At 37.0% G+C, this 57,671-nt stretch carries 51 protein-coding genes, 1 CRISPR repeat array, 1 riboswitch and 1 other annotated feature (1 of these 54 running past the window's edge); of the genes, 14 read left to right on the top strand and 37 right to left on the bottom strand.

Going from position 1 to position 57,671, the window contains the following annotated elements; translation table 11 throughout:
- The 3 genes in view from ACTYBU_RS16000 to ACTYBU_RS15990 are tightly spaced (at most 58 nt apart) and all read right to left on the bottom strand, a layout consistent with a single transcriptional unit that may run on beyond the window.
- A protein-coding gene (locus ACTYBU_RS16000; RefSeq protein ID WP_445491263.1) for an MBL fold metallo-hydrolase crosses the window boundary here: on the bottom strand, positions 1-743 show its 5' portion. The gene continues 109 nt to the left of window position 1, outside the view; 743 of the gene's 852 nt are visible here — the first part of the coding sequence; the start codon lies at positions 741-743; the stop codon falls past the left edge of the window.
- A 58-nt stretch (positions 744-801) separates the two neighbouring features.
- Positions 802-1,389, bottom strand: coding sequence for a LysE family translocator (locus tag ACTYBU_RS15995; RefSeq protein WP_445491262.1), 588 nt, complete (start codon positions 1,387-1,389; stop codon positions 802-804).
- A gap of 23 nt (positions 1,390-1,412) precedes the next feature.
- Entirely contained in the window at positions 1,413-1,979 is a 567-nt protein-coding gene (locus ACTYBU_RS15990) for a helix-turn-helix domain-containing protein (RefSeq protein ID WP_445491260.1), read from the bottom strand.
- 272 nt (positions 1,980-2,251) lie between these two features.
- Here ACTYBU_RS15990 and ACTYBU_RS15985 point away from each other — a divergent pair, with 272 nt between their 5' ends.
- Positions 2,252-2,701: a hypothetical protein gene (locus tag ACTYBU_RS15985; protein ID WP_445491258.1), complete on the top strand. Its 450-nt coding sequence runs from the start codon at positions 2,252-2,254 to the stop codon at positions 2,699-2,701.
- A gap of 169 nt (positions 2,702-2,870) precedes the next feature.
- On the opposite strand, the gene ACTYBU_RS15980 is transcribed toward ACTYBU_RS15985, so the two are convergent.
- From ACTYBU_RS15980 to ACTYBU_RS15960, 5 genes are all read right to left on the bottom strand, one after another.
- Positions 2,871-4,385 carry a hypothetical protein gene (locus ACTYBU_RS15980; RefSeq protein WP_445491256.1) on the bottom strand — a complete coding sequence of 505 codons (1,515 nt, stop codon included), beginning with the start codon at positions 4,383-4,385 and terminating at the stop codon, positions 2,871-2,873.
- Positions 4,378-4,941 (bottom strand): sigma-70 family RNA polymerase sigma factor, encoded by a 564-nt coding sequence (locus tag ACTYBU_RS15975; RefSeq protein ID WP_445491255.1) that lies wholly within the window; start codon positions 4,939-4,941, stop codon positions 4,378-4,380. Before ACTYBU_RS15975 ends, ACTYBU_RS15980 begins: the two co-directional genes overlap by 8 nt.
- Positions 4,942-5,432: 491 nt before the next feature.
- Positions 5,433-7,091: a methionine--tRNA ligase gene (gene metG / locus ACTYBU_RS15970; protein ID WP_445491434.1), complete on the bottom strand. Its 1,659-nt coding sequence runs from the start codon at positions 7,089-7,091 to the stop codon at positions 5,433-5,435.
- A 186-nt stretch (positions 7,092-7,277) separates the two neighbouring features.
- Positions 7,278-7,547 (bottom strand) — a binding site (T-box leader).
- Positions 7,548-7,671: 124 nt separating this feature from the next.
- Positions 7,672-8,166, bottom strand: a complete 495-nt coding sequence (locus tag ACTYBU_RS15965; protein ID WP_445491253.1) for a GNAT family N-acetyltransferase — start codon at positions 8,164-8,166, stop codon at positions 7,672-7,674.
- Positions 8,167-8,312: 146 nt separating this feature from the next.
- Entirely contained in the window at positions 8,313-8,810 is a 498-nt protein-coding gene (locus ACTYBU_RS15960; RefSeq protein ID WP_445491252.1) for a GNAT family N-acetyltransferase, read from the bottom strand.
- 134 nt (positions 8,811-8,944) lie between these two features.
- On the opposite strand from ACTYBU_RS15960, the gene ACTYBU_RS15955 reads away from it, so the two are divergent.
- Complete coding sequence (locus ACTYBU_RS15955) at positions 8,945-9,817, top strand: hypothetical protein (protein WP_445491251.1); 873 nt, start codon at positions 8,945-8,947, stop codon at positions 9,815-9,817.
- Between the two features lie 192 nt (positions 9,818-10,009).
- Here ACTYBU_RS15955 and ACTYBU_RS15950 read toward each other — a convergent pair whose 3' ends face one another.
- Positions 10,010-10,363 carry a hypothetical protein gene (locus tag ACTYBU_RS15950; RefSeq protein WP_445491250.1) on the bottom strand — a complete coding sequence of 118 codons (354 nt, stop codon included), beginning with the start codon at positions 10,361-10,363 and terminating at the stop codon, positions 10,010-10,012.
- Between the two features lie 616 nt (positions 10,364-10,979).
- Positions 10,980-11,081, top strand: a riboswitch (TPP riboswitch).
- A 98-nt stretch (positions 11,082-11,179) separates the two neighbouring features.
- Here ACTYBU_RS15950 and ACTYBU_RS15945 point away from each other — a divergent pair.
- The 3 genes from ACTYBU_RS15945 to ACTYBU_RS15935 all read left to right on the top strand — a co-directional run bounded on the left by ACTYBU_RS15945 (position 11,180) and on the right by ACTYBU_RS15935 (position 14,720).
- Positions 11,180-12,457, top strand: a complete 1,278-nt coding sequence (locus tag ACTYBU_RS15945) for an acetylornithine deacetylase (protein WP_445491248.1) — start codon at positions 11,180-11,182, stop codon at positions 12,455-12,457.
- Between the two features lie 5 nt (positions 12,458-12,462).
- Positions 12,463-13,137: a thiaminase II gene (tenA, locus tag ACTYBU_RS15940; protein WP_445491247.1), complete on the top strand. Its 675-nt coding sequence runs from the start codon at positions 12,463-12,465 to the stop codon at positions 13,135-13,137.
- Positions 13,138-13,325: 188 nt separating this feature from the next.
- Positions 13,326-14,720, top strand: a complete 1,395-nt coding sequence (locus ACTYBU_RS15935) for an L-cystine transporter (RefSeq protein WP_445491245.1) — start codon at positions 13,326-13,328, stop codon at positions 14,718-14,720.
- Positions 14,721-14,956: 236 nt separating this feature from the next.
- Here the strand turns inward: ACTYBU_RS15935 and ACTYBU_RS15930 are convergent, their stop codons facing one another.
- From ACTYBU_RS15930 to ACTYBU_RS15920, 3 genes are all read right to left on the bottom strand, one after another.
- Positions 14,957-15,859 carry a lysostaphin resistance A-like protein gene (locus ACTYBU_RS15930; protein ID WP_445491244.1) on the bottom strand — a complete coding sequence of 301 codons (903 nt, stop codon included), beginning with the start codon at positions 15,857-15,859 and terminating at the stop codon, positions 14,957-14,959.
- Between the two features lie 336 nt (positions 15,860-16,195).
- Positions 16,196-16,705: a VOC family protein gene (locus tag ACTYBU_RS15925; protein ID WP_445491242.1), complete on the bottom strand. Its 510-nt coding sequence runs from the start codon at positions 16,703-16,705 to the stop codon at positions 16,196-16,198.
- Positions 16,706-16,880: 175 nt separating this feature from the next.
- Complete coding sequence (locus ACTYBU_RS15920; protein WP_445491433.1) at positions 16,881-19,256, bottom strand: polyprenyl synthetase family protein; 2,376 nt, start codon at positions 19,254-19,256, stop codon at positions 16,881-16,883.
- Positions 19,257-19,849: 593 nt separating this feature from the next.
- Here ACTYBU_RS15920 and ACTYBU_RS15915 point away from each other — a divergent pair.
- Positions 19,850-20,836 carry a YczE/YyaS/YitT family protein gene (locus ACTYBU_RS15915; protein WP_445491240.1) on the top strand — a complete coding sequence of 329 codons (987 nt, stop codon included), beginning with the start codon at positions 19,850-19,852 and terminating at the stop codon, positions 20,834-20,836.
- Positions 20,837-21,178: 342 nt separating this feature from the next.
- Entirely contained in the window at positions 21,179-22,180 is a 1,002-nt protein-coding gene (locus ACTYBU_RS15910; protein ID WP_445491239.1) for a zinc-dependent alcohol dehydrogenase family protein, read from the top strand.
- Between the two features lie 89 nt (positions 22,181-22,269).
- On the opposite strand, the gene ACTYBU_RS15905 is transcribed toward ACTYBU_RS15910, so the two are convergent.
- From ACTYBU_RS15905 to ACTYBU_RS15875, 7 genes are all read right to left on the bottom strand, one after another.
- Positions 22,270-23,112: an aldo/keto reductase gene (locus ACTYBU_RS15905; protein ID WP_445491238.1), complete on the bottom strand. Its 843-nt coding sequence runs from the start codon at positions 23,110-23,112 to the stop codon at positions 22,270-22,272.
- Positions 23,113-23,274: 162 nt separating this feature from the next.
- Positions 23,275-23,913, bottom strand: a complete 639-nt coding sequence (locus ACTYBU_RS15900) for a cell wall hydrolase (RefSeq protein WP_445491237.1) — start codon at positions 23,911-23,913, stop codon at positions 23,275-23,277.
- Positions 23,914-24,384: 471 nt separating this feature from the next.
- On the bottom strand, positions 24,385-24,837 hold the full coding sequence (locus tag ACTYBU_RS15895; protein WP_445491235.1) for a hypothetical protein: 453 nt from the start codon (positions 24,835-24,837) through the stop codon (positions 24,385-24,387).
- 443 nt (positions 24,838-25,280) lie between these two features.
- Entirely contained in the window at positions 25,281-25,460 is a 180-nt protein-coding gene (locus tag ACTYBU_RS15890) for a DUF3934 family protein (protein WP_445491232.1), read from the bottom strand.
- Between the two features lie 597 nt (positions 25,461-26,057).
- Positions 26,058-26,441, bottom strand: a complete 384-nt coding sequence (locus tag ACTYBU_RS15885; RefSeq protein WP_445491231.1) for a hypothetical protein — start codon at positions 26,439-26,441, stop codon at positions 26,058-26,060.
- Positions 26,442-26,578: 137 nt separating this feature from the next.
- Positions 26,579-27,211: a Type 1 glutamine amidotransferase-like domain-containing protein gene (locus ACTYBU_RS15880; RefSeq protein WP_445491230.1), complete on the bottom strand. Its 633-nt coding sequence runs from the start codon at positions 27,209-27,211 to the stop codon at positions 26,579-26,581.
- A gap of 96 nt (positions 27,212-27,307) precedes the next feature.
- Positions 27,308-27,448 carry a hypothetical protein gene (locus ACTYBU_RS15875; RefSeq protein WP_445491228.1) on the bottom strand — a complete coding sequence of 47 codons (141 nt, stop codon included), beginning with the start codon at positions 27,446-27,448 and terminating at the stop codon, positions 27,308-27,310.
- 892 nt (positions 27,449-28,340) lie between these two features.
- Here ACTYBU_RS15875 and ACTYBU_RS15870 point away from each other — a divergent pair.
- Positions 28,341-29,129 carry a hypothetical protein gene (locus tag ACTYBU_RS15870; protein ID WP_445491226.1) on the top strand — a complete coding sequence of 263 codons (789 nt, stop codon included), beginning with the start codon at positions 28,341-28,343 and terminating at the stop codon, positions 29,127-29,129.
- Between the two features lie 418 nt (positions 29,130-29,547).
- Here the strand turns inward: ACTYBU_RS15870 and ACTYBU_RS15865 are convergent, their stop codons facing one another.
- From ACTYBU_RS15865 to ACTYBU_RS15840, 6 genes are all read right to left on the bottom strand, one after another.
- Positions 29,548-30,744, bottom strand: coding sequence for a branched-chain amino acid ABC transporter substrate-binding protein (locus tag ACTYBU_RS15865; RefSeq protein WP_445491224.1), 1,197 nt, complete (start codon positions 30,742-30,744; stop codon positions 29,548-29,550).
- A gap of 276 nt (positions 30,745-31,020) precedes the next feature.
- Positions 31,021-33,363, bottom strand: coding sequence for a putative bifunctional diguanylate cyclase/phosphodiesterase (locus ACTYBU_RS15860; RefSeq protein ID WP_445491222.1), 2,343 nt, complete (start codon positions 33,361-33,363; stop codon positions 31,021-31,023).
- Between the two features lie 19 nt (positions 33,364-33,382).
- The gene (locus ACTYBU_RS15855) at positions 33,383-33,946 is read right to left on the bottom strand and encodes a hypothetical protein (RefSeq protein WP_445491221.1); all 564 of its coding nucleotides are present in this window, start codon (positions 33,944-33,946) and stop codon (positions 33,383-33,385) included.
- Between the two features lie 639 nt (positions 33,947-34,585).
- The gene (locus tag ACTYBU_RS15850) at positions 34,586-35,161 is read right to left on the bottom strand and encodes an NAD(P)H-dependent oxidoreductase (protein WP_445491220.1); all 576 of its coding nucleotides are present in this window, start codon (positions 35,159-35,161) and stop codon (positions 34,586-34,588) included.
- Positions 35,162-35,656: 495 nt separating this feature from the next.
- Positions 35,657-35,959: an ArsR/SmtB family transcription factor gene (locus ACTYBU_RS15845; protein WP_445491432.1), complete on the bottom strand. Its 303-nt coding sequence runs from the start codon at positions 35,957-35,959 to the stop codon at positions 35,657-35,659.
- Positions 35,960-36,342: 383 nt separating this feature from the next.
- Positions 36,343-37,212, bottom strand: coding sequence for an SDR family oxidoreductase (locus ACTYBU_RS15840; protein WP_445491218.1), 870 nt, complete (start codon positions 37,210-37,212; stop codon positions 36,343-36,345).
- A 386-nt stretch (positions 37,213-37,598) separates the two neighbouring features.
- On the opposite strand from ACTYBU_RS15840, the gene ACTYBU_RS15835 reads away from it, so the two are divergent.
- On the top strand, positions 37,599-38,036 hold the full coding sequence (locus ACTYBU_RS15835; protein WP_445491216.1) for an Rrf2 family transcriptional regulator: 438 nt from the start codon (positions 37,599-37,601) through the stop codon (positions 38,034-38,036).
- Here the strand turns inward: ACTYBU_RS15835 and ACTYBU_RS15830 are convergent.
- From ACTYBU_RS15830 to solA, 11 genes are all read right to left on the bottom strand, one after another.
- Positions 37,971-38,135 (bottom strand): helix-turn-helix domain-containing protein, encoded by a 165-nt coding sequence (locus ACTYBU_RS15830; protein ID WP_445491431.1) that lies wholly within the window; start codon positions 38,133-38,135, stop codon positions 37,971-37,973. The genes ACTYBU_RS15835 and ACTYBU_RS15830 overlap by 66 nt on opposite strands.
- 208 nt (positions 38,136-38,343) lie before the next feature.
- Positions 38,344-38,553, bottom strand: coding sequence for a hypothetical protein (locus ACTYBU_RS15825; RefSeq protein ID WP_028395991.1), 210 nt, complete (start codon positions 38,551-38,553; stop codon positions 38,344-38,346).
- Positions 38,554-38,795: 242 nt separating this feature from the next.
- Positions 38,796-38,927, bottom strand: coding sequence for a YuzL family protein (locus tag ACTYBU_RS15820; protein ID WP_445491215.1), 132 nt, complete (start codon positions 38,925-38,927; stop codon positions 38,796-38,798).
- 278 nt (positions 38,928-39,205) lie between these two features.
- Positions 39,206-40,753, bottom strand: a complete 1,548-nt coding sequence (locus ACTYBU_RS15815) for a glycoside hydrolase family 32 protein (RefSeq protein ID WP_445491214.1) — start codon at positions 40,751-40,753, stop codon at positions 39,206-39,208.
- Positions 40,754-41,533: 780 nt separating this feature from the next.
- A complete protein-coding gene (locus ACTYBU_RS15810) occupies positions 41,534-41,896 on the bottom strand; it encodes a winged helix-turn-helix transcriptional regulator (RefSeq protein WP_445491212.1) in 363 nt (120 codons plus the stop codon).
- A gap of 503 nt (positions 41,897-42,399) precedes the next feature.
- Positions 42,400-43,290, bottom strand: a complete 891-nt coding sequence (locus ACTYBU_RS15805; RefSeq protein WP_445491210.1) for a glycine betaine ABC transporter substrate-binding protein — start codon at positions 43,288-43,290, stop codon at positions 42,400-42,402.
- 32 nt (positions 43,291-43,322) lie between these two features.
- Positions 43,323-44,171 (bottom strand): ABC transporter permease, encoded by an 849-nt coding sequence (locus ACTYBU_RS15800; RefSeq protein ID WP_445491208.1) that lies wholly within the window; start codon positions 44,169-44,171, stop codon positions 43,323-43,325.
- Positions 44,168-45,421, bottom strand: coding sequence for a quaternary amine ABC transporter ATP-binding protein (locus ACTYBU_RS15795; protein WP_445491207.1), 1,254 nt, complete (start codon positions 45,419-45,421; stop codon positions 44,168-44,170). The genes ACTYBU_RS15800 and ACTYBU_RS15795 overlap by 4 nt, the downstream gene beginning before the upstream one ends.
- Positions 45,422-45,513: 92 nt before the next feature.
- Positions 45,514-46,665 (bottom strand): aromatic ring-hydroxylating oxygenase subunit alpha, encoded by a 1,152-nt coding sequence (locus tag ACTYBU_RS15790; protein WP_445491205.1) that lies wholly within the window; start codon positions 46,663-46,665, stop codon positions 45,514-45,516.
- 259 nt (positions 46,666-46,924) lie between these two features.
- Positions 46,925-49,342, bottom strand: coding sequence for a GcvT family protein (locus ACTYBU_RS15785; protein ID WP_445491203.1), 2,418 nt, complete (start codon positions 49,340-49,342; stop codon positions 46,925-46,927).
- 119 nt (positions 49,343-49,461) lie between these two features.
- Entirely contained in the window at positions 49,462-50,628 is a 1,167-nt protein-coding gene (solA, locus tag ACTYBU_RS15780; protein ID WP_445491202.1) for an N-methyl-L-tryptophan oxidase, read from the bottom strand.
- Between the two features lie 404 nt (positions 50,629-51,032).
- On the opposite strand from solA, the gene ACTYBU_RS15775 reads away from it, so the two are divergent.
- The 5 genes from ACTYBU_RS15775 (at position 51,033) to ACTYBU_RS15755 (ending at position 56,052) form a co-directional block, all read left to right on the top strand.
- Positions 51,033-51,950 carry a LysR family transcriptional regulator gene (locus ACTYBU_RS15775; RefSeq protein ID WP_445491200.1) on the top strand — a complete coding sequence of 306 codons (918 nt, stop codon included), beginning with the start codon at positions 51,033-51,035 and terminating at the stop codon, positions 51,948-51,950.
- A 547-nt stretch (positions 51,951-52,497) separates the two neighbouring features.
- Positions 52,498-53,139: a 3-hexulose-6-phosphate synthase gene (gene hxlA, locus ACTYBU_RS15770; protein ID WP_445491199.1), complete on the top strand. Its 642-nt coding sequence runs from the start codon at positions 52,498-52,500 to the stop codon at positions 53,137-53,139.
- Between the two features lie 15 nt (positions 53,140-53,154).
- Positions 53,155-53,712: a 6-phospho-3-hexuloisomerase gene (gene hxlB / locus ACTYBU_RS15765; RefSeq protein ID WP_445491429.1), complete on the top strand. Its 558-nt coding sequence runs from the start codon at positions 53,155-53,157 to the stop codon at positions 53,710-53,712.
- 551 nt (positions 53,713-54,263) lie between these two features.
- Positions 54,264-55,328: a histidinol-phosphate transaminase gene (gene hisC, locus ACTYBU_RS15760; protein WP_445491197.1), complete on the top strand. Its 1,065-nt coding sequence runs from the start codon at positions 54,264-54,266 to the stop codon at positions 55,326-55,328.
- Positions 55,329-55,626: 298 nt separating this feature from the next.
- Complete coding sequence (locus tag ACTYBU_RS15755) at positions 55,627-56,052, top strand: VOC family protein (RefSeq protein WP_445491196.1); 426 nt, start codon at positions 55,627-55,629, stop codon at positions 56,050-56,052.
- Between the two features lie 89 nt (positions 56,053-56,141).
- Here the strand turns inward: ACTYBU_RS15755 and ACTYBU_RS15750 are convergent, their stop codons facing one another.
- Positions 56,142-56,276, bottom strand: coding sequence for a hypothetical protein (locus ACTYBU_RS15750; RefSeq protein WP_445491194.1), 135 nt, complete (start codon positions 56,274-56,276; stop codon positions 56,142-56,144).
- 127 nt (positions 56,277-56,403) lie between these two features.
- Positions 56,404-57,671: direct repeats of the CRISPR family, unit length 29 nt; unit sequence CTTTATATCCCACTACGTTCAGATAAAAT.

Here is a 57,671-nt window from a genome sequence, read left to right as displayed (position 1 = left end):
AAAGAATCTGTGTAAACAGCAATAGATCGAAGGAGCGTTGCTTCCTCTTGAAATTCTTCTTTCGTAATTGGGCGCCAATGTGAAAGAATATATGTATTTGCATCGAATTTTTCTAATTGTTCTAATAGTCTTAGTACTTCCTTGCTTGTATGATGTCTTTTAGCAGCATAAATATTTGCATAAATACAATCTCCTAAAAATAATATTTTTTCTTCTTTTATATACACCACCACAGAATCAGAAGCATGATCTCCACCGACATGCTGCAATACACAGGTTTCCCCGCCAAGATCTATTTCTATTTTCTTTTCAAAGGTTAGTTGTGGCAATACAATTTTAACATTACGATGGGAGTGAAACTCTTTTTTTATAGCGGAGGCACAAAATTCTATTTCAGTCCCTTCCTCCACCCTCTTATCTAATTCTTCATCAGACCATACAAGCGGAAGCAGCTTTTGCATTTCCACTTTTGTTTTCGAAGACGAAATAGCAACTGCATCCGGCAACGCTGAAAGACCAAAGATATGATCCCAATGCCAATGTGTTAGAGCAACGAAGTCTGGTTTTGTTATTTGCCTTTTGGAAAGTTCATCTAAAAAATAGTATGCATGTTCTTCTGAGTTGCCTGCATCAATCATTAATGTCTTATCCTGCCCTACAACCATTCCTAAAATAGGACGATCCGTTTCAGACACTGGAGACATGTACCAAAATCTTTCCCCTATTTTTTCAACTGTTTGCATTCACAATCCACCTCTTTTTATTAAAAGTATATAACTTTCTGTGAAATAAGAATACTTCCTATTCTAGAAGAATAGAAAGTACACTAACGATCAGCAAAGACCCCATAATGATGTTGAATTGTTTTCGAAAAGCAGATAAATACTTTTGAAAAAGAGAACCAAATAGACTCCAACAAAACGTACTAATAAAACCAATAAGAGCCAGAAATAAAGAATAGAAAGATAATGCCAAATGGGAAGGATGATACGGTAGAATAAACGTTGAAACGACAGATAAAGCGAATAGAATTCCTTTCGGGTTGATGAATTGCAATAGCATGCCCGATAAAAAGTTGTTATAATCTTTCTGTTCTTCTGTATCTTTTTCAACATTTTTCGCTGTCATAATTTTAAATGCAAGATATAACATATACATGACACCAAGAATCGTCATAAGTAGTTCAATCTTCGGCAGAATGCTTTTTAGTAAAACATTAAGGTAAATGCTTAATATCATGATCAAAAAGAAACCCGTTCCAACTCCAAGACAAAATTTAGTGGTTCTCTTTAAACCATACTTGTTTGCAAATAACATAGCCATTAACGTATTCGGACCTGGCGTAAAACTAGTAACAAAAACAAATAATAAAAATGAAATGATAGACATGCTTTCCTCCTATTAGTTGATGTTTACGTTTCTGGATAATGCATTACCACTTGAAAAACAACATCCTCATTTGTTTCGTTTATGTATTGGTGTGTAACATTGCCTTCAAACTTTATTGCTTCACCAGATTTTAAGCAATAAAAAGTATCCTTAATCTTTAATTTCAATTCCCCTGAAACGACTGTAATATATTCTAGAACCCCATTATTATGTGACTCAGAAATATAATTGCCAGTTGCTTTTAAAGTAACTGTAAAAATTTCCATTTGGGTTTGCGGGTCAAATGGAAATAATAAATAAACGAGACATTTCCCATTATCTTCTGTTATATCAGCTTCCTTTTTCTGAACGATCGATATTTTAGTTTCACTCTCTTTTAAAAGCGAAGAAAAAGATATATTTAATCCTGAAGCAATCTTCCAAACAATTGTAACCGTTGGCTGAGAGGTTCCTTGTTCAATTCGATATAGCATTGCTTTGCTGACACCTGTTAATTCAGCCAGTTTATCTAAACTGATCCCTCTTTTTTTCCGTATATTTTCAATATTATTGCCTATGCGAATATGAATAGATTCTTCGATAGAAATCATCCTCCCTAATCATGTTTTATATATTAAACAAACTTTATCATATATAAAACAATTTTGCAAATTAGGTTTCAAAGAGATGTGCAAGCTAAACTAATGGACTTTTCCTTTAAGTGGGCCTTCTATATTTTCACAAAAAAATCTAAACATTTTTTGGCAACACTGCTAAAATAGAAAATAAATACAAAAATATCGTCATATATTTATTTTTTGTTCAAAAAAGATTACCTTTAACCAGCAGAAACTCTATTAAAATGGGATGAGGAGAGTAAAACATGAAATTATTTTCCCTTCGCACAATAGCATGGCTGCTTTTATGCATTGTTTTTCTGTATTTAGTAGCCTTGTTTACGACCAGCCCAGAGGTTACATCTGGCAATGGCAACTTGGGCCTTATTTTTGTTTTGCTTGCTGTTATTATTTTTATACTATTCGCTCATTATATATGGAAAAGTCTAAGAACCATTCAATTGCAGCCTGGTACTTGGAAAATCATAAGCCTCGGATCTCTGTTTGTTCTACTGCTGTGCTGTTTACTGGAATATCAGTATACAGTAAATTTGATCGACCATTTAGGGGGACCTCCCGGACAAGAGTCCTCCAGAATCTATCGCTATCCATGGCTCAATCAGTATACAAATACCTTATTCCTCAATGGTAATACCTTTGTTATTTTAAATGCAGGTGTCATTTTCGTTTATTCCTTATTAAAGAAGAAAACATAATGATAAAACAATTCTTTTTTCTAATATCCCTCTTACTCTAAAATGTAGATTTCCATTTGATTGATCTTTTTTTCAAAACTAAAAGAGCAACGCCATAAAACGCTGCTCTAATCTTTTTTTCAAGAACTGTCTATTTCAAAGTCATTTCTTATTCCTACTACGAAAAAATTTATTGTATCGGTTGGAAATGATCTAAAAATCCCTTTGTTTGTTCGGGAGTTATATCTTGACTGACCACATCATAAACATAATCACCCTTTTCCCCAATGAAATGGACAGACTTAATGCTTGTATCCTCTAGTATCGTTCCTTTCCAAGCAATGCCGTTCCGTTTAAAAGGCTGTATTTTCACTTTTCCAGCCCTTTCAAAATCTCCTATTTTTCTTACATAGGAATCCTTGTGATGAACTCTTACACACAAAAGTTGGGAGTTGTTGTCTTTTTCGGGATCTAAAATATAAAATAAATAGCCAATCTTAAACTCTCTAAAAGATTCATAGCTTGCTGAAACCAACTTTAAATCGGGATGGTTAAATTCATAAAGAAACGGCATATCTTTTTTCATTAATTGAAAAACGCCTTTTATCTCAGAGGCACTTTTAGTACCCGCTACATCTACTATTTCCTCCTCACGAGGATCTATTTCTTTCTTAACTGTTTTATTTAACGATTTATAGCCATCCAAGTTTGGCTGCATATCCTTCCTGTTCATCGGAACGTTAATTTGCAACTCCTTTGTGTGCAGGTAGTTCATAATTTCTCCTTCATCGTTATATGTTTCGTATTTCATTAGTATCCCGGTATCTTTATCGACCCAAAATCGAAAAGTGCTAGATTTAAATTTAGATTTTGCATAGTCACTTAAAGTTCCTTTAATGACAAGTGTATTGTGATTAAGTAATTTCTCATTTTGCTTTTCGATCTGCCATTTTGATAAATCACGAGTATAGTTTGATGCAATTTCATAAGGAAACAAAGAACTATCCGCACGACCTATTGCTGGACGTCCCCTATACATCGTTGTGGTCGCTCCTGACCCAGTGGTGTTTCCAAATGCTTCTTCTATTGCTAGAGGTTCTCCGTAATCTTCCGGAGAAAAATAATTTCCTCCAGTATATGTTTTCTTTTTTTCTTCAATATTCCATTTCTTATCTTTAGAAAAGTAAGTAGCCTGTTCATCCTCTCCATTGTTAAAACTTACTCTACTGTAGCCAGACGAGTCTTTTCCATCCATTAGTAATTGATAATGGACCTCCCACTTGTTGCCACTTGATTGGCGCGACTCTTCAAAGCTTCCTTTGGCCGTTTTAAAATAGTCAACTGTATTAAGTAGTTTCGTTAAAATTTGTTCCTTCGTCATATCTTCATATACTTCATTATTATGTTCTGGTGTGAAAACCGCATTATTATTTTTGTTGTTTGCCACTTGAGTTGTGGATTCATTGTTTTCTTTAAGAGCTTTTAAATGGATCCCATTAAAATGAAGAAATACGAAAAAAAAGCAAACTGGAACTGCCACAGATAAAACTTGTACAAATAACTTTTTAAATAGGACGGTTTCTCTGTTTTTTTCTTTCCTATCAATCCTTCTATAAACACCGTTTTTATGTTCTTCTGTAAATTTTATATTTTTTAGAATCGTTTGGTTCATTGTATTATCTAGTTTTCCCAGCTTTTTATTCATTACAATCACTCCTTTTCAGCTTCTTTCCCAACATCTTTTTGGCCCTAGTAAACCTTGTTTTTACCGTATTATGGTTTAAAGCTAGCAAGGTGGAAATTTCCACTATCGACATGTGTTCATAATAGAAAAGAATAATGATTTCACGATACTTTACTGGAAGAGAAAGCACCTTTTTAGATATTTCCTCTTTCTCTTTGTTTAAAAAGAATTCGGTATCAGCTGAGGGAACGGTCGATTTCTGAAAGAAAACTATTAATTCACTAAAAATGATATTTTTATAAGACCAGGATTTCAAATAGTCCTTGCATTTATTTACGGCGATTTTATATAGCCATGTTTTGTAAGAAGAATCCCCTCGAAAAGAATCCATTTTTTCATAACACTTTAAAAAAACATCCTGCGCAATATCCTCTGCAGCTTGTTCAGAACGAACATATGTATAAGCAAATCGAATAATCTGGTCACCATAATGGTCCATCAGCCAATCTAATTTTTCTTTTTTACTCCAATTGTTTTTTATTGACTCTACAGTCTGATCTTTTAATGACACATTCATTTTCATTCCCCTCTCATTCTGTAGACTATGCTATTATCAATATGGATTCAAAAATTTTTCGAAAGAGGAAATTTTTTTGAGGATTTACTTAAGCGGAATGGATGCATTGCATAATAGAATGATAGATATTGAGATTAATTTGTAGAATTAATAAGTAGGTAATAGCCTTACAATTTGATTTACTTACAAACCGTTCAATTTAATCAAGCTGCCAAAATTGCAGCTTGATCTTCCCTCTTTAGCATAAGCACCTTTTTGCAACCTCCATATAAAGTGAACCTTCCATCAGTGGGGGTTATCTTCATCCCCCACTGATGGAAAGCTTGAGGTCCACAGGATGTGGATCACATAAACGTTGCCACAGGAGTGGCGACCTTCGTTTATGTACCTCCCTCGGACCTTTACGGGCTAGTTTCAACACCTACCTTCCTCGATTTCTCAGCATCTTGAGATGGGGGTCTTACTGCCCGTTAAGAGTGGGATAAACTAACTTATTTTGCTTTATTATTTAATTTCTCTAATTCTTCTTCTATTTTTTTAATCTCAATTCGTTCAAATAATGGTTTTACATTCTCAATCTCTTTAGGGAGTGAATCAATAAATTTCCAGGAGCATTTTTTTCTTCCTAACATCTTATTTACTTCATTACTTGAAAATGGTAAAAACGGTGATAACAACTGAGCTAAATTAACAATAACGATGCAACAATTATAAATAGTGTGATTACAGCCGATTTTGTCTTCTTCTACTTGCTTCCACGGTTTTTGTTCATCAAAATATTTATTGGTGAACCTGACAAGTTCGAAAATCCCCTCTAACGCGCACTTAAATTGACTGTCTTCAATTAGTTTGCCAACCGTTTTATACACATTTTGAATTTTAGTTCGGATAATAGGTTCAATAGATGCTTGTGGTATTTTTCCATCATAATATTTATTAATAAATTTTAAAGTTCTATTCACTAGGTTTCCATACCCACCAAGCAATTCCGCATTATGGCTATAAATGAATTCTCTCCAGGAAAAATCTGTATCTCGATGTTCAGGAGCGTTGATCGTCAAAAAATAACGAACAGAATCTGGATGATAGTTTTCTACTATATCTGGTGCCCAAACAGCCCAATTGCGGCTGGTCGATATCTTTTTCTTCTCAAGTGTTAGGTATTCATTGGAAACAATATGATTTGGCAATGCTTCATTTTGAATTCCCATTAAGATAGCCGGCCAAATGATACTATGAAAAGGAATGTTATCCTTCCCATGAACATAATACGCAGATACATCTTTCTTCCAAAAATCTGTATCATCTTTACCTGACTTTATCGACCACAGTTTACTTGCAGAGTAATATCCGGAAACAGCTTCAATCCAGACATAAATCTTTTTCTTTTCATATCCTTTTACTGGAATGCTTATTCCTAAGTCTATGTCTCTTGAAACTGCTCTGTCCATTAGTCCTTCCTTGATATACCTTTCCGTCAATTGGATTGCATTATCACGCCAAGCAGCATTTATTTTAGCTTGATTGACAAAGTGTTGAAGACGTTTTTGAAACATATGCAAGGAAAAATAAAAGTGTTCAGTACTCTTTACAGATGGGGCATCGCCACATAACTTGCATTTTTTTTCTAGTAAATCGATCGGATCTAATATGGAGGAACAATGATCACATTGATCTCCACGGGATGATTGACCACAATTAGGACAAAGTCCTTCTACATACCTATCAGGGAGAAATTGATTACATGACGCACAAAATGTTTGCTCTATTTCTTTCTTGTAAATGTATCCATTGTTCAAAAGATCCAAGAATATTTGCTGCACAATTTTATGGTGATGTTCTGTATCTGTACGAGTATAATAATCAAATGAGAATCCTAGCTTCTTAAAGGTATCAGCAAATTCCTTATGATAACGGTCTGCTATATCTTTTGAAGATACACTTTCTTGTTTTGCTCTAATTGCAATAGGTGTGCCGTTACAATCACTTCCCGACACATATAAAACATCATCACCCTTTTGCCGATAATAACGAGCCAAAATATCACCAGGAAGCAGGCTTGCAATGTGGCCAAGATGCAAAGATCCATTTGCATATGGCCAAGCTCCTCCAATAAAAATATTCATCTTGCATTCCTCCTCTTTTGTTATAAAGTGAACCTTCCATCAGTGGGGGTTTTGTTCATCCCCACTGATGGTTAGTTGAACTTATCGATCTTTACGGGCGAGTTTCAACACCTCGCTTCCTCGATTTCTCAGCATCCCCGAGGTGGGGGTTTTACTGCCCGTTAAGCGTGGGATAAAAAAACAAAAAACCCCGCCCTTATCTAAAAAATAGATAAGGACGAGGTTTATACTCGTGGTTCCACCTTAATTCACCAATTGCTCACACAAATTAGTCTCAGCAAGTACGGAGCAATATACCGCTCTTATACTGTGGTTTTGATAACGAGTGCCCAAAACTCGTCGCAGCCTACTAATAAATGAAGTATGTTCAGTGCGAAGCTCAGAGACCATTGTTCAAATGAGTGTTTTTGCTTCTTTTCAGCTGCCGAAGCTCTCTGTAAAAAACGATTTCATTTTACTTTTTCTCTTCTTTGCCTTTTTTTGATAAATTTAACAATATTTTATTCAATCCCCTTGCTAAAGTCAACTGAAAATTCCAGAAAAAAACAGCAGTATACTTTACTACTCTAAAGGTGCCAAAATGCATCTTGCTCTCCGTTAAATCTTAATCAACCCTATACTTATAAAACTTTTTATCAACCTGCATCACTGGAAAATTTTCAGGCAGCTCTTCCATGCTTATATTTTCAAATCCATTTTTTTCATAAAATCGATGAGCAGCTAAAAATTGCGTTGTTGTTCCAAGGTATATGGATTTAATGGACTTTTCTTTCGCCCATTTTATTGCATTATTTAATAAAAGTGCTGCTGTTTTATATTTTTTTCCACGGTACTCTTTATCTACGAACATCTTTCTTAAATCAACTTCTTGATTCCCTATGTCTAAAAGGCTGATTGTACCAACTATTTTATCGTTATAACGAGCTACCCAAAAGTTACCGTTTCCAGTCTGATAAAAATCCTTTATAGCAGATAAATCAGGCTGGTCCTCCTTGGTTATTTGAATATTGTATTCCTGCTGCTGAATTTGAAGAATTAAATCGACAACTTGAGCTTGATAATTATTTGCGTATTCTAGCACTACTGGACTATTTCCCATAAATTCACACCACCTATACATGTTTTCTAATTTTAATGGTTCCATTTAATAATATACTAAAGTATAAGCTGCTTATATTATTTCCCTCTATTCTTCATCGGTTACATAAGAAGCAAAAACCTTCTTGGAAAAAATAACAAATCTAACTAAACAAACAGTACCATCAGTTCCTCATCAAAATATTCATGACCAATTTTTAAAGCCTTTTTATCGATCCCAAATGTTTCAAACCCCAACGAATTATATAGTTTTTTTGCTGGTTCATTACCGGAAACTACTGTTAGGTAAATTTGTTCAATTCCACCTAGCTGTTTTGCTTTACTTATAGCTGCTTCCATTAACTTCCTTGCTATTCCGCTGCCTCGTTTTGGTAGAGAGACATACATTGCATTAATCGCTGCTCTGTGCTTTAGCTTATTTTTCTGTTCCAATACTAAAGTCACGACACCCAACAATTGAGCCTTTTCATATGCTCCCAATGTATAGGCTTGCCCTCCGATTAATCTCGTTTCAAATTTTTCTAGAGAATACTTGCTTTCCTCTTCATAACTGGAGCCAAATGCTTCAGGATTCGTCTTTAACGCTTCGAGTCGAATCATTCTATAAATCTCAGCATCTTTTGCCTCTAAAATAGCAATATTCATGATATTCCTCCATTTCTTCCTTGAAAAATACCTTATATGAATCTTTCATTGGTCTTATGGTAAAGTCTCCGTTATAATTTCCATGTATTGTTATTCACTATAAAAAACTTTACTTTAAAAAAGAAGGTGAATTTTTGAAAAAAGGAAAACTTCCTCTTATCATAGGTATGATTCTCTTGATTTTATCAGCTCCTGTCATCATTTTAATGCTTCAAGATGAATACTACTACCAAACAATTGATAAGCAGTATATGACATCGAATGTTGTTTTTGATAATAGCAGCTATTTTATCGAAGACAACGGAGACTTTGGGATTGAATCAATAGGAAAAGCTTATATACAAACACTTGGTGAGCAGCCAGATAAAACAACGATTCCTAGCTTAAAATTACTGGATATGCACATGAAAAAAATAAGGAATATCGGTTTTTTTAAGCAATCACTCCAGTATGAAGAGAATATTATTCAGCTGAAGGATACATTTTCAGTGGAGAATCCTTTAAGGAAACAAGCACTCCCGGAAAAAGCTTTATCTCCAGTTCATATTTTAATAAATAACAAAGATTTTACTAATCACACACCGGTAGAAATCCGTCCTAATAACATTGAAAATGAACGATACTTTAGTTCCTTAGGATTGATATTAGTAAAAGATAAGATAAAGAATAGTGAATCTCTTTTAATCATTCAACGATTTGGTGATGAGTTTCAGACAGAAAAAAATACATGGAGATTTCTCTGGATTGATAACAATGGACAAATAAAAAAAGAAACATTTGATAATAAAGAGAGAAAACAGCAGCCGTATCGAACAACATTTATTAACGCTTCCTTCACTACACCAACTATTCTAGGATATAAATCTAACGTATCAACCTATTATACTACCTACTTTTATCCTCTTTTGTATCCATGGTGTTCGTTTTTGTTAGGATCGATTCTGGCCATTTTCGGTTTGTATAGCATGGCTGCATCCTGGAAGAAAGATTATACAAGTAAGCTATAAAGTGAACGTTCCATCAGTGGGGGTTTTGTTCATCCCCCACTGATGGAAAGCTTGAGGTCCACAGGATGTGGATCACACAAACGAATACATAAGGAAGTGGCGACCTTAGTTTGTGTACCTCCCTCGGATCTTTACGGGCAGTTATCCCCCACCTAGCTTCCTCGATTTCTCAGCATCCCCGAGGTGGGAGTTTTACTGCCCGTTAAGTGTGGGGTAAAAGAACCGTATAAATCCTTTTTCATCTGGCACTCTACAAAGCTTAATTAAACTGGTATGCCCTATCCCAGCAAAAGAACGAATATAGTCTTCATGTACTCTGTTTTGATATTCTTGTGATAAAAAATTGTATGCTAGCGGAAAGGGATATTGCCCTTGCCCAATAGATCCGCAGCTTCTTCCTTCCATATAATAAGCTTCACGCAACAGGCTGAAATAGTTGAGCAGCGTGTCTTCAGGAGTTGCGGTCCATTCGGCAGGAAGCAAAATCTGCTTATACGTTTTATCATAAAAAGGGGCGAATACCTCAAAATTTTCAAATCCTTTCATTCAGAGCTGGCAAACAAGATGGTCGGAAATATTTATTGCATCGTAATAACATATACATCACCCCATTTTTAATTTATGGGATAACGACATAGATGTGTAAGTTTTTCATATTATCTACAATGCTGCCCCGTTTAAAAATATGGTATGCTCAAAGAACTCCATGTATTTTAGAGGTCACTGAAAATGTGTTTTATTGGATAAATTATCGGTAAAACGCTTAAATTTAGTAGAATAAAAATGGTATAAGGAGTTTGAAAACGACCATCATGTTGGTTAGGAGAGGCGTCCACACGACTCCTGCTTAGATTAGCGAGACAGGCGAGAAGAAAGCAGGAGCGTAGCAACGAAGCGGCTCAGGCGTAGCCCCGTGGAAAGCGTGTGGTAATCCTCTGAAAAACGACCGAAAACCTCTGCGTTGCTTGGATTGTCACTACCTACCTATATTTTATACCATTCACTTTTTCAGTGACCTCGTATTTTATACCAGCTCTTTTAGCCCATTCAGCATGTATCAAGGTACTGAAGCTCATCTCCTTCAAAATAATTCAGTTGAATAAACAGATTTACTATGATAAAACTAATAGAGATTAACCAATATACTTATAACTTAATAGAGAAATACCACTAGGGGTGCTTTTTAAGCTGAGAGAGACTGTTGTCTTAACCCTTATAACCTGATCTAGATAATTCTAGCGGAGGAAAGAGGTATTGTAATAGGATTTTGTCCGTTTGTTTACACGGACAGTTTATTATTATGATTCAAACACTTCTTTTCGTACGAAAGGAAGTGTTTTTTGCGTAAAAGGAGAGGATAGAATGGCAGAAATCGTACAATTGCTTGTAAATCAAGTGGATGATCGAAAAGAAGAATTAGTTGAATTGTTAAAAACGCTCGTCTCGTATAAAACACCAGCGCCTCCTGCAAGAAATACAAAGGATGCTCAGGACTATGTTGCGAGTTTACTAGAAAATGTCGGATTTTCGATTGATAAATGGGATTTGTATCCGAATGACCCAATCGTCGTGGGTGTATTAAAAGGAACGGACTCTTCCAATTATAAAAGCTTAATACTTAACGGCCATATGGATGTGGCAGAAGTAAACGAAAATGAGCAGTGGGAAGCTGATCCATTCACCCCCATTGTAAAAAACAATGTCATTATCGGGAGAGGCGTTGCGGACATGAAAGGCGGTTTAGCCGGCGCATTGTTTGCGATGCAGCTTTTTACAGAAGCAGGTGTAAACTTTCCTGGAGATTTAATTTTCCAATCCGTTGTCGGAGAAGAAGTTGGGGAAGCTGGAACCCTTCAATGCTGCAAGCGCGGGTATACTGCGGATTTTGCCGTTGTGATGGATACTAGCGACTTGCATATTCAAGGGCAGGGCGGTGTTATTACTGGCTGGATTACGATTAAAAGTAAAAAAACGCACCATGACGGAACGCGCCGCAGCATGATTCATGCTGGCGGCGGATTGTTTGCCGCGAGTGCGATTGAAAAAATGGCAAAAGTCATTCAAGGGTTGCAAGAATTAGAGCGCCATTGGGCTGTCACCAAAAGCTACCCAGGTTTTTTGCCAGGGACGAATACAATTAACCCAGCTGTGATTGAAGGTGGAAGACATGCTGCGTTTATCGCAGATGAGTGTCGTTTATGGATTACGGTTCATTATTATCCAAATGAATCGTATGAACAAGTGGCAAAAGAGATTGAAGAACATATTTTACAGGTTGCCAAAGCCGATCCATGGCTAAAAGAAAATCCGCCAACCTTTGAATGGGGCGGAACGTCGATGATTGAAGACCGCGGAGAGATTTTCCCTTCATTAGAAGTGGATACAAACCATGCCGGCGTACAGCTGCTTGCCCAGTCCCATGAACATATTTTTCAAAAACAAGCCATCATGGATGTATCACCAAGCGTAACAGACGGCGGTTGGCTCGCCGATGCAAACATTCCAGCAGCGATATACGGACCAGGGGATTTGCAAAATGCCCACGCAGTTAATGAACAATTATCTATTGATACACTCGTTCAGTATACAAAAGTGATGATTCAGTTTATTTACAATTGGCTGCATACAGATAAGGAGTGAAATACATGAAGTTTAGTGAACGATTATATGAAAATATTCAGCCCTTATGGCGTAAAAACCATGCCCATCCATTTGTACAAGGAATGGGCGACGGCACCTTAGACAAAGAAAAATTTCGCTTCTATATGATTCAAGATTATATTTATTTAATTGATTACGCGAAACTGTTCGCATTAGGTGCAGTAAAAGCAACCGATCTGGAAACAATGGGAAAATTTGCGGCGCTTCTTCATTCTACGTTAAATGAAGAAATGGCCCTACATCGTCAATATGCAAAAAAGTTCGGAATTAGTGAAGAAGAATTGGAAAATGCCGAGCCATCTCCAACAACGCTAGCTTACACACATTACATGCTGCATGTTGCCCAAAACGGCACGATAGCAGAGCTTGTCGCAGCCCTTTTACCGTGCATGTGGAGCTATTGGGAAATTGGCAAAGAGTTAAGTCAAAAACCTGGTGCAATCGAGGATGAACTTTTCGGAGAATGGATTTCCATGTACAGTTCAAAGGAATTCGGCGAGCTTGCAACCTGGTGCATTAATTTATGTGATGACTTAACAGCTGGCAAACCAGAAGCGGAATTAAAGAAACTAGAAGAAATTTTCATCAATACAACACGCTTTGAATATATGTTTTGGGATATGGCATATAATAGTGCGATGTGGCCAATGGATGAGTAAATTTGATCTTAAAAAAAGGACAGGCAACACAATTGGACAAATGTCTTTTTGTGTTGCCTGTCTTTTTTTACAACATTTTCTACATTAATCATTTACATATAATAATAAACATGTTATTGTTTTTTAGGAATCAAAATCCTGATTTAACCGATCGGAATTGCACCTATGTATAACAGGAGGAAATATCTTTGAACTTTTTATCTATTTTAAACATTATTATTTTATTAGCTTTGCTAAGTATTTTATACTTCATGCAAAAGAAACACGTATCCTTCTCCAAACGCGTTTTTACAGGACTTGGACTAGGAATCTTATTCGGAGTCATTCTACAATTGTTTTACGAGCCAACTTCGGAGGTCATTACTATATCGAATGACTGGTTCGGATTAATAGGAAACGGCTATGTGAAGCTATTGCAAATGATTGTTATGCCGCTTGTATTTATTTCCATCATCTCTGCTTTTACAAGATTAAAGAAATCTAACAACTTAGGAAAAATCAGCGGCCTCGTTATTGGAACCCTTTTAATCACGACAGCAATTGCTGCTGGGATTGGGATAGCATCTTCTATTGGCTTTGATTTAAAAGCCATTGATATAAATTCCGGCGACGCGGAGGCACTTCGCGGACAGCAATTGGAAGAAAGCTTAGGACAAGTCCAAAGTACGACCATTCCACAAAAAGTACTTGGTTTTCTTCCAGCAAATCCATTCCTGGACTTAACAGGAGCTAGACCAACATCCACCATTGCTGTTGTTATTTTCGCAGCATTCATCGGAGTTGCCTTGCTTGGCATCAGAAGAAAAAATCCCGAACAGGCAGCATTTTTCCAAAAGATGGTCGAAGCAGTCTATACAGTAATTATGCGTATTGTAACTCTTGTATTGCGCCTTACTCCATATGGAATTCTTGCTTTAATGGCAAAAACAGTTGCTGGCAGCAACTTGGATGCAATCCTAAAATTAGGTAAATTCGTTATGGCTTCCTACATAGCATTAATAGCGATGTTTATTGTTCATTTGATCATTTTAGCTGTTTTAGGTTTAAGTCCGAAAAAATATGTTAAAAAAGTGCTTCCAGTATTAACATTTGCCTTCACTTCTCGTACAAGTGCAGGAACGATGCCACTAAATATTGACGCACAAAAATCAAAATTAGGCGTTTCCGAGTCCGTTGCCAACTTCGCTGCATCCTTTGGTGTATCAATCGGTCAAAACGGCTGCGCTGGCATTTACCCAGCAATGGTAGCTGTTATGATTGCTCCGACAGCTGGAATCGATCCTTTATCTCCATCCTTTATTGCCACATTAATTATTGTGGTCATGATCAGCTCTTTTGGAGTTGCTGGTGTAGGAGGAGGAGCTACTTTTGCAACATTAATCGTCCTTTCTACATTAAATTTACCTGTTGCATTAGCAGGACTATTAATCTCAGTAGAACCATTAATTGACATGGGACGTACAGCATTAAACGTTAGTGGATCCATGGTTTCAGGAGTTGTCACAAGTAAAATCCTTGGGGAGTTAGACACAGACACCTATAATTCAGATGAAGATCTTTCATCTGAAAATAAGGCATCTTAATATTATTTAACCAGACAATGAATGGATCGTTGTCTGGTTTTATTTATAATCACGCAGCTATACTCTTTCATTTTTACTCTCTCTTAAAAGTAATATAATCAATATTCACTGGTTCAAAACCGTCTGCTCTTAGTTGTTGATTGATTTGGCTGCGATGATATTGGCCGTGAATGCGCTGCCAGCATTGTTTATACGTTTTTAGGAGACTGCTTTTACTATCATTTTCTTTTACTCCCCTATGCTCTCATTGTATCTCTCTTCTTCGTATATAGTTTTATCACCATAAAACCAACAAAGATAAGTAATGTCGCAAGAAAGCCTCCTTCTAATCCAAAGGTGCCTCCGGTTAGAAAATCGCTTCCTTCTGTAACATCGACCTCATATATTCCATGTGGTGTTGTTCCGCTTACAGGAAAACCAAACACATTTCCTTGGAAATAGTTCCATGTGATATGATAGCCGATGGACAGCCACAGACTTTTTGTAGCATCATACATATAAGCAAATAAAAATCCTACAAGCATAATATTAATAAGCCCAAAAATGCCTACATTTGGATTGGTGACATGCATGACACTAAATAAAATAGCGGAAACAACGTAAATCAGCCATTTAGGATTTCCTCTGTTTTCCATCGTTGACATAACATATCCTCGAAAAAATATCTCTTCAAAAAAACCAACTAAAATAAATACAAGCAGAAAAGAAACAGTATAGGAAGTAAAAGCAGGCTTTGTGATCGAATGAATTAATTTAATATTATTCGTTACAAGCAATACAACAAAAATGATGATAATAGATGCCATGCCAAGCAACAATCCTGCTCCTAAATCTTTATTCCATCTATTGAAACCAAGTTCCTTTATCTTCTTTTTATTAACAAAACGCCATAAAATGAAAGTAATGATTATACTCCCTGCTGCTCCACCGCCTTGTGCTATTAACGAGAGCCATGGATGAACATCTAATAAAGCCATAATATCCGCCGTATTCTGAACATCCAGATTGTTTGGAGCTTCCATTATAAAGGCTAGAATATAGCCAGGAATGGAACAAATAGACTGAACAAAAACCATTGCAGCAATTGCTAATAAAATAATCCAACCGGATCTGACTCCGCCTTCGCTATTTTCAAACATACTTCTCCCCCTGTTGCCTAAAGCATTTATTTGTCTACTACAAACTAATTCCACTTAGTTGAATGATAAGAAGATATCCCTTTATCCCACACTTAACGGGCAGTAAAACCCCCACCTCGGGGATGCTGAGGAATCGAGGAAGCTAGGTGTTGAAACTCGCCCGTAAAGATCCGATAAATTCAACTAACCATCAGTGGGGGAGGAACAAAACCCCGGAAGGTTCACTTTATAGTATAAATGATTCTAAATAGTAAAAACAGGTCGATTTAGGAGGAATAAGGAAAATGATACAATGTCAGCGATTGACAAAAACCCTGAAATCAATTGTCAACATCTTCAATAATCCGATCCTTCAAAAGCTTGTTTTAAAACATGCAAATCAATTTTTTTCTTCATTTGAAGCAACGCTTTCATGGCCCTTTCGGATTTTTCAGGATTAGGATTACTTATCATGCTGGTTAGTTCATCCGGAATGATTTGCCATGATACGCCGTACTTATCTTTCAGCCATCCACATGCTTGCGCTTTTTCATCGCCTCCCTCTGAAAGATTTTCCCAATAATAATCAATTTCCTCCTGTGATTCACAATGAACAATAAAGGATATGGCTTCAGTAAATTTGAACTGTGGACCACCATTTAACGCAACAAATTTTCGTCCCTCCAATTGGAATTCGACTGTCATCGCCGTCCCTTCAGACATCCTTCGGACATCATGCCTTTCCTTGCCGTATCGAGTAATTCTTCCGATCGATGAATGGTTAAAGATTGAAACATAAAATGCAGCCGCCTCTTCGGCTTGCGTATCGAACCATAAATTCGTTGTGATTTTCTGTATCTTATTCATATTGCCCTCCATTCTTTTTTGTCTATGTGCCATTTTGCTATAGTCTTCCTTCTATTTCATTTATTTCTATCTGCTGTATAAATACTCCTTCCAATTTTAACAGTTGTGTTTGGTCTTAGCAGGTGAACTAACTTATCTATTTATCCCTCGGAATTCTCGCAGAATGACAAACACGTTACCGATCCCGGTTCACCATATAATTCAATAAATGCTTCAAAAAAGGGCTATTCTGCTGCACTTCTTGCAACACTTCCATTGCTTGACAATAATGTTCCCACATCGCTTTTTCTGCACCCGAAGAACCTAGTATCGACACAAAAGTGGAATGATTGTTTTCAGCGTCTTTTCCAATTGTTTTTCCGAGCAAGGTCAGATCCCCTTCTACATCTAGCAAGTCATCCTTAATTTGAAATGCAATGCCGGAATGATAGGCAAATTTTTTAAAAGCTTGCATTTCTAAATCGCTTGCATTTGCGAGCATGGCAGGCATGATGAGGGAAGCTTCGAATCCTATTCCCGTTTTATAAAAGCACAGTGTATTCAGCTGTTCCAATGTCAATTGCTTTCCTCTGAAATCCAAGTCCATCGCCTGCCCCCTGCACATCTCCCCTGTCATTCGTGCTGAATATTGAATCAATTGAAGCACCGTTTTGGAATCGAACGCATCGAGTGCTGCTTGCTCCTCAACAGCCTTCTGGGTTAAAAAGAGACCCGTTAATTCTGCTATGGCAATGTTATAGACTTCATGAATGGTCGGACGACCTCGGCGGATAGATGCATTATCCTGTGATGGCAGATCATCAAAGATTAAGGATGCCGTATGCATATACTCTAGTGATTTCAAAAGCGGCATAAGTGCTGAGCTTCTTAATCCATATTCCTTTACCCCCATGAACCAAGCCACTATTGACCTCAACCGTTTTCCATCGCCTTCTAGACTGTATTTTGCAGCTTCCAGTATGGACTCTTTCATCACAGAAGCATCATCCATTTTAGGAATAGGCAAGATACAGTTAATTTGATTGCGGACGTTCTCTATCGTATCTAAAAATTCTTCCTGTTCCTTTCTTTCGTTTTTTAAAGTGGAAAGTATATGATCCCGAAGCAGTTTATCAAAGAAATCGACATCATCTGCTTTCCGAACCATTTGTTGAATCATGCGATTAAATGCTGGATCTCCACAAGCAAACAGCTCCATCACTTCATTGTATTTTTTCGTTCCCACTTTCTCTTTAAATCGTTTTAGACCGTTTATTGCACGATCTAAAATTACTTCACATACTTTGGAATCCGACTGATAGACTTGATGGATCAAATGAAAGATGACTGTCCAGTATAATTCAAGAGGATTGATTAAATCCGAGCGCTTATCATGATAATTCATATAATACGTATAGGGTGTAACCGCACCTTTCTTTATGTCATCGAACATATCGGCAAAATCATCTGCCAGCTGGTTGTATATGCCATAATAGAATGTTCGGCTGTCAAAGCCCTCATCCTCAGGTGCACTGATTAAAGAGCGGACAATCAAACGGGAAGAAGAGGATTTTAAAATAATCGGTATGTAAAGCTCTTCATTCGTGTAGCCTCCATTCGATAAATCCTTGACCCGGTCCACTTCCTGGGAGTGAAAAAATACATATGATCGCTCAAAAAAGGATTGCAGCGTATCTGAACCCTGGTGTGCCTTCATGTAACTAAATGCCTCTCCGAGTTCCGAATGAATATATCGAATTAACGTCTCATTCTTTCCAGTCCACTCTCCCAATTCAGGGACAGATCCTGTGATAAGCGTAGTACGGATCAAATCGGAATATTGCTTTTCCTCTTTAGCAGATAAAACGTTGGCATCCAAAAGATCGTCAATAAAGGGATAGGTCAGGCCGTAGTAAAACCCTAGCTTAATGGCTTTCTCCAATTTTTTTGTACGTTCTTCAGTCGTTATTCCATCAGCCATTTCTTCTATTTCGTGCATCACTACCCCAGCCATAATTTTGAGAATCTTCCGCTGGGCTTGCTCACCATCCATCCTCTTTGGAAAATTAGCAGAAACCAACTTTAGTTTATTTATCACCCAGATCATGGCAGATTCCACTCCATCCTTCTGGGCCATTCGGTACATGCCGACTATGCTAAAAGTCTCTGTTTGCTCTCCTTTATCTTTTTGCATCAAGTGATCCTTTAAACTGGCAACTACACGCTGAATCTTCATCTGTGTATCTTGCGAGTCCAAAGTTTTCCCCAAATCCCGCATAAAAATATAGGAGATGCTTCGATCCAAGTAACTATCTAGTTTGCCAGTGTAATCCAGCCATTGAATATATTGATGATACCCTTTACCATCAGGCTTTTCCTTTCCTCTGAAAAAAAAGGAGAAGAGGGAATAATGATGAATATGTTGCTGTTTCCATGATTGAAAATCTTTTATTAGGATAGAGACATAAGACTTTTGTGTTACCTGTTCATAAAGTGATTGAAAATATTGAGCGGCCTTCTGCTCAGCCAGTCGATAGCATGCATCCGCATTTTTTATTAACTCCTCATTCATATAAGTACATACCTCTATTTCTTCTCTATTAATCCAAATTTTCGACAAACACAAGATTTCTTCTTTATTCACATTACTCAGGTGATTATTACTAGGTAAAGTTTTTGCAATAATATTTTGTCTGTGTTCTGAATTAAAACTAATACTTTCATCCAAGCATTTTTTTCAGCCTTTATTAAATATAATCAAAAGATTGTTTCTTTATAACCAGAAAGCATGTCATGATTTTTATCGTTTATGTTACTGAAAAAAGCGATACTTATTAAAAATATTCTATCACCTGTTTCTTTATTTTACCTTTATTTTTCACTACACTTTATCGAATAAATCACATCCATTTTCAGCAAAATAAAAAAGCTTTTTTATTTGCTCAATCCCCTTCAATAATAGGCTTTGAGCCCATCTACAAATTTCAAAAATTTGATTCTTCTTTTTTCTCCTGTTACACTTATTATTAGACAAAGAGAAGTTTTCGTAAATTTTTTCAATCTTTGCACTTATTAATTTATAGGGGTTTTTATTATTGGCGAAAAACAAATTATTGATTGGGGGGCTGTTTTTTCAAAATAATTAATTACACGGAGGTCATTCATTTGTCGGAGAATGTAGACAAACAACGCACAAAATCAGAAATTATTATCAGGTCCATCTTGGCTCTGATCGGAGTTGCAATTCTTGCAATCGGTGCTACATTTTGTAAAGTAGGAAATGTAGGATTAGATCCTTTTACTGCTTTAAATATAGGTATTTCAAAAATAATCGGTCTTAGTTTGGGAAGCTCTCAGCTCGGTGCAAATGTGATTATTATTGTAGTTGTATTATTATTAGATCGAAAAAGGATCGGAATCGGTACCATCATTAATATGGTTTGTGCTGGATTTATGATCGATTGGTTTTCCAATCTTTATACTTTTTTATTTGATTATCAGCCAACGCTGCTTACTAAAATAGTGAATGGCATTCTCGGTTTGCTCTTCTTTACACTTGGTACTTCTATCTACATGACGGCGAAGGTTGGCGTTGCCCCTTATGATGCACTTGCCCCTATTGCATCGAAAAGACTTCATATCAAATATAAATTTTGCCGTATGGTACAGGATATAGGATTTATGGTTGGTGCATTAATTGCCGGGGGACCTATTGGCCCAGCTACCATTATCATCTCCTTTTTCGCAGGACCATTAATTACTTTTTGGGATAATAAATTCAGCAAAAATCTTGTGGAGACATTTGTTGAATTCGGAAAACACCCTTCTGGTAAAAGCATTGGACAAGGTATTGATACTGCTGGAAAATACACGTACAACCTAGTGAAATACAGCTATAATCAAACCGTTATTACTCAAGAAAAACTTTCCGATTATTCTGACGAACAATTGGAACAACAAGTAAAACAAACACGTCGAACATTAAATCATATGAAAACTGCATTTAAACACACTGTTACTCAATACGGGATGCTGAAAAAAGAGGAACGGAAAAGAGAAAGAGAAGCAAAAGAACAGTTGAGCAGCACTGAAAATTCTGCAGCCCCTGATGAAAGAACATCAAAACAAAATTCCGATCCAACACATCAATAGCAATTCGTATTTTAGAAAGGAAAAATAACGAAGATAGTAATCTTTTCAATTGTTTTTCGTTTCTGTAATGATGAAAAGTAAGGAGAGTAACAATCCCCTCTAAAGAAAACTTGGCTCATAACAGACCTTTGAATAGATAAAGATCTGTTATGCTTCCTAGCTGTTTCGCCAATAGAAGGAACTCAGAAGATTATACGTGTAAATTTATCCTGGCATACCTTCACCTTTAAGCTTGTCAGGATAAAAAAATTTATGTTTCATTTGTCATAGGAAGGGAATAGTAAAAATACTAACTATATTTATTTAAATCAATTTTTAAAACGAAGGAGTCTTTTTAACTTTATGAAAGCATTGGTTTTAACTGGAACAGAACAAATGGAAATTCAAGAAATTTCTGAACAACCATTAAAAGAAAATGAAATAAAAATAAAAATGAAATACGCCGGCATTTGCGGCACAGATAAACATTTATTTAAAGGGCAACCTGGATCAGCACAAGCTAATCCCCCTGTTATTTTAGGCCATGAAAATTCCGGAGTAATCAGCGAGTTGGGTCCAAATGTTAAAAGCGGTCTTCAAGTTGGCGACCGTGTCACAATTGATCCAAATATTCCATGCGGTTTTTGCAGTTATTGCCATGATAATAAGCCGCAGCTATGCGAAAATATGGAAGCTGTTGGCGTAACCCGTGATGGCGGCATGGCTGAATATGTTTATGCTCCTGAAACAAATGTGTATAAGATCCCAGATAGCGTGAGTTTTAAAGCAGCAGCCATGGCGGAGCCTGTCAGCTGTATGATCCATGCACTAAAACATGTGGATATTAAAACACACCATACCGTTTTAGTAGTCGGTGATGGTTTTTTAGGACAATTATTTATTCAATTTCTTGCGAATCGCGGTGTGAAAAAAGTGGATGTCAGCAACCGCAATTCCAAAAAAATTGAGCAGTTAAAGAAACTCGGCGCTTCAAACGTCGTTCATCACGACGAAGTAACCGATAAATATGATATCGTCATCGAATGTGTCGGTGTGACGAAAACGCAAGAACGAGCAGTCTCTTCTGCACGCCGAGGTGGACAAGTATTAATGTTTGGTGTCGCAAACCCAGATGACGTGATTCAAATTAGTGCGTACGATGTATTCTTTAATGAACTTACCATCAAAGGTGCATTCATTAACCCACATTCCATGAACGAAGCTATTCAAGTTTTATCAGATAAATCGCTATTGGATGTCGAGCCACTTCTTTCACATGAATTTACATTAGAAGAAGTACCAGACTTCTTGGCTGGCAACATCAATGAAAAAATTACAAAAGCAGTAATTAATTTAGAGGCATAACTCGAAGAGGCAGATCCTCAAAAAAGACATTTGTCTTTTGTTGGGTCTGCCTTTTTTCTTATATTAGGATGTTAAAACACTCCTTTCGATTAAAATTCTTCGTATATTGCTGGATCTTGATCAAATGTCCGACCATTCGGGTGATTTAGCTTCGCAATGGCCTGCATCTCTTCATCAGATAAGGTGAAATCAAATATGGACAGATTCTCAAGCTGACGCCCTGGCGAAGAAGCTTTAGGCAGCGGCACAGCACCAAGCTGAATATGCCATCGAAGAATAATTTGAGCGATCGACTTTTGGTGTGTATCCGCAATGTTCTGAATGTCCTTATCCTGCAGCAATTTATTTGCTCGTCCAAGCGGACTCCAAGATTCAGTTACAATCCCATGCTCTTTATCCCACGTTCTTTGTTTTTCCTGAGAAAAATAGGGATGAAGTTCAATTTGATTCAAACTTGGGGTAACGCCGGTTTCTTGAATCAATCGTTCCAGGTGTTCCGGTAAAAAGTTGCAGACGCCGACAGAACGGATAAGCCCCCATTTTTTCGCATCAATCAACGCCCTCCAAGCCTCCACATACAGATTCTTGCTTGGATTTGGCCAATGAATAAGATACAGGTCGTAATAGTCCAACCCTGCCCGCAAAAGAGATTCCTGAATAGTAGTTATTGCTTCATCATAGGAGTGGTGCCGTCCAGGTAACTTCGATGTAACTCGCAGCTGTTCACGTGGGACTGTGCTGCGTCGAATTGCCTCACCAAGGGCTCCCTCGTTTTCATAGTTAAAGGCCGAATCAAGCAAACGGTACCCTGCATCGATGGCGTTTACTATTGTGTTAGCACCCGCCGCACCATTCAATTTGTACGTACCAAATCCAATTGCCGGAAGTGTTAAACCATCATTAAGCGTAATTTCTGGAATTGCATTTACCACAATATCTCCCCTTTCCTAACATTTCCAGTTTAGCACTCCATATTTGTCGTGTCTAACAAACCGCAACAAGGTATAAGTGCCTTCCCCCTGCGTTCATTCACTAGGTGTTTCAGGTTCTGTGAAACAAAAAAACGTACAGCTTCTTCCTGCTGTACGCGCCTGTTAACTAGCGAATGCGTGATTGCCTATTGTTTTAATCACTTTACGAGAAAAAATCCAATCGCTTGTTGCTGTTTCGGGGTTATAAAAGTAGAGGAGATCATCATCATTTTCTTGCTCCTTCAAAGCTTCTTGAACCGCTTTATGCGATTCATCATCAGCAGATTCATGAATCGAACCATTTAGAACCGGTTCGAATGCATTCTTTTCATAAATAACCTCTGGTACCGTATCAGGAAATTGTTTGTGTTCGACACGATTCAACACAACTTCTGCCACTGCTACTTTCCCTTCAAATGGCTCCCCTTTTGCTTCAGCATGAACAAGACGAGCGAGTAAATTTTCATCCTCATTTGAGATTTTCAGAGAATTGTCCTGCTGCTTATTAGAGAGCTCTAGTGATGTATCCTGGTTTTCGGATAAGACCATTGGAGATTGTACTCTTTCTACCTTATGGAAAAAATGTAGGTTGGTGAATTTAGTATTTGTCTGGTAGACGCCGAATTTTTTTGCAAATAATTTTAGTGTATCAACACTATAAATTGAATTTATCGATTCAGCATTGGTATGAGTGATAGGAAAAAAAGTATATGAACTAATTACAAGTGTAATGGCCATGGTAAATATAAATATTGTTTTCATTTGTAAACCTCCTGCTTTTTTTGTTTCCTAACAGGCCCATATACAAGGCTAACAGGTTTACAAGTATATCTCATTATATAATTATTGGCAGAATTACCATAAAGGGTCTAATTACCCATTAGGGTAAAATTCCATTTCAATAAGAAAAGCGCAAGCGCCCTTGCTCATCGACAGAATAAGCTGAGGTCCACAGGATGTGGATTACACAAACGAAGACATAAGGACGTGGCGGTTTTAGTTTGTGTTCCTTGAAGAGATAAAGGAAACAAGAAGAACGTATTGATTCGATGTTGACTACGCAAGCGAGGTGAGGGAAGCGTTGAAGTCAATAGGGTGCTTGCGCTAGACACTTGTCAGACTTCAGAAAACTTATACTTATCTAATAAAAAAACTTGTTGAAAATAGTATTTTTTTAGGAGGTTATCTTGCAACGTGGTTATAGAAGCCGCTTTTTAAAGCAAAAGGGGAATTTTATTGTCTTCTTAATTGTTCTAATTCTGTCTCGATTTTATACACTCTTTTATTTAACGCTTCTGTTTTATTATCTACATAGTCAACTATTTTGTCCGTATATAATCCTAAACTATCGACTAGGTTTTTCTGCATTTTTTCTAAACCAGCTTCCAATCTATTTTGTCCTTGCTTTAATTCACTTATATCTAAGCCCATTTCTTTCATTTCTGCATTCATTTCTGCATTCAGTTCTTTTAATTCATTTACATCTGATTTCATTTCTTTTAATTCATTTAAATCCGATTTCATTTCTTTTAATTCATTTACATCTGATCTCATCTCTTTTAATTCATTTACATCTGATCTCATCTCTTTTAATTCATTTACATCTGATTTCATTTCTTTTAATTCATTTAAATCCGATTTCATGAATCTTAATTCCGTTAAAATTAGCTTTAACATTTCTTCCATTTTCCCTTTCCTCCCTTCTATCACTATTCTTTGATTTAGGCTCTTTTCGTATAGATTGTTGTTATTTAACCCACAACCTGAATACACTTCGCTTTCCGCGGGGCTACGCCTGAGCCGCTTCGTCGTTTCACTCCTGCTTTCTTCTCGCCTGTCTCGCTAATCTAAGCAGGAGTCTACGTGTATTCAGGCTGCTCAGTAATTCTAAAGGGTCTTTCAACTTATTAAAAAGCAACAAACTTTTAGAAAACAGCCTTGGTTTATTATACCATCTACTATTATTAATGGTATATAAAGAATAAAGTGTTATTCAAAATTAGTGCCTGCCCTCCGTTTCTTAAAGGAAGGGGAGACACTCTTATTAATAGTGAAAAAAGGGAAACATATAGGATAAAGCCATCGAAATTGTCTGTGTGATCATCATGCAAAAATGTGCTGTCTCTTCATCATGTATTAGAGGAACCTTCTTTATTATCGCTCACAGTTTTTTTACCATCGCCATGTTTTACACCTTTGCTTTTATATGGTTTGGCGCTCTTTGCTTTTTTAGCACTAGCTTGCCAACGATTCCAGCCTTTTTTCCCAGTTCCTCTTCCTGTTCCGCTCTTGCCTTTTGCCTTACTCATTAAATCAACTCCATCATCTGTACAAAATTATCTATTTTGATTTATTCATTCTGCCATTTTAACTTGAATTAAAACCAAACATACTACAATATAACATACAAAGCTTAAAAATAGTAAAATGAATAATAGTCGTAATACAATAGAATGACTAGGTTAAGAATCAAAGGTATATCTAAAATGAATTTCCAGGATTGACTTTATCTACCCACAATTTATTCGAAGAAAATTAATTCGTTTATTCATTGTCTCTTTTCTTATAATAACTTACTAGTTCATTTCAATTCATAAAGTGAACCTTCCATCAGTGGGGGTTTTGTTCATCTCCCACTGATAGAAAGGTTCACTTTATCTCATCCTTATTCATTTATTTTCTTCTTATCTTTGCTTAATACCGCCACCTCATAAGGGTCAGTTCGCAAATCCTTAGTTAAGTCATCTGTTCGTATAAAGGTATCAATTAAATCTATTATGTGTTACCAAAATCATCATAATTTCTAGAGTTCACTCTAGGTCAAGAAGAGCTAATGAGAAAAAATTTTTATATTTGTTGCTGTACTTTGTAATACTGGATAGGCAACACATAATCGTATGCAACTATTAAACTCTCTCTGGTTGAATTTCAGTATGCAGAGCGTCAAAAAATGAAAGTATATGTTTGTAGCTTGTACCAAAATCACCCAATCTTCCTTCTTTTGAACAGTACACATCCATTGCAGTTTGAATAACTGAAATCTTATAAATAGTCACAACCATTATACTAGTAAAACCTTGTTTTTTTTCTATTATTATTTCACCGCGCTCTGCATCTATTTTCGTTATTTTCCAATTAGGCAGCTTTTGATTGACTATTTGCTTTACATATTCTATCATTTTTTCCCGATTTTTATTGTAATAGCGCGTCTTTAATTCAGGGGATGTCGCTTGTTCACTAGTTTCCTCATAACTTTTCCATATGCCAACAAATAATCTTGCTAAAGACAATTCATTTTCCTCCTCTTGATGCTTATTTAAACACTGACTATAAATGTAAGGGTTTACTTTTTTTTATAAATCTATTATAACCTTAAAACTATAAGATTGTTACCAGGTTTTTTGTTTCCTTGCTAAAACATTATTAACTAATTACATAAGCAGCCTTTTGTATCAATTCGTGCAATTAACTCTTCATTTCTAAAGTGCAGGTTTTGATTGTCTTCTAACTTATAAACAGGAAAATAATTTTGCTTAGACTCCCATAAATCAAAAGCCTTCTTTCGAATAGGATCATTATAATGCGGACATAATGAGCCATTTAAGATACCCAAACCGTTAAATTCTTCATATGTATCATCATCTCGTTCACTATAACATTTCTCAAACCAACACATTGCGCCTGCACTTATTCCCGCCAGTATGATGCCGTTGTTGTAAGCTTTTTTTATAACACTGTCAAAATTAGTTTCTTTCCATTTATTCAGCATAAATTGGGTGTTTCCCCCTCCAACATACAAAATATGTTGAGTATTAATTATGTCTTGTATGCTAGGATTCATCATATCTTTTATTGTGATATGAGATGTATTAAATGTAGAAAAAGATTGATAAAACTTATGAATATATCCATCTGCATCATTACTTGCAGTGGAAATAAAACAAATATTTACGAAAGAACAATCACTAACCTGCTTTATTATATATTCATCAATATAAGCATTGACTTCTTCAGAAAATCCCCCACCTGAAATAGCAATTATATTTCTAATTATTTTCAACCCCCTTTCTATTCTACCTTTCAATTACATAATAAGCAGTTTATTTGTATCGACGTATGTACCTTTTCTATATCTTAACGCTAGCCTTTATATTGTTTAGCGCAAGAATAGTGTTAAAAAGTAAACGATCCCTATAGCTACTATACAAACTTCAACTGTATGTTTTCTCTCCATTTTTTTCTCATTAATTTTTCTTCTGTATTCTGCTTGAATTCTTTCTCTGATTTTATTTTTCATTTTTCAACTCCCTAAAAAACAATGTTTACAACTATTCTAAAATGAAATATATCAATATTTAAAATAAACAGAATAATAAAAGCATATATCTAGGGTGGTTTATTTCACTCTGGCAGTAAGACCCCACCTCAAGTGAGCTGAGAAATCGAGGAAGGCAGGTGGGGGGTAACTGCCCGTAAAGATCCGATAGAGGTACACAAACTAAGGTCTCCACATCCTGTGGACCTCAACTAACTATTAGTGGGGGATGAAGAACCCCCCAGTGATGCGAGACCACTGAAAAAGTGTTTTATTAGATAAATTATAGGTGAAACGCTTAATTTTTGTAGGGTAAAAATGGTATAGAGAGTTTGAAAATGAACTTCATGTTGGTTAGGAGAGGCGTCCGCACGACTCCTTCGGGATTTGCGAGACAGGCGAGACCCTGCAGGAGCGTAGCGACGAAGCGGCTCGGCGCTCGCCCCGAGGAAAGCGTGTGGTAAGCCTCGGAAAACCGAACGAAAACCTCTGCGTTGCTTGGATTGTCACTATCTATATTTTATAGCATTCACTTTTTCAGTGGCCTAAGTGATGCAAAGGTTCACTTTATTTATACTTCTAATTTTAATCCAAGTAATTCTCCTTTTATTTTATTGCAAATCCAAAGGAAAAAAAAGACATTTTTCTAATAGTGCCTTTACCAGCATATAAAGACTTGTCAAAACAGTTGTACCCTAGAATAAAAGACTTAATTCCCATTTGAATTCAAGTGACATACAGCAACTAAATCAAAATTATCATCCTTTTAAACACCTTCTCTTTCAACTATAAGTTTTACCTCAAGATCAATATCCTCTTGGTCTCATATACTGCCTTATGAATATATTCTTTAAAAAGAAAAGGAGTTATAAATATGAATTATTTTCAAAACAAACAATCTATCTCATCTCAGCAATTATTTATAAACCATAACCAAACAAAATTTTCAAATCCTTATAAATATCAAGTTCGGCTTATAACCCCTTATGTTCCAATTGGCAAATTGCAAACAAATACTCGAGGTCCACTTTCAAAGGATAAGTTTTATGCCCCTCTCCATAACTTTTATCCTTCCTATCCTCTCCTCCTATATCCTATATACAATAATAATCATTCAAATTGGGAAATGCTCAGGGTACTGGACGTACCACAAGCAGCTATTTTTAGAACAGTTTCAAAAAGCGCTTTAAATAATAGAATGGTCGGAGGGTTTCCTACCTTCAATTGGAGAAGATTGAATGACTATGAAGTGGTGTTTATCAATCCTGGGTATGGAGAAAAAGCTGCTGTAAGAAATTTAGATCCTTCTCCAGCCGATTTTACCGTGCATATCCAAAATGTAGATCGCGCTTTACGAAATGATCCAAGATATTTGGGTGGATTTCCAGATTTTCATTTATCAACGGATAAGAAACTTTTTGGAGCAATCGGACTATTTAAAAACGCAGGAGTTAGAAGATGGGTAGTAGCATCCGATTTAGGCTATGTCGAATCAGACTCCAATGAAGACCGAATAAAAAAAGCACAGAATTATGCAGTACGCCAAGGATTTGCTGGAGGGTTTCCAAGCTTTGAACATCATAATCAATATTTCGAATTAATATTACTGTACAAAAATGCAGCTTCCGCTTGGTATGTTCGTATGAATACCATTGTGAGATAACATGGTTATGTTGTTACAGGTCGAAAAGGAAAAAACTACTACCAATCTTCGTTCAAGCTTTATTGTTTTATTTCTACGTTAGAAGAAACTTTGCTTTCTTCTACTATTTTTTCCTTAATACATGTTCTCGATTCTTTTTCGTGCTGGAGTTATTTGAAGTATTTTAGAAGTTTGAATAGGCTATTACTTCATATAATATGACTGAACTATTCCTGAATTTTAACATTATTGTAAGAATACAAAATGTCAGGCTGATCGAAAACGTTTGTCTATCAAGGAACGACCCTTTTTGAGGAGCGGATTTACCGTTTTTGGGTAATGAGCACCGCAAAAATTGGGGAGTGACGAAGAGAGCAAACGTTTTTCAACTGCCTGAGGATATAGACTACAGTCCATATCCTTTTTTTCAAACCTATCTCTATTTTTTCTCAATTACTCCGTCCTGCGTTGGAGGATAAGCGACTTTATCGAATTTGTAGATAAATACTTTTGCATTCGTATTATCTCCTATATCATCAAAGCTTACTTTTGTAACGATTCCATCATAGTCTTTTACTGCACGAACTGCTTCTGTCACTTGTTCACGGGAAGGAAGTTTTCCATCATTTGCATCGATTGCAGCTGATAATCCTTTTAATAAAACCCCTGTACTATCATATCCATAGGCGGAATAAGATTCGGTGTTTTTATTGAATTTTGCTTTATAATCATCGGTAAACTTTTTACCAGCATCTGTTTTCGTAGCGTCCCCAGCTACAGATGTAATAAACACATTTTTAACCGATTCTCCAGCAATGTCTACTAGAGAAGAGGAATCTAAACCATCGCCGCCCATGATTGGAATATCTAGTCCTTTATCTCGTGCTTGTTTGATGATTATTCCACCTTCAGCATATAGACCACCAAAGTAGATTAAATCTGGTTTTTTAGAGCTGGCTTGGTTTAATACACCATTAAAGTCTTTTTCACCTACAGTAATTCCTTCATAACCGAGGATTTCTGCTCCAAGCTTTTCGGCTGCTTTTCTAAAGGCATCGGCAAGACCGGAACCATACGTTGTTTTATCTTGAATAATAAAGATTTTTTTTGCTTTCAAAGTATTTACCGCATAATTAGCTCCAGCAGGTCCTTGAAAATCATCCCTTGCAACAATTCGATTTACTGTTTTTAATCCTCGATCCGTAATATCTGTAGCAGTATTTGCTGGTGATACCATTGAAATACCGTATTTTTCGTAAATTTCAGATGAAGGAATCGCAACACCGGAATTCAAATGACCAATAACTCCTATAATATCTTTATCTGCTCCAATTAACTGCGCATTGGCAACCCCTTTCTTCGGGTCTCCTTGATCATCATAAGGAACCAGTTGTAAATCAAAGCCTTTCTCTTCAAATGCTTTCTTTTGATCCTCGATTGCTAATTGAGCTCCCAATTTAATCGCCTCGCCTTGAGTTGCACTACCGCCTGAAAGAGGTGATTGGGTGGCAATTTTTATCACCGTTTTTTTACTATCTGATTCTGATGAAGTATCCTTTGTAGAGGAACAACCGCTAATAATACCAACAGCCAGTGTTGCTGTCATAAATAATGATACTGCCTTCATGGATAACATATGTAGCCCCCTTATTTTTTTACTAACTTAATAAAGTTGAAACAATCAGAAAAATGACAATATACGCCTCCAATAACTTTTTTTTACAAGATAAAAGCTTGCAATTTTATCTTACTTAAAGAAGTTAGGAAAAAGCAATATAAATTTCGCACAAAAATGAATATTCAGATAATTTTATTTCTATTAGATTATTTTTTAAATAACGATTAAGATCAAAACATAGTATTAAAAAGGATGATTCCTGAAAAACATAGAAATCATCCTTTTTCCTTGTTTTTACTTTTGCTTTTTAGATGACATAAAAGCTTCAAAATCCTCCACACTTAAAGGTCTGCTGAAAAAGTATCCTTGAAGTTCATCGCATTCCACTTCTTCTAGAAAAGATTTTTGTATTTCATCCTCAACCCCCTCTGCAATAACCTTGCAGTTCAATGCTTTGGCCATCATGACAATTAATCGAACGATTGCCGCGTCTTTTTCACTCTTTTCTAACGAACTGATAAAGGAACGATCTATCTTCAGTCGATCAACTGGAAATTTACTTAAATAATGCAGGGATGAATACCCTGTGCCAAAATCATCTAACGCTATTTTAAATCCCATTTGTTTTAACAGGGAGATTTTAGCCAAGTTATTCTCCATTTGCCCCATCGCTATACTTTCTGTAATTTCCAATTCTATATTATTGGGATTTACCCCAGTTTCTTTCATGATTTCTGATACCATTTGAATAAAATTATCTTGTTGAAATTGTAGAGAAGATATATTTACGGCAACTCTTATTTTAGAGAATCCCTTCTTCTGCCACGCAACAGATTGCTTACAGGCCTCCCATAAAACTCTTTCTCCTATGGGCAAAATCAATCCCGTTTCCTCAGCTATTGGAATAAAATCGGATGGTAGAACCATTACATTTCCGGATTTTTTCCAACGCAGTAATGCTTCTACTCCTACAATTTCATTCGTATGAAGGGAGATCTGCGGCTGATAGTGTAATATAAACTCATTATATTCGAGACCCTTTCGTAAGGAACTTTCTACCTCCATGATAGATTTCATCCTCATGGAGCAATGATAAATCATATAATGATTTTTCCCATTTTCTTTTACCTTGTACATGGCAGTATCTGCTTTCATTAATAGCGAATCCAAATCTCTGCCATGGTCAGGAAATATAGATACTCCTATACTCGGGGTGATATGAAGTTCAACCCCCTTTATATGGTAAGTTTTTCTTAAGCTAGTTAAAATAGTTAATGCTTTTTTTTCGATTTCCTGCACCTCTGCATCTTCCATTAACAGGGCATACTCATCTCCACCTATGCGGCAAACGACTTCATGCGGATTTAAATCGTTAATAAGTCGTTTCCCTACTTCTTTTAGTAGTAAATCACCATAGGAATGTCCAAGACTATCATTAATATGTTTAAAACGATCCATGTCAAGAAGCATAAAGGCAATTTTCTTATCACGAGCATTGGTATTGTTAATCGCCTGCGAGAGTCTTTTTTCCATATATCTTCGATTAGGCAAACCTGTTACCACATCATGATAAGCTAAGTACTCCATGTTGTTTACGGTTTCTACTAGTTTATCGGTTCTTTCTTTGACTTTCATTTCCAAATTTTCATTTAAATGATGCAAATCGGCAACTAATTTCCCATTTTCTATTAAAGTAAATATTTGTCTTAAAATTAATAATAGTATACTTATAAACAACCCCAATAACACAGGATGAGATTTGTATAACATCGAGATAACATACATAGAAAAAAGCAATACACCCAAATAGGGGATACTTTGTTTAATAAGGGGATTTTCTTTTTGTTTATTACCATTTGTTTTAAAATCTTTCGCTGGCTGTCCATCATGATAAATCCCTGACAACCCAATCAATAATATCGAGAGAATCCAAAAAGGCTCGTTTATACTTCCTACCGAGTATGTATTCATTACTGTTAGATAGTTAAAAATAGTATCTGCGATAATCTGGATGAATAGTCCAGACACAAGCAAATAATTAGTCTTATTGGACAAGATGCTATATGAAGTCATAATGATGCTTAAAACCCCTACAAGTTCCATTAGGTCAAATATTGGATAAAGCAACTCGATAATATTAAAAGTAATGTCCACATGTTGATTCAGCAATGGTTTTATTAAGAAGACCCAGCTAACCGTAGTTGCTGCAGACATAACTATTAACATGTCAAGGATAAACCTTATCGTTAATAAATAACTCCTCATTTCATTCATTAGTACAAGGAGTGCTATAAAATAAAAGCCATTTTGTGCTACCCAAAATTTCTCGGCAAGTCTAATCATACTATCGCCCAGGTGAAGAATAAATTCATTAAAACTCCAAATGATGGTTCCAATCAAGTAGCTAAAAATCCCTAACCCAAGAAATAACCAGAAGCATTTAGCAGAGCCTTTATGCTTCATAAATGTAGAAACGAGCCACCCAATGGATGCGCAGCAAGCAATGATTTGAAAGGTCACTCCACCCCAATCCAATAGTTCTTGTTTATTTCTAAATACTATATTCCAAAGGAAATTTGCAAGAATAAAAATGATGATAAAAGAATAGGCAAACCTCTTTGTTCTAACACTGTACATCTATTTCTCCATTCTACTTTTATTTAAAAATCAAATTCCTTCTCGTATCATATAGATCGATTAACCATGGATATTTTTCCTTATTCTGATGAATTTCATTAGGATAGATAATGGCAGGGATCACATAATCCCCCTTATAATATATTTTATTGCTCACTGGTTCCAAAGGAATTTTATATACCGTTTTAAGCGCTTTATAGAACAATCTTTCAAGCAATACCACACAGTAGCTAACATCATAGTATTCCGAATAATGTACGAACACGGATAAAAGTCTATCAAGATTTTTTCCTCTAAATTGCTTTAATATGGCCACCTTATCAATTTCTATCACTGCTTTTGGATTACTTTTTATGGATTCAATCTGATGAAAAGGAAATACTGTATTAATATTATTAGTGGGCTCTAAAGTATAAGGCCTAAATTCAATCGTTCCTACTTTTTGATTAGTTGAATCTGTAATGATATATCGATCGGTTGGATCAGTTGAGTTCTCCAATCCATACCCCTTTTCCAGCCAACATTCCATCCAGATTTGGTTAAAATCATTTAATAGTGCCAAGCTATCAACTTTTATGTACACTTTTTTTCCCCCTATAAAATATTAAGTTATAATTTTACTAACAATATGAGCAAGAGCTATTATACCTATATTGCTGATACTAGTATATCTTCTTATTATAAGTAGATATTAAGGGGATAAAAATTATTATTTCAGCCACGAGTGAACATTTTTTTTAATACATAAATAGCCTTACTCAATACCTTCGAATATTTATTACTTTATCCTGAATAGAAATGTTAATGTTTGTAAAATTCCTATATTATTAATTATTTTTTTAGTACGTAAAATTCATTGTAAAAAGACTGCCAATGTTTTTGCACTATAGATGATAGCTTTTTTGGTTGGTTTCTACCTTGCAGTAATGTTGTTTTCTTCTATTTCTTAATTCATTTACTATTATTACAATCTCTGTACATATCCATCTAAAAAAGGGAGATTGATCTCCCTTCAGGCTCTTTCATGCTTTAATAATCTGCTTTCGCCTTGATGACGATTACATGTTCTAAACTCCTATAATTCTAGTAAATTCCGTTGATGTCAAGTTACCAAGGCTTCTGTGAAACTACTAAATGTGCTATTAACGAATCCAGCCCCTCCTTGCTACTGTAAGCAAGGAGGGGCTGACGCATGTTATCTTCTGTGTATACGTGGCTGCGATTAACCTTTTGTGCCGGATACCGCGGGTCGCCCTTCCACATAGACGGCGTAATCTGCGGCATACTTCTCCAGCTGTTCATCGCTCACTTCGCGAATTCCACTCACTACAAAGGGCGGGCGGTAGATCATCCCGGTCAGATTAGCGGACTGCTGGAATGGCCGGAGCAGCTCGCTGAAAGAGTAATTGTGAAATCCTCCGGCTTGGTACATGCTTTGAGCGCCTCCTGTAGAGATGGCAATAAGGAGCTCTTTACCTTTCAGCTTATCACCATCTTTGCCGTGAGCCCAGCCGAACTCGAATACTACATCCATCCATTTTTTCAGCAAGGAAGGCGAACTGTACCAAAAAAATGGAAATTGAAGCACAACACGGTCGTGAGCCGTCAACAACGCCTGCTCACGCGCAACGTCGAATATTTCATTCGGATAAGTCTCATACAGCCGGTGAACGGTAACATTTCCTCTTCGTTCAAGTTCGGCCGCCAATCGTTTGTTAATCCGGGAATTCTCCAAATCTGGATGAGCAACGATCACTAGCGTTGCAGCACTGTCAGACAGGTTAAAAATGTTGGACATGTGGAACAGCTCCTTTTTTGGGGTGAATTTAGACTTGCACTTGCTGTATGGTTTTTCGCTATCAGGGTCAATGCCAGGCCAGGGAGACTAATAAGCAGACAAAGCCTGAGGCGTCAAAAGGCACCGTGTACGAACCTACCCCAGTCTCTCAGGATGCCTTCTTCATATGTGACTGCCGAATATCATACCAGCCTTTTTTTCCAAATTCCTTCGCCTCAATCTTAACTGTCGGCTATACCGTCACAATCCAATCAACGCCGTAGAAGTCGCTGAAAATGAACAGCTTTGCTTTGCCGGAATCAAGCGCATACGGGTGAATATAATAGAATATTAACTCCATTAGTATCGAAAAAATATCACCACCATCATTGATACAATTCGAGATATATCGATATATTGGATAAAAATAAAAAAGATTCAATTATAAATCTCGAATTATCGATTTATTTTTTATATAAAAACTGAATTCAACATGTTGAATCCAGTTTTTATTACCTAGAGATCTTGATGAATGTAGGAAGCAATTTGTTTTATTGCGTCTTCATCTCTTTTGTAGTATGTCCATTTTCCCAGTCGAGTCGCATTTACTAGCCCCGCACGCTGTAAGACAGACAAATATTGAGATGTTGTTGATTGAGTCATATTCAGTTTTGCTGTAATCTGACTAACACATACCCCAACCTCGATAAGATCAACCCCTTCCTGGGGGCCAAAATGGGCTTTAGGATCTTTTAACCACTCTAAGATTTGAAGACGTGCTTCATTAGACAATGCCTTAAATACTTCAATTGGTTCAATTATCTTCATGTAATTTATTATATCGATATTTTTCGATATGTCAACCTATTGGAATACTAAGTACTCATTACCGGATTTAAAATATTTATCCCACTCTTAACAGGCAGTAAGAGTGGGATAAACTTAAGCACCAACTTCGTATCGGTTCAGAATTATATTCTTTGCCCAATATGCCCATCGCTCCTCCTGTATTTCAAAAGGATAAAAGGCGCAAAATTCTCCGTGAATCTGTCTCCGCTGAAATGGATTCCCGCAGTAGCCGATAACCCTGATCCTCCACCTAATAAAATATAATCGGCTTTTCCAATGCCATTTTTGCCTTTTCTATGCGTGTATGATAATGCATTTTCATATATGAATCTCGGTTTTTTATTGAGTTAATTTTATTTTGGAGAGATTTCTGTAACAATTTGCTTAAGTGCTTCGCTGATCGGTGTAGCTGGACGACCGAGAACTTTCTCAAAATCATTGCTTTCAACTTCTAATGAACCGTTTCGAATGCTCTCTTGAATCCCAACTACAATTGGAATCACAAAATCAGGCAAACCTAAACCTTTCATGATTTCGGTATATGTTTCGTCATTGACTTGTTGTACAGGAATTTCTTTACCCAATACCTTACCAAGAGCAGATGCTAATTCTTCTTGAGTTAAAAGAGGACCAGAAAGTTCATACACTGTATTTTCGTGACCATTTCCTATAAGAACCGATGCTGCTGCTTCAGCATAATCTTGTTGCAATGCCCAGCCTACTTTACCTGCTCCAGCGGAAGTTACCCATGGAGCACCTTCCAAGGCACCTTGAATGCTTCCAATTTCGTTTTCCAAATACCAATTGTTACGCAAGAAAGAATATGGGATATCAGTCTTAATGATGGCTGCTTCCGTCGCAACATGAGGTGGAGCCATCAAATTTGTGCTTTCTGTTGAATTCGCTAAGCTTGTATAAGCAATAAATTTAACTCCTGCACGTTCAGCTGCTTCGACAGCATTGGCATGTTGACGAATTCTTGTTTCATTGTCTCCATCGGCAGAAATAATTAATAAGCGATCGACTCCTGCAAAAGCAGTATCCAATGTTTCTGGACGGTCAAAATCTCCCTGACGAACATCCACACCACGAGCCCGTAGTCCTTCCGCTTTCTCAGAGTTGCGAACACTTACAGCCAGTTGTTCTGCTGACAGAGTTTTTAATAAAGTTTCCACGACTTTCGAACCTAATTTCCCAGTTGCTCCTGTTACTAACATTTTCATAGTCTATTCCTCCAATTTATATTTTTATTGTCTTTCTAAAAAAACATTTTACTCCACCTGTATTAATATCGAATACCTGTATTCATAATAAATACATCTAATAGCTTTGTCAACTGATTTATTAAACTTTTTTATTTTCACAGAATATAAGGTATAATACGTTGTAATCAAATTAGATACATGATGATAATATGGGGTAAAGTAAACTTCCATCAGTGGGGGTTTTTCCTCATCCCCTACTGATGGTTAGTTGCACTTATCGGACCTTTACGGGCAGTTATCCCCCACCTAGCTTCCTCGATTTCTCGGCATCCCCGAGGTGGGGGTCTTACTGCCCGTTAAGAGTGGGGTAAATTTCAAATAAAAATATAAGGCAGGTGAATGATATGTCCATCAGTAGCCGTTTTACCGTTGGTGTTCATATATTAGCTCTTATAGAATTAAATAAAGATGGGATAAGTTCATCAGAGTTTTTAGCAGGGAGTGTAAATACAAACCCAACCTTGATAAGAAAAATTATGGGAATGCTAAAAAAAGCGAAGTTAATAGAAGTACAACCTGGTATTGCAGGCGCAAAATTAGCCAAGGCACCATCAAATATAAACTTACTTGACGTTTATAAGGCAGTCGATGTTGTGCAGGATAAAGAATTGTTTAGTGTGCATGAAAATCCTAACTCTGATTGCCCTGTGGGCAGAAACATACAAGATTCGATTACTCCAGTTTTGTCAGCAGCTCAATTAGCTTTAGAAAAGGTACTAGGAAATGTAACAATTGAAGATATTATTAAGGATATTACTGAAAAAGAGAAAATTAATAAATAAAGACATTCTTCTATTTAAAAAGCCAATGGTTTTATCCATCAGTTCCATCTGCTTTTTTTTGGGATACAAGCAAAATTTATAGGCTTTTTTTACTAGCATGGAAATTCCTCTTCCTACAAGAACATTTGTTTCTATTTTATCATATGGAGGAAAGTGTTGGCTAATGCCAACCGACATTCATCTCCCATCTACTCTTTGGGCTTTGCCCTCCACATTCCTTGCGGTGGGAGTCTTCTGTCGGGAAATGAAAAAAATAGCACCAACCTCTATTTAATAGAAATCGGTACTTCGTTTATTCGATATACGTTTAGCGTGACGCTTTTGGCGGTTGGCACACATCACATTTACGTTGGTTATTATTTTTAAATTTCGTAAATGTTTTTTCAAAATTGCTACCACATGCACATTTAAATAGTAACTTTTGAGAAAAACCGTGATATTCAGTCGTTAGCAGCTTACTTTCCGAATTGTTCTCAACAAATTCTTTAATTTTACCGATTGTCCATCTTTTATTCATTCTCTTCCACCTCCATATTTTATCGCTAGGCGGAGGCTTTTCTTGGCATCCGTTCAATTATGAGCAAAAGTCATAATTATCCTAAGTTTTTCATTATAACATGAGCTGACACACAATTAAACTTAACAACCATTTTAATTCTCACTTGTATAATCGATTGAATTTAAATCTAAAGAAAAACAGGTGGAATTTGTTTCCGCCTGTTTTGTTCATTTTGGTAATAAAAAATTACTAAAAACATATTAAGAACGCTTTTGTTTCTTTCTTGAAGAATCAGCCTTTTTTCTTCCAGTTTCCCTTGTTGTTGTTCCTTGCCCTTCTGTTTCTGATGAGACCAAACCAATTGTTGATGGATCAGCTTTTCTTTTTGACATTCTATTCACCTCCAATTATAGTGTTCCTTAAAATAATTTTAGTTATGTTATTTTATTGCTAATTCGATTAAACGACTAAAAAAGGCATTCTTTAGATAATCCAAAAGGTTAAGTTCAGCAAATTCACAGAGATAGATTAATATTCGAAAAACATTATTAAATTATTCACACAAGAAAAAGAGAATCATTTTGGTAATCGCATTGTATAACACTTGCCCCGATACTTGAATAAGGCGTTCAACTTAAAGTGTAAAAACCCCATACATTATAGACAATAGTTAATTAATCGTTAATTTATTAGTATCCCTTATTTTTAGATATTCCAAGTAAACATGACCATCAGTCCATAATCTCAATCCATCTGAAGTAATTTTCGGAAAAATTATATTACTAAATATATGCTCACTATCATTAATAAATAGTTCAACTGTACCTCTGTCTACTAAAATATCAAGTTTAATTTTACCTTCTTTCGGTTTAACAATAACCTTTTGCTTTCTAGTAAACTCTGGTACATCAATAATTTCCCCTGAATTTTTCCGATCAAATACAAGTTCTTGTATGTTTTTATCATAAGTAATATCGGTATGTTGTCCATTACCATCACGAAGGGCAAAACCAAATTTACCTGAAGTTAAATCCGCTACATCTATCTTTGCCTCTATTGCATAAGAAAGACCATGAAAATCTTTAAAAATATTCTCCTGATCCTTATAAACGTTTTTCCCTGCTAAATTAATGGTTTCATTAAAATTTGATAGAAGATTCCAAACAGGCTTTTGTGCCAACTTATAGCCATCATGTAATGTTGAGGTTAAGTGTATTTCTCTAACCACACTAGCATTCCCGTTAAATGTCTCCCATGGCAGCTTCCGTGCATAATTCCAGTTGTTCATCCAAGAAATGAAATATCGGTAATTTCCTTCTGTATACGGCGCATCCCATGTTACCCCTGTATAGGAGTCTGCTCCACGTTCTAACCAGTTTACATTTGTTTCCGCATGGAAACCGGTTCCGTTAAAATCACCCACAAAGTAGCTGGTTCCTGTAGTTAATCCGTAATTAAATCCATTACCGCCAATCATAAGCACCCATTTTTTATTATTTTTATTACCGTCCACATTCAATTGAAACATATCCGGACATTCAGTAATTCCAATATCATTTCTTACAAAGGAAGAAGTATATGCCCAATCTTTTAAATTACTGGATGTATAAAACCCTACTTTATCTCGTTCAGCTAGCAGCATGACCCATTTTTTCGTTTCCTCATGCCAAATAATTTTCGGATCTCTAAAATCTGCACTGCCAGTCGGATTATTCTGTACCATACCATGATACTTATATGAATTCCCATTATCTGTACTATACCAAAGATGAGTAGATTGTCCGTTATATGGCATCGTTACTAGTGCAATAACAGCATCCTTTCCGAATCCTGCTGTGTTATTGGTATCTACTACTGTACTCCCTGTCCATGGATCTCCTGCAGGATTGCCGCCATATTTATGAATCGCAACAGGTTGTCTTGTCCAATGTACTAAATCGGTTGAAGTTGCATGAGCCCACTCTGTTCCATTACCACCCCAAGAAAAGTCCTCATTATAAAGATAGTAAAGATGATGAACTCCATTAATGTAAATTGGCCTTTGCATATCACTCATCCACTCTGCTTGTGGTGTAAGATGAAAAAGGGGACGATGAAATTCTTGATTTACTTCCGCTTTTACTGGTTTTAATCCTGAAAAAACGAATATTCCAAAAATCAGTAGACATAATGGCATGACACCTACTTTTTTTACTTTATCTTTTAAGTTCTTTATCATGCTATGCCCCCTTTCTACAATTTAATTTCTGTTTTAATTTTCCATTAAAGAGAAAAAAAAACAGAATATTAAATCGTTTCTAGTTTTTCCACTATTCTACTTCACTTCCCATCAAAGTTTCCAGTAAACTTTAAGGAAATAGATCATTAGTACTAATAGTGGAGGAACCGTGCTCTTTCATGCTGTAATAATCTGCTTCTACTATTAGTCTAGTTAAAAGAAGAAAGGCTAATAAATATAATTTTAGAGAAAAGCACGAGGAAGCGAAAAATCTATAGAAACAGCTACTGAATGAAGGGAAAAGGAATCGAAGTCCGATAAGACCAGGTAGAAGTTTCCATCGCGCCAAAGGATGAAGAGCGAATAAAAATGGATGGAATCAAAAAGCGGAGTTATAGGATTTAAAATAAAATAGGATAGTAGGGGTATGTAAAAATTAGGGAACCATACCCCGGGCATCCTATTGCCTTTTTTAAGATCCTAATTATTGGATACCCATATTTAAAAGAAATACCCCATTTGTTTGGAGAGGCGTCCGCTCGACTCCTACGGGAATAGCGAGACAGGCGAGACCCCACAACGAGGAGGCTCGGCGCTCGCCCCGTGGAAAGCGAGCGGTAAGCCTCGGAGAACAGAACGAAAACCCTTACTTCTTATTTAGTTGTTAATTTTCCTTTTTTTTGAAGTTTAGCTTGATGACATTGGGGTCTTACTGCCCGTTAAGTGTGGGATAAATCCTTTCTTTTTTAAAAGAGACTTCCTATTACTGCAGGCTGCTGACTATTTTATTTGTTTGATGGATGGCGGCGTTTCAAGTACGGTTTCCATATAATTTTTTCCCCAATTATACATGTTATCCAAAATTGGCATTAAACTTTCTCCTTCTTTCGTAAGAGAATACTCTACTTTTGGAGGAACAACTGGATAGACAACTCTTTGAACAATAAGATCTTCTTCGAGCTCTCGCAACTGATTGACAAGCATTCGCTGTGTTATTTCTGGAATTAGCGCTTTTAACTCACCGAACCGTTTCGTTCCTTCTTTTCCCAAATGCCAAAGAATTAGCATCTTCCACTTTCCACCGATGATGCTTAATGTAAGTTCTTTTTCACAGTTGAATTCTTTATTTTCCATACGTCCCATTTCCTAGCCCCCTTAGCTTTACTATAACATTGTATACTTTTAAAGTAGTACTTACTAAAAATTATAAGGATTATAAACAAACTTGTCTTATTTTTGTTCTTATGCACTCCTTATAAACCTAAACAAAAAAACAGTCTTTATCAAATAATAAGTCTCTATTCCTGTCTACATCTTCTCCAATAATAATACGACTAACAAACAGTTTTAAGGATTTTTTGTTTCTTCCTACTTATTTATCCAATTATACACTTCAATTGTAATACCACTTATAGAAATAACAGGAGATTTCAATAGAATTATTCACGAAAGAGAAAAAAGTATCATAATTAACTTTTTTCATTCGATGGAAGCGGTTAACGATGTAGACGTTAAAAGCGAGGATAAGATGGACTGCTGCCCATCGAAGAATGATGCTAAATAACAGAAAAGATAAAGCTTGCTTTATTCGTGCGAAACTTTTGTGGGCGGATGATAGAAACATAATCGATCATCCGTCCACTTCGTTATTTTAGCAATGTATCTTTTACACTCTCATTTGCAGCCAGCCAATTTTCTACCCCTTTTTCTTCATCTTTGCTATTTGTAATTTCTGATTCCAATTCTGCAATTTGTTTAGAGTCTAATGTAAATGATTCCAGCCATTTTGCCACTTCCGGGAATTTAGCGGCGAAATCTTTCGTGCCGATGGATTGAAGCTTTTCTGCACCACTTGGATTCATAGCATTTTTCGGATCTTCCAAATAGCGAAGATGGTATTTTTCAAAGGCCCAATGCGGACGCCAAAGAGTAACAACTATTGGCTTTTTACTTGCAACTGCTTTATCTAATTCTGCAAGCATGGCTGGAGTGCTGCTTTCTACCAGTGTCCAGCTTTTTAACCCATAGCTTGGAATGGCATTTTCCCTTGTTAAACGCATTAAACCGGCCCCAGGTTCTATTCCGATAATTTTTCCGGCAAGTACATCTTTTTGACTGTTTAATTCATCTATTGATTTTACATCCATATAATCCGGAACGGCGAGTCCGCTATCTGCTTGGTCATACCATGTTCCCAGAACGGACACTTTATCTTTGTATTTTTTCATATACGTAGAGTGTGTAATTGGCATCCATGTATCTAAAAATAAATCAATGCTGCCATTTGCAACTCCTGAGAAGATAGGCGCAACATCCGCCTGCATCAACTTTACTTTATATCCCTTTTCTTCCAACAGAGACTTCCACAAATAAGTAACAGCAACATCTTCGTCCCATGGCAAATAGCCAATGGTAATTTCTTTTGCACTACTCCCATCCTCTTTTTTTGCACTTCCAGAAGAAGTAGAACTGCTCCCGCAAGCTGTTAAACTTAGCAACGAAATGAATAAAACGAATAGAATGAATCTTTTTTTCATAATCCACCGCCTTTTTTAATGGTTTGTCTCCCTTAAGAAGCCTTTTTATTTGTAGTAAAGATAGTGATCCGATCCAAAATAATGGCAAGGATGACTACCGAAATCCCTCCTATAAAACCTAATCCAACATCAAGTAGACTAATGCTTCTCAGCACTTCAGCACCTAATCCCCCAGCCCCAACCATGGAAGAGATAACAACCATGGAAAGAGACAGCATGATGACTTGGTTTACTCCTGACATAATCATCGGGAGTGCGAGTGGCAATTGCACTTTTATTAATTTTTGCCATTCGCTTGCACCAAATGCTTCTGCTGCTTCTAATGTGGTTTTCGGCACTTGCTCCAATCCCAATAAAGTCAACCGAACGGCAGGCGGCATGGCAAAAACGAATGTAGCAAGAAGGGCTGTTACATTTCCTAATCCGAAAATAAGGACAGATGGTATTAAATAAACAAATGCTGGCATTGTTTGCATAATATCGAGAATCGGTTTAATAACCGCTTTTACTTTTTTGCTACGGTAGGTTACTACTCCCAAAGGAACCCCAATTATAAGAGAGAGAAGGGTGGAAGCAATCACAAGCGCTAATGTCAGCATGGCAGGTTCCCATAACTGCAGGCTGATTATCAGGAGTAAGCCAAAACAGGTGAAAAAGGCAACTTTCCAATTTGTCAGACGCCAGGATAAAGCTACTAAAATAGCCACCATCACCAACGGAGGCGGTGCAGTAAGAAGCCATTCAAAACTGCCGATAATATAGGTCATCATCTTATTAATAAAATCAAACAACCCGGAAAAACTGGTTGTAATATAGTCTACAAATGTATTAGCCCATTTATCGAGGGGGATAGTTGGAATGATAGAGGCAGCAGCCTTCATTTTTCTATCACCCCTTTTAATGCCATCTCCTCTTTTTCCGTCGAAGATCCTTTTTCTGTTAAACTAGCAATTAAAGAGGTGGGTACAACTTCCCCTATCAAACGCCCTTGTTCATCCAAAACAGCGACTGGGCGAATTTCTTCGGAAAATAAGGGAAGGATTTCCTTTATAGGCTGATCAAGGGTCACTTGATAGAATGGGTCGCTAATCATCCGGGATACATCTTGTTTCCGCTGTTCCACTAACTCCAATACTTGATAAAGCGTCAACATTCCTACTAAACGATGCTCTTTATTAACGATAAAAATAGAAGACAGCTGATTTATTTTCATTCTCCTTAAAATAACCTGCGGCTGTTCCTTATCAACAGCAAAAAACTCCACTGACCTCATGGCACTTTTCACCTGACGGATCTTGCTGTAATCTACTCCCTGCACTAGCTGTTCCACGTAATTGGTAGACGGCTTGCTTAAAATATCTTCAGAAGTACCAATCTGAACAATTTCTCCATCCTTCATAACAGCGGCGCGATGACCTAAAGTTAACGCTTCGTCCAAGTCATGTGTAACAAAAACAACCGTCTTTTGAATTTCCCCTTGTATATCTAAAAATAACTTCTGCATATCCCTTCTAATCAAAGGATCCAAAGCAGAAAAAGGTTCATCCATTAATAGTATTTCCTGGTCAGATGCAAGCGCTCTTGCCAACCCAACCCTTTGCTGCATCCCCCCTGAAAGTTCATGTATTCTCTTATACGCCTGACCGTTCAATCCTACTATTTCCAGTACTTCTTTTCCCTTCTTTTCTCTTTCCTTTTTCGCCACGCCATTTATTTCCAAACCAAATGTAATATTTTCAAGTACGGTTCGATTTGGCAGCAGTCCATCATTTTGAAATACCATGCCAATTTTATTTCGGCGGATTTGCTGCAGTTTTTTGCGCGGCAGATGGGCAATATCTTCATTCTCCAACCAAACAGATCCTTCTGAAGGTTCGATCAACCCATTTAAACATCGAAGCAATGTTGATTTTCCACTTCCTGATAATCCGATAAGGACAAATGTTTCTCCTTTGTCCACCTCAAAATTAGCATTGTAAATAGCAACGGTTGTTTTCGTTTCTGTTTCTATTTCATATTTGCTGTACCCTTCCGCTCTCCGCATAATGGCTTGCTCTTTTTGTCTGCCGAATACTTTACTGACATTTGAAACACGAATAATTGGCGAACTTATTTTAGAGGTCATCCTCATTTATTCCCCTCCCCGTTTAAACTTACGATTTACTGTTTTATTTCAAATACAGGGTATTCTTCCTTCCTATTCTGACAAATGACAATAATAGATTAAAAGATTCCTTTCTCGTTTTCAGGAAGTTGAATAGCTTCTAGCACATAATCATAGAATCGTGATACATGCTGTTCAACCGGCACTAACAGACCACCTTTTCTATAAGCTTTTGATCCCATATTTTCCTGGCACCATTGACATGCTTCGAAATCCTGTAAATTCACACGGTGAAATAGTTCAACTGCATCACTTGGATCAAAATCAGATTTTGCCATTTCCGCAGGATCAAACAGCCAATCACAAATCACTTTTGTTTTATGCGCATTAATGGGAATACTTCGATGAATAATAAGATGGTCTGGCGTTAAATTAATAAACACAAGGGGCAGAATAGTAATGCCATAATAGGTGCGGTCATCCTCTGGAAGCAAATCTTTTAACCTTGCCCGATTTCCTTTTCCACTTATCGAAAAAGCCTGATAGCTTTCATTAAATTTCGCTCCTGTACCTATCCCATTTTGTGTACCAATGCCTGAACGGAATTCCGGAAGCGTCTCCGTTAATTCCGGATGAATAGCAGAACAGTGATAACACTCTTGAAAGTTTTCAATAATAATTTTCCAGTTCGCATCCACTTCGTATTCTTCCCGATGCGCAACCCGTAGATTTTCCAATCCATATCTTGCAAAAGTCTCCAGATTGCCGAATCGCTCGATCATTTGCGCATCTATTTGCTGTTCAATTGGTTTAGGATGCTCTGATAGGTTAAGCCAAATCATTCCATGCCATAATTGAAGATGCACTGGCTCTAATCCGTATTGTTCATTTTTCACTAATTGTTCTTTACACTCGCTCGTATTTGGAACACCCAATAAGGTTCCATCAAGCCCGTAGCTCCAGGAATGATATGGACAACGAAAAATGCCGGCTTTCCCGGTATCTGCGCTGCACAACGTTGCGCCGCGATGCCTGCATACATTGAAGAAAGCACGCAACACATCATCTTTCCCCCGGACCACCATAATATTTTCATGTTCCACCTTTGTCCGTATGAATTCCCCTGGCTCCTTCACTTCATATTCATAGCCAACAAATATCCAGGATTCAGAAAAGATATGTTTTTTTTCCAACTGAAAGACAGACGGGCTTGTATACATTTCACCTGTTAAAGTAGCTTTCAGCTTTCCAGATTCATTGATCACAACCATTTTTTTCCCTCCATCAAACAACTATTTATAATAATATTCAGTTCCTGAAGATAACGTAAACTTCCATCAGTGGTTTTTCCTCATCCTCCACTGATGGTTAGTTGCACTTATCGGACCTTACGGGCAAGTTTCAACACCTAGCTTCCTCGATTTCTCGGCATCTCCGAGGTGAGGGGGCTTACTGCCCGTTAAGAGTGGGATAAAGATGGTGATGCTTCTCTTTCTGATGACTCTCTTGTTAAGTGAAAAATAGACCCTTCTAATAGGTGCCTACAACTGATTGCGACAGCAAGACTGCGTTATAACGGTTCCCAAAATATTCTACTTGAAAGACGGTTTCCTCTTTTACAAAATCGGAAGCAAGCAGCGCAAACACAACCCCTTTATTCAACGCATAATCATATCCGGCACTTGTGATAAAGCCAACCGCCTGCCCGTCAACAAACACTGGCTCATGCCCCATTACAGTAAAGCCTGGAGAATCGAAGGTCAAAGTAGTTAAACATTGCTTCTTCTCCTTTAATCGATACGCAAACAATGCTTCTTTCCCAATAAAATCTGGCTTTGTGAGATCAACCATTTTACCAAGCCCTGCTTCGTACGGATTGATTTCACTCCAAAAATCTTTTCCTGCTTTCGGCAATAAAGATTTCATCCGCAACCCGTCAAGCGCTCTATCTCCTGCTGCAATCAGATCATATGGTTGACCTGCTTTACATAAAAGATCCCATAATCCTAGTCCTTGATCTGCTGTCGCAACAATCTCCCAATGTCCAACACCATTTATCGACTCATAGATGGACAATACAGGAATATGGTGAAGATAAAGTTTGCTCGCTTGGCATCCATCAGAGGGGGCTAAAGGCAAAATGGACTCTATGATTTCTTTTGTTTTAGCCCCTTTTATCAGCAGGCTGCAAGTTCCTGCAGACAAATCGCGAACAGAAAGTGAACTGGATGGAGCAATCTGCTTTTTTATCCAGCTTGCTTCTACTGTCCCAGAACAGAAAACGACAAATTCCGTTCGTGCTGTCCGAATTATTTTTATTTCATCTTTAATTCCTCCTTCCTCCTGAAGCATCAAGGTTTTTATTACACTTCCAATAGGAACGTTGATATCGGATGTTGTCAGCTTCTGCAAGAATTGAACAGCATCCTCTCCATGGATTTTTAAATACTTTCTGGATGCCGTTATATCAAATAATCCGGCAAATGTAGAAGCATGAATTTGCTCGGCATCGATAATAGGGGACGCATATTGAGATGCCCAGCGATCCCGCTGGATGATTTCATTACGGTAATGGGAGACTTTTGATTGGTTTACCTCATACCATTGCGGCTGCTCCCATCCCAATTTTTCACTGAAAACAGCACCTAAACTTTGCTGGCGATGATAGTAGGGGCTTACCCGAATATTCCGGCTTGTTTCATGCGGCATATAGGGATGATGAATATCGTATACTTTCACATAGTTTTCCATGGATCTATTTTTATAAAAAGAAGGGCTAAGGGCTTGCTCGTCAAAACGATTGATATCACAGAGCTCTAAATCTAATGATGGAACCCCATTCACCATCCATTCTGCCATTTCTTTCGCTACACCAGCAGAATGAGTGACCCAAATAGCCTCCGCCACCCAAAATCCTTTTAATTGATTCGATTCCCCGAGAAGCGGCATTTCATCTGGAGTAAAAGAAAAAATGCCATTGATTCCTTTCTTGATCTTCGTGTTCTTTAAAGAGGGAAACAGCTTGATAGCATCCTGCCATGGCTTTTCAAAATCTTCCAGGGTAAAGGCTTTTACAGAGGGCATTTCCTTTGATTGGCCATATTTCGTTATTTCCTCCACTTCAACAGGCAATGGTCGATGTTGATAAGATCCTGCTCCTAAAGATTGAAACACCTGCCGATAATACATAGCACTATCCTGATGACGGATTAGAGGTGCAGTAACTTCCTCTGTTTCTCCAGCAAATTCCTCCAAATCCTCTGTCCAAATATATTGATGTGCCATCGGCTGCAGTGGAATCGTCACTCCAGCAAGCTTTCCAATGCGCGGACCCCAAAAACCGGCACAGCAGACAATTGCCTCTGCTTCAAAATCTCCTGAGCTGGTGATGACGGCTTTCACACAGCCATTTTCCGCCTTTATCCCTGTTACTTCTGTTTCCCCATAAAAGCGGACTCCGCAAGATTTCGCATATTTCATCATTTCCTCCACTGCATGAAGTGGTTTCGCAATGCCATCAGAAGGTACAAATAAACCTCCAAATATATTGTTTGGATCAATAAAAGAAAATTTTTCTTTGCATTCTTCTGGAGAAAGAAGGGATGCTTCCATCCCCCATGAAGCTGCTACACCTGCTTTCCGTTTTAAGTCTTCCAACCGTTCAAGTGTATTAGCCACTTCCAAACTTCCGACAGTGTAAAAGGATTTACGCTTTTCCGTACTTAATTCCCGAAAAGCAGCAGCAGTATTACAAGCCAGTTTAGTCATTACTTTTGAAAAGCTCAGCTGAAAGACTAGACCAGGTGCATGGGAAGTCGATCCTCCCGTCTCGATCAATGGTCCTTGTTCTATCACCGTAATATTTCGCTGCCCCATTTTGCATAAATAATAGGCGATGCTTGTCCCAACTATGCCTGCTCCCACAATGACAATTCTTTTTTGCTCCATTCCTTGTAACACCCTCTCTTTTTTCACGAAATAGTTCGACCGTTTTTTAATTGGAAAGAAAATAGAAGAACAACGAGATGCTGTTGCCTTCTACCTTAAGATAACACGGCTTGCGTTTCTTATTTTTGAAGCGTCTGCTGTAAAGTTTTCCGTTTGATGGAAAAGAGGGAAATATCATGCTCAGTTTTTCCTTCTATCGCTAATTGACTTAAAATTTCTCCAACTACACTTGCAAACTTAAAACCATGACCGGAAAAACCAGCAGCAATCGAAATATGAGCATATTGCGGATGCAAATCAATAATAAAATGTTCATCTGGTGTTTTTGTATAAATACAAACTCGCCCTTGTCTTAATTCCCCTTCCGCTTGTGGCATATAAGTTTTTAAAAAGCTTCTTATATATCCTTCATCTTCAGGAAAATTACCGAATTCCCGGTCCATTGTATCTGGATCAATATCCTGTCCAAAATCGTGGCGTCCAATTTTTAAGCCGGAGCCTTCCAAACTCGGGAACCCGTAATAGACACCTGTTGGCATATCAACAAAAAAAGCTGGAAATTTACTTGATTGATATAATGCCTCATCTGATTTAAACCAGCCCACTGTTTGTCGTTTAGGCTGCAGCGGCAAATCCAGCTGAAGGGTAGATAATAGTTTTTTATTCCATGCTCCCCCGCTGATAATAAGCTTTTTCGCATGATAGGCAGCTTCTTTCGTGTAAACCTTAACAGCGTTTGGAAAAGCCTCTATGTCTTCAACAGGCGTATTGGTTAACAGATCTGCCCCCAACTCTAAGGCTAGCTCTCGGTATGCTGAGATGCAATTTTCACTGAATAACACACCCGAAGCAGGCTCATAACAACCCATATAATCTGTTGGAAGCGTGATTCCCGGCCACCTTTTTCCTATTTCATATCCATTCATTAATTCAAGCTGCAAGGAATATTCTTCAGCACTGGAAATAGCTTCATCAATAAACGCAGAGCCTTTTGGTCCAAATCCTAATACGCCAGTTTGTTCGAAGATTTTTTTCTTGCTTATTTTTCCAAGTTCATCCCATAATGCTTGTGCTCGAATGGCAAGAGGAACATATTCTCTCCCTTCTCCATAGGCATGGCGAATGATCCGAGTATCTCCATGATGGCTTCCGTATGTATGTGGTGGATCAAAAGCATCAATCAACAATACGTCTACCCCTTGCTTCGCTAAATAATATCCAGCAGCCATTCCCATAGAACCGGCACCTAAAACAATAACATCATAGCTTGTTTTTACAGTCATCATATTTACCCATCCCTTCTGCTTCCAGTATTAAATGTCAAAATATTTTAAATAATAAGACTTCTTTCTATTAATACCATCTTAAACTGGTAAATCCATGAAGTAAAATGATTAAAAATGATACTACTTATCTGTATTAGTGATATCATATGGGTAATAAAACATGAACTTCCACATTTCAGGAAAGCGTGTGACTTTCGTTGAGCAAAGCATTTGATATAGCTTTCATTCGTTTTTGGAAACCATCGAAAGAGAAACGCTGAATAGCTGACATGATCATGTAAATCCATCCAGGTAAAAGCATACATATGAAACATGGGATAGGTAACTTTATATAGAAAACCGAAATATCTCTATGTTTGCAAAGTTATTTTTCTGAATAATGAAAAAGTTTGGAGGGGTTTTTCTTGGAGCTTAAAGACATGCGAATTTTTCAAACCGTTGCTTTGCTCGGCAGTGTCAGTAAAGCAGCAAAAGCATTAAACTATGTGCAATCACACGTTACATCAAGAATTCATCTTCTTGAGTCATCACTTCAAACACCTTTATTTCATCGGTACAGCCGTGGAATGATTTTGACATCTGATGGAAAAAAATTATTATCGTATACAGAAAATATCTTATCGAAGGTCGATGAAATGATGAAGGTGATGAAAGATTCCAAAAACCCTACTGGCTCTTTAGAACTTGGCACTGTAGAAACGGTTATCAAACTGCCGATCTTATTATCTATCTTCCACCAAAAATATCCAGGCATCGATTTATCGCTTGTAACAGGAGTAACAGAGCAGCTTTTACAAGATATTCTTGCCTATAAATTAGACGGGGCCTTTGTAACAGGCTTTGAAGAGTATCCGCAACTTATGCAATACGAAGTGTTTCAAGATGAACTAGTATTGATTTCCAATAGAAATCAATTGACAGAAGAAAAGATAAAAAAAGAACCTTTATTGGTTTTTCATACGGGCTGCAGCTACCGTACAAAGCTAATAAACTGGCTGCTGGAAGAAGGGATTTCCTCACCGAAAATAATGGAATTTGGAACATTGGAAACGATATTAGGCGGTGTTGTTTCAGGATTAGGAGTCAGTCTTGTCCCTAAATCAACGGTCATGCATTTAGAAACAGCCAGCTTGATTCGCTGCCATTCCATACCGGAAAAATACAGCAGGATTTCAACAGTATTTATTCATCGCACAGATACTTATTTAACAAAATCTTTAAAGAAATTTATCGAAACGATAGGCGAGTTTAACAGTAAGAAGGGCAATACCGACTTTTCTAATCAGTTAATTTCTATAACTCCTCCATCTGTACAAATTTAATGTCAAAAAAGAAGCTTATTCTCCTCTTCCTATAGAGAAGAAGAGTTGGGGATAAAGAGAACCTTTCCATCAGTGGGAGTTTTCTTCATCCCCCACTGATGGTTAGTTGCGTTTCACAGGATGTGAATCACACAAACGTTGCCACAGGACGTGGCGATCTTAGTTTGTGTACCTAATATCGGACCTTTACGGGCGAGTTTTAACACCTAGAACACCTAGCTTCCTCGATTCCTCAGCACCTTGAGGTGGGGGTCTTACTGCCCGTTAAGAGTGGGATAAATGGTTTTATGCGTAAAATCCACTTATAGCAAATTATGTACCGTTTAAACCGCCACTTTCTCATGTACCTAATAATTGTATTTACCAAAAAGACGATGCCAAAAGTTGAACACAAACGACCGTTCTCACTAAGTTACTTCGAAGTAACTTAGTGTGTTTTTTTTTAGTAGTTGTTTAAAAAGTGCGTACTTTTTTTTTAGTAAATTAGATACTACAATAAACTTACTTTCCACAAGCAATACAAATTAAATGAAGGAGTGAAGTATAGATGAAATTACAATTAGCATTAGATCTCGTAAACATTCCACAAGCAATCGAAGTAGTAAAAGAGGTACAAGAGCATATTGATATTGTAGAAATTGGTACACCTGTAGTCATTAATGAAGGACTTAGAGCGGTAAAAGAAGTGAAAGAAGCATTTCCTGCTTTAACTGTTTTAGCAGATTTAAAAGTAATGGATGCTGGAGGATATGAAGTGATGAAAGCCTCCGAAGCAGGAGCAGGAATTGTTACGGTGCTTGGTGCAACGGATGATGCTACGATAACTGGGGCAGTAGAAGAAGCGAAAAAACATGGAACACAAATTCTTGTAGATATGATTAATGTAAAGGATTTGGAACAGCGCGCAAAAGAAGTGGATGCACTAGGTGTCGATTATATTTGTGTACATACAGGGTATGACCTGCAAGCCGCTGGAGAAAATCCTTTTGAACAGCTGCAAACGATTAAACGCGTCGTAAAAAATGCAAAAACAGCGGTTGCTGGTGGAATTAAACTTGCTACACTTTCAGAAGTGGTGCAATCACAGCCTGATCTTGTTATTGTGGGCGGCGGTATTACTGGGGCTGAAGATAAAAATGCCGTTGCTGGTGAAATGAAAAAATTAGTTAAACAATCAGCTCTTGTATAAATGATAATGAAAACCATGCTAACGACTCAGTATTTAACAACCATTATAGAAGAGCTGCAACAAACTACTGGCTATATTTCCGAAGAGGAAGCGGAAAAGCTGGTGGATGGTATGATTAATTCGACAAAAATTTTTCTAGCGGGTGCCGGTCGTTCAGGATTTATGGCCAAATCCTTTACTATGCGGATGATGCATATGGGATTAGACGCATATGTGGTAGGAGAAACGGTAACACCTAATCTGGAAAAAGAGGATCTACTCATTATTGCTTCCGGTTCAGGAGAAACAAAAAGTTTAGTGTCGATGGCTCAAAGAGCTAAAGATATAGGGGCATTAGTAGCTAGTGTTACGATTTCCCCTGAATCAACTATCGGAAAGTTATCCGATATAACGGTTAAATTACCTGGTTCTCCTAAAGATAAGGAACAAAGCAAGTATAAAACGATACAGCCTATGGCCTCTTTATTTGAGCAAACCCTCCTGCTATTTTTTGATGCTGTTATCCTAAGATTTATGAAAAAAAAAGAATTGAAATCCAGTACCATGTTCAGCAGACATGCAAATCTTGAATAAAGAAAGAGATTGGGACAGTCCCAATCTCTTTCTTTCCTTATGAAATCCTTTTGTTGATTTTCAACCTTTTATACAAATGAATAATTGGCATATAGACTCTTTGTACCAGTTAAATCATACTAGAGGAAGAAAGAAATAATTGTACACACCAACTTGATAGCAAACGTCATTTGAATACTCCCTTAATTGCGACCGATTTAGTACAAATTTTTGGAAAAGTCGTGCTAAACATCTTTCATTCCAATTTCCCTCTTCTTATTCCTTTATTTTCTCCTTACTCTTATTTAAACCATCACTTCATAAGGTGTTGAACGCTCATGAATAAACGAACGATTCTACTTTGTTAGGTTAGACTAGACGAGAAAAATGAAGAACTGTTATTCTTAGTATAGGCTATTAATAAATGTTCAAGCTCCTTGTCTGCCTTCTAATAATTAAGAGGATAGGCAAAAACCGATTAAGACGCCAATTCCCAGTTAATATAGGAACTAGGAATCCGCCTAACTTCAATATAGTTACTTCCATTAAAAGAAATAAAAAAGAGGTGTATTATGAATCAGTATTGGAACGAACTTGTCAAAAAATTAGATCCTTATGTACCTGGGGAACAGCCTAAGGATAAGTCCTATGTAAAATTAAATACGAATGAAAATCCATATCCCCCTTCTCCATATGTACTAGAAGCCATGAAACAAGCTGTTGATGAACAATTACGCTTATATCCTGATCCAAACTGTGATCAATTACGAGAGAAAATTGCAGAACATTTTCATCTTTCTAGTGATCAAGTTTTCGTCGGCAACGGTTCTGATGAGGTGCTTGGTTTTAGTTTTATGTCTTTCTTTTCACCTGAACGCCCCGTATTATTTGCCGATATTACATACAGCTTTTATAAGGTATACGCAAACCTTTGCGATTTGCAAGTAAACCTTATCCCTTTAGAAGATGACTTTAGTCTCCCTGTTTCTTCTTTTTGCAAGCCAAATGGAGGAGTGGTGATTCCCAATCCAAACGCACCGACTGGACAGCTTCTTTCGTTAGCAGCGATTAAAACCATCCTTGATTCAAATCCAGACAGTGTTGTAATCATTGATGAAGCTTACGTCGACTTTGGAGGAGAAACAGCCATCCCGCTTATCAAGGATTATCCTAATTTATTGGTTGTTCAAACGCTTTCTAAATTTAGTTCCCTTGCTGGAATACGTGTTGGTTTCGCACTTGGGCACCCTTCTTTAATAGAGGGCCTTAATCGATTAAAAAATTCCTTTAACTCCTATACATTAGATCGCTTAGCATTAGCCGGAGCGGTTGCAGCGATTGAAGATTATGCCTATTTTCAAGAAATGGCAGAAAGAATCGTAACAACAAGAGAGCATACAGTCGCTCAATTAAAGAAACTTGGCTTTTCCATTGTTCCATCTAAAGCAAATTTTATCTTTATCACCCATCCAGAAATAGAGGCTGAAACGCTTTTTCATCAATTAAAAAGCAATGGCATTCTTGTCCGCTTTTTTAATAAACCAAGAATTTCAAATTATTTACGAGTCACCATTGGCACCGATAATGAAATGCAGCAGTTTTTATCAGGGGTGCAATCGATTTTGGAAAAGAAATAGTTTTTTGATTTTGCTTGATATGCTTTACAATTTTCACAGGTACAATACCATAAATCTTCAGCAACCTAATTTTTTTCAGTGAAAATAATAATAGGCAATGCCACTTTTAAAAAAAGAATTTTCAAAACCAAATTCCAACTTGCGAACGTATGTTCTTTCGTTGTATAATCTAATTGTTGGACAGAATAGGAATTGGGCTGTATTCCTTAACAAGAACAACTAGAAATACATAGTAGAGCAATACATCACCATTTCAAGCAAAAAAAGATAATATATTTTAAATTAGGAGCTGATGAAGATGACAGTAAGATTAATTCCGTACTTAGTAATGAATGGAAACGCTAAAGAAGCGATCCAATTTTATGAAAAAGCATTAAATGCACAAGTTCTCTTTTCTCAATCTTTCGGAGAAATGCCGGCGAATCCAGAGTTTCCCTTACCAGAAGATGCAAAAAACCTTGTCTCACACGCAACGATAAAAGTAGGCGAAACAGAACTTATGTTTTCTGATACGTTCCCTGGCCAACCACATCAGAGTGGAAATCAAGTGACAATTTGCATTTCAACAGACGATGCAGACAAAGCAAGACAAATGTTCGATGCACTGCAACAAGAAGGTCAAGTAGGCATGCCACTGCAAGAAACCTTTTTTAGTCCCGCATACGGCACTGTAACAGACAAATTCGGAGTAAATTTCCAAGTTTTCACCGAAGGCAAGCAATAATCACATTATAATGTGCCTGACCCCCAGTGCAGTAACGCATTAAAGTATTACCACACTAGGGGTCAGGCACCCTTATCAAGCCTGCGCTCTTAATCCGTATCTGTTTTATCGTTCTGATCTTTATTGCGCTTATTCCCCTTGCTGTTATCCCCGCTTATACTCACGGATTGGTTTCCTTTTGGTGAATTTTGATTTTTACTGCCTGTATTAAATTTCTTTGTCATCATCTACACCCCTTTCATTTACCTTTCTTATTTTCACCCGGTTGATTCCAAATTATGTTTTGGATTCACAAGGACAGTCCCCATGAATCTCCATTACTGTATCAAAATCAAGAGGAACTTCCTTTTCCTTTATATCCCACTACGTTCAGATAAAATCTTTAACCGGACTAAATATTGGTAGGTGGTGCTTGCTTTATATCCCACTACGTTCAGATAAAAGGAACAATGCCTATACAGCGACAAAAGTCTTCTGGAATTTATATCCCACTACGTTCAGATAAAATATTAATCATTGCGTCTGAAACACCTTGGTTTAAATACTTTATATCCCACTACGTTCAGATAAAATCGTAAGAAACCAAGTTTATTTTGGTTGGATATAAGTACTTTATATCCCACTACGTTCAGATAAAATACTACATCTTCACCTGTTACTAATGCTAATGCACCTAGCTTTATATCCCACTACGTTCAGATAAAATTGCTGAATTTGTTGATGCTTTTTCTTTTGAATCTACCTTTATATCCCACTACGTTCAGATAAAATGTTATTTCCAGATCGGTTAACCTTGATACTATCGACCTTTATATCCCACTACGTTCAGATAAAATCAAGTCGTTACTATCCGGTATTGGTTCGTGGATTAGCTTTATATCCCACTACGTTCAGATAAAATGAAATACACCCGATACCACAGAATCATTATTACAAACTTTATATCCCACTACGTTCAGATAAAATGTATTTAGAGTACGCGGACAAAGCGACAATGAACGAGCTTTATATCCCACTACGTTCAGATAAAATCAACGAAAGGAGGGAAGACATGGACCCGTTTACTTTCTTTATATCCCACTACGTTCAGATAAAATTTGCAAGCTTGTATGGGTTGAACTATTTTCAAATCAACTTTATATCCCACTACGTTCAGATAAAATCAGAAGACCAAGTACAATCTGCACGAGATAAAGCATCTTTATATCCCACTACGTTCAGATAAAATTCTATTTCTTGCAACAACTATTCGAAAACTGCTTACTTTATATCCCACTACGTTCAGATAAAATTGGGGATCGAAAGATATATATCTTGGGCTATTAGTACCTTTATATCCCACTACGTTCAGATAAAATGAAAATAAATCGCACACCGTTAAAGTGTCACTCGCTTTATATCCCACTACGTTCAGATAAAATTTTTCTCGCCACCAGGAATATCAAGCAGTACACACCAACTTTATATCCCACTACGTTCAGATAAAATAACGGTGGTGCTGCATCATCTGACCCTCGTTATGACTCTTTATATCCCACTACGTTCAGATAAAATCTTGATTCTTGGAGTAATGATGATTCGGTTAGTCCTCTTTATATCCCACTACGTTCAGATAAAAT

The sequence above is a fragment of the Niallia sp. 03133 genome (assembly GCF_052663225.1).
This window is presented reverse-complemented; position numbering and strand designations above follow the sequence as displayed.

Excerpts from the sequence above, each read along its gene's own strand:
- ACTYBU_RS15755 (WP_445491196.1), top strand. The coding sequence starts at position 55,627 with ATGACAGTAAGATTAATTCCGTACTTAGTAATGAATGGAAACGCTAAA.
- ACTYBU_RS15840 (WP_445491218.1), bottom strand. The coding sequence starts at position 37,212 with ATGAAAATGTTAGTAACAGGAGCAACTGGGAAATTAGGTTCGAAAGTC.
- ACTYBU_RS15815 (WP_445491214.1), bottom strand. The coding sequence starts at position 40,753 with ATGATAAAGAACTTAAAAGATAAAGTAAAAAAAGTAGGTGTCATGCCA.
- ACTYBU_RS15995 (WP_445491262.1), bottom strand. The coding sequence starts at position 1,389 with ATGTCTATCATTTCATTTTTATTATTTGTTTTTGTTACTAGTTTTACG.
- ACTYBU_RS15900 (WP_445491237.1), bottom strand. The coding sequence starts at position 23,913 with ATGAAAACAATATTTATATTTACCATGGCCATTACACTTGTAATTAGT.
- ACTYBU_RS15835 (WP_445491216.1), top strand. The coding sequence starts at position 37,599 with ATGTCCATCAGTAGCCGTTTTACCGTTGGTGTTCATATATTAGCTCTT.
- ACTYBU_RS15830 (WP_445491431.1), bottom strand. The coding sequence starts at position 38,135 with ATGCTAGTAAAAAAAGCCTATAAATTTTGCTTGTATCCCAAAAAAAAG.
- ACTYBU_RS15985 (WP_445491258.1), top strand. The coding sequence starts at position 2,252 with ATGAAATTATTTTCCCTTCGCACAATAGCATGGCTGCTTTTATGCATT.
- ACTYBU_RS15820 (WP_445491215.1), bottom strand. The coding sequence starts at position 38,927 with ATGTCAAAAAGAAAAGCTGATCCATCAACAATTGGTTTGGTCTCATCA.
- ACTYBU_RS15810 (WP_445491212.1), bottom strand. The coding sequence starts at position 41,896 with ATGGGACGTATGGAAAATAAAGAATTCAACTGTGAAAAAGAACTTACA.
- ACTYBU_RS15800 (WP_445491208.1), bottom strand. The coding sequence starts at position 44,171 with ATGAAGGCTGCTGCCTCTATCATTCCAACTATCCCCCTCGATAAATGG.
- hxlB (WP_445491429.1), top strand. The coding sequence starts at position 53,155 with ATGCTAACGACTCAGTATTTAACAACCATTATAGAAGAGCTGCAACAA.
- ACTYBU_RS15795 (WP_445491207.1), bottom strand. The coding sequence starts at position 45,421 with ATGAGGATGACCTCTAAAATAAGTTCGCCAATTATTCGTGTTTCAAAT.
- ACTYBU_RS15960 (WP_445491252.1), bottom strand. The coding sequence starts at position 8,810 with ATGAATATTGCTATTTTAGAGGCAAAAGATGCTGAGATTTATAGAATG.
- hisC (WP_445491197.1), top strand. The coding sequence starts at position 54,264 with ATGAATCAGTATTGGAACGAACTTGTCAAAAAATTAGATCCTTATGTA.
- ACTYBU_RS15850 (WP_445491220.1), bottom strand. The coding sequence starts at position 35,161 with ATGTCCAACATTTTTAACCTGTCTGACAGTGCTGCAACGCTAGTGATC.
- ACTYBU_RS15990 (WP_445491260.1), bottom strand. The coding sequence starts at position 1,979 with ATGATTTCTATCGAAGAATCTATTCATATTCGCATAGGCAATAATATT.
- tenA (WP_445491247.1), top strand. The coding sequence starts at position 12,463 with ATGAAGTTTAGTGAACGATTATATGAAAATATTCAGCCCTTATGGCGT.
- ACTYBU_RS15950 (WP_445491250.1), bottom strand. The coding sequence starts at position 10,363 with ATGAAAGGATTTGAAAATTTTGAGGTATTCGCCCCTTTTTATGATAAA.
- ACTYBU_RS15925 (WP_445491242.1), bottom strand. The coding sequence starts at position 16,705 with ATGAATAAGATACAGAAAATCACAACGAATTTATGGTTCGATACGCAA.
- hxlA (WP_445491199.1), top strand. The coding sequence starts at position 52,498 with ATGAAATTACAATTAGCATTAGATCTCGTAAACATTCCACAAGCAATC.
- ACTYBU_RS15750 (WP_445491194.1), bottom strand. The coding sequence starts at position 56,276 with ATGACAAAGAAATTTAATACAGGCAGTAAAAATCAAAATTCACCAAAA.
- ACTYBU_RS15945 (WP_445491248.1), top strand. The coding sequence starts at position 11,180 with ATGGCAGAAATCGTACAATTGCTTGTAAATCAAGTGGATGATCGAAAA.
- ACTYBU_RS15805 (WP_445491210.1), bottom strand. The coding sequence starts at position 43,290 with ATGAAAAAAAGATTCATTCTATTCGTTTTATTCATTTCGTTGCTAAGT.
- ACTYBU_RS15910 (WP_445491239.1), top strand. The coding sequence starts at position 21,179 with ATGAAAGCATTGGTTTTAACTGGAACAGAACAAATGGAAATTCAAGAA.
- ACTYBU_RS15895 (WP_445491235.1), bottom strand. The coding sequence starts at position 24,837 with ATGGAAGAAATGTTAAAGCTAATTTTAACGGAATTAAGATTCATGAAA.
- ACTYBU_RS15825 (WP_028395991.1), bottom strand. The coding sequence starts at position 38,553 with ATGAATAAAAGATGGACAATCGGTAAAATTAAAGAATTTGTTGAGAAC.
- ACTYBU_RS15980 (WP_445491256.1), bottom strand. The coding sequence starts at position 4,385 with ATGAATAAAAAGCTGGGAAAACTAGATAATACAATGAACCAAACGATT.
- ACTYBU_RS15790 (WP_445491205.1), bottom strand. The coding sequence starts at position 46,665 with ATGGTTGTGATCAATGAATCTGGAAAGCTGAAAGCTACTTTAACAGGT.
- ACTYBU_RS15875 (WP_445491228.1), bottom strand. The coding sequence starts at position 27,448 with ATGAAAAATAAAATCAGAGAAAGAATTCAAGCAGAATACAGAAGAAAA.
- ACTYBU_RS15890 (WP_445491232.1), bottom strand. The coding sequence starts at position 25,460 with ATGAGTAAGGCAAAAGGCAAGAGCGGAACAGGAAGAGGAACTGGGAAA.
- ACTYBU_RS15975 (WP_445491255.1), bottom strand. The coding sequence starts at position 4,941 with ATGAATGTGTCATTAAAAGATCAGACTGTAGAGTCAATAAAAAACAAT.
- solA (WP_445491202.1), bottom strand. The coding sequence starts at position 50,628 with ATGATGACTGTAAAAACAAGCTATGATGTTATTGTTTTAGGTGCCGGT.
- ACTYBU_RS15965 (WP_445491253.1), bottom strand. The coding sequence starts at position 8,166 with ATGGGAAATAGTCCAGTAGTGCTAGAATACGCAAATAATTATCAAGCT.
- ACTYBU_RS15870 (WP_445491226.1), top strand. The coding sequence starts at position 28,341 with ATGAATTATTTTCAAAACAAACAATCTATCTCATCTCAGCAATTATTT.
- ACTYBU_RS15930 (WP_445491244.1), bottom strand. The coding sequence starts at position 15,859 with ATGTTTGAAAATAGCGAAGGCGGAGTCAGATCCGGTTGGATTATTTTA.
- ACTYBU_RS15865 (WP_445491224.1), bottom strand. The coding sequence starts at position 30,744 with ATGTTATCCATGAAGGCAGTATCATTATTTATGACAGCAACACTGGCT.
- ACTYBU_RS15920 (WP_445491433.1), bottom strand. The coding sequence starts at position 19,256 with ATGAATGAGGAGTTAATAAAAAATGCGGATGCATGCTATCGACTGGCT.
- ACTYBU_RS15860 (WP_445491222.1), bottom strand. The coding sequence starts at position 33,363 with ATGTACAGTGTTAGAACAAAGAGGTTTGCCTATTCTTTTATCATCATT.
- ACTYBU_RS15785 (WP_445491203.1), bottom strand. The coding sequence starts at position 49,342 with ATGGAGCAAAAAAGAATTGTCATTGTGGGAGCAGGCATAGTTGGGACA.